This window comes from Frondihabitans sp. Leaf304 (assembly GCF_001423105.1).
Lineage (GTDB): Bacteria > Actinomycetota > Actinomycetes > Actinomycetales > Microbacteriaceae > Frondihabitans.
Genome location: NZ_LMNV01000002.1, coordinates 2,226,933 through 2,271,794, shown reverse-complemented (window position 1 = coordinate 2,271,794; position 44,862 = coordinate 2,226,933). Strand labels below are relative to the sequence as shown.

Here is a 44,862-nt window from a genome sequence, read left to right as displayed (position 1 = left end):
CGCCGGCGACGAGGAGGCCGGCGGTAGCGAATCCGACTGTAGCTTTCGAGAACTTGCGCATGATAATCCTTTGATGGATGTTACTTGGACGTTTCCGGTAAGCCCGGTGCGTATTCCTGGGGCGTTTGCCCGATGTCTTGTGTTCGCTACCGTCCATCAAAGGGTTTGCTTGCTCGCGAAAAACTTTTTTGCAGGGCCCTGACAAGAGTGATGGCACGGGGCCGACCCGAACCGGCCCCATGCCGTGCCCGGCAACCCTGATCCTTGCCGCCGGAACGACCCAATACTCACTCCGGGGCTATCACCACAACAGATCTGGACACAAACCGGACCGGATGGTATTGAGCGATCGTCTACTTCGCGGCGGTGCATGCGAGGGCCTCGAGGAGTCGCCCGGGGTTGGATGGATGCATGCCGACACTCACCGGAATCGACCATGTGGCCATCACTGTCAGCGACCTCGGTGCGAGCAGTGCCTTCTATGAGCGGCTGTTCGGGTTCGGCCCGATCGGTTCCCTCGACGGGGACGGCCTGTCGCGGCGGCTCTTCCGGTTACCCTCGGGCACCAACATCGGTCTCACTCAGCATGAGCGGGGCGCGGGTGGACGGTTCGATCCGTTCACACCGGGGCTGGACCACGTCGGATTCGCCGTGGAAGGTCTCGACGAGTTGCGAGCCTGGGCAGCGCACCTCGATGCAGTCGGGTTCGCCAACTCGGGCCTTGTCGAGGCGGACTACGGCACAGCCCTGAGCGTCAAGGATCCCGACGGCGTCGCCCTGGAGTTCTTCGTCGCTGCGTAGACCCGCCCCTGACACAGGTTTACGACGCGTCGCGCTCGTTCAGAGTGCGTGTGCCGACGAGGCGGTCAGTCGCCGCGGTCGCCATTCTGCCGATGAAATCGGCGTAGGTCGGCTCGGACTCGAGGGGCTGCTGCTGCGGTGACGACGGCAGCAGGATCGCTGGCGCGCGGCGATGACGCAGGGTCGAGATGCGGACAGGTTCGACGGAGGGCTCGGAGCGGTAGAGGCTGCTCATGCAACAACCGCCAGCAGAAGAGAGGCCGGCGCGAGGCCGGAGGGCAGCGAATGGGTGATGGGCGGGGTCATGGCGACCTGCGATTCTGGTGAAGCCGCGTAAAGCTTCGTCTCGTCCGGGACACCCGACGTACCGCCTGGACTCCCGAAACAGGGGGAGAGAGATCGATGGTCACGCCGAGGGATTGTGCATCCCGATCCCTTCGAGACTAGGTCAGACCACCGACATTGCGGGGTCGATGTCGTTAAGTGGCTTAGCGACCGGTGCGCCCTTGTCGAGCGAGAGGGTGACCGCGTCGAGCAGGCTGATCACTCGTTTTGCTTCGCGCGCGGTGATCGTCGAGAGCTTCATGCGGAGGGCGTGCTGACTCGTGCCCGCCGCGTCCTGGAGCTTTGCCCGGGCTACGGGCGTCAGGCCGAGGAGCTGACCGCGACCGTCCTCAGGATCCGGCTGCCGCGTCACGAACCCCCGTGTCATGAGCCTGTTCAACAGAATCGTGGTGGCGGCGCTCGTCACCCCGAGCATGTGGGTCACATCGCGGGGGCGCGGGGTGCGACCGACGTTCTCCAGGCGCGCGATGTACTCGATGGCGCTGAGGTCGTTGGCCCCGATACCGAAGTGGTCACGGAGTCGGCACCGGTGCAGGGCCTCTGCGTCTTGCAGTGCGTAGAGCGCTTGGATCACGGCGCCGGAGGGGGTGGCCGGATCGAAATCGTAGAGGGGCGGTGTGACGGCCTCGTCGTTCATGCTGTTCTCCTGGAGCCGAAAGCCCGGCATCTCGATCGAATCAGCGCGACGCGACAGTATTGAATCTACCCACCGCCGCTGGTGACGGCCAGGGATGTCGTTCTGCGGCGGGGCCGGGCTCAGCGGGCCGCAACGGCGAGGACTGTTCGGATCGTGCGGGGGAGCGCCAGGATCCTGAAGTGTCCGCCCGCAGGCAACCGGATGTTCTCGGCCCCCGGCAGACTGCTGCCCTCGGGGATGTGCGGGTCGAACTCGCCGAAGATCGACACGATTCGGGCGTTGACCTCCCGGTTGCGGGCGAGAAGCAGCGTCGTCGCGTCGCGCGGCGAGAACGCGCGAAGGCTTTTCAACACCAGCCAGGGGGCGTACCGCGAACCCGAGAACGGCGAGCAGATCGCGACCATCGACTCGATCCGGTGCGCGTCGTCGAGCAGCGCCATCACGTATTTGCCGATCAGTCCGCCCTTCGAGTGGGCGACGATCACGACATCGGTCAGCTCGTGCTCGAGCACATAGGTGGCGACATCGTGTGCGGTCGCCTCGACCGGCCGGCTGTTCCAGTGCAGTGAATCGAGCACGTGCACGGGGTGGCCGGCGGCATGCACCCGAGCGATGAGGGGTCGCAGGAACGCCCAGGTCTCCCACACCCCCGGGATCACGACGACCGGGCGTCCCTCTCCACTGAGATAGAGACCAGGATCCCGGCGCCCGACGATCGCCCTCACCTGCCAGTGAGCTGCGAACGCGTAATCCCGCACCCACCACACGATGTTCCGCGCGATGCGACGTGCGAGTGCGGAGAGCTTCACGACTCGACGCTACTCATCTCGTCGCAGGCCGGCCCGCGTCGCCTCGGGCTACTACTTCTTCGCGGACGCCTTGGCCGCGGCCTTCGCGGAAGTGCGGTCCGCGATCAGGGTGATCGCCGCACGGACGAGGTCACGGAGGCCCTCCTCGTCGACGACGTCGGCTTCGAAGTAGTCGATCGAGCGGCGCTTGTTGCCCTCCAGCTCGGCGTTGAAGATGCCCTTCGGGTCGGGCAGCGAGGCGCCGTCCATGAAGCCGATCTTGACCTTGCCCTTGAAGATGTTTCCGACGCAGATGATGCCGCCGAGCTCCCAGACGGGGGAGCCCATCCACTTCCAGGTCTCGACGATCGCGGGGTCGACCGATCGGATGATGGCGCGCAGCTGAGCGAGGCGGGCGCCCCGCCAATCGGGGTTCTTGGCGATCAGAGCGTCGATCTGCTCCGCGGCGGTGGGGGCTGCCGTGTCTGCACCTGCGGCTGTGTCGTCCATGCGCTCATTGTGGCGCGAGTCGTGGTTCCCGTCGAGGGTGTGCGGGGTGAGGGCGGCGAGCTGCGCGGCGAAACCTCAGAATCGACCAATCGTGGCCTCGCGCACCGGACGATTTTGAGGTCTCGGCGAGGGGGTCACCAGTAGCACCACGACGGCGACGACGACACCGATCACGGTTTCGACGAGACGATCGCTCACCAGTTCGGCCAGGGGCAGCGGCGATGCGAGATGCACCATCACCAGAGCCAGCGGCGTGACGCCGACGGTCGCCAGCGCGTAGTTGCGCAGGATGAACAGCTCCGCCCAGAGCTGAGCCGCGGCGACGATCACGATCAGCCAGACGAGGGGCGGGTCGAAGCTGAGCAAAAGGGCGGCGAGAGCCACCCCCAGGATCGTGCCGACCAGACGCTGACTGCCGCGCCCCAGCTGGGCCCCGAGCGTCGCGCCCGAGAGCGGAACGGTCGCGGCGACGGCGGCCCAGTAGGGGTGACCGATGCCGACCGCGGTGGCGAGGGCCCCCGCCGCGAGTGGGCCGACGAGGTAGCGGACGATGTCGCGGCGGACGCCCGGCGCTCCGAGGATGTCGCGGAACGGAACCGCGGGGCGCAGGCCGTGCTTGGCCGGTGTCGAGGGTGCGGCGCTGTCGCGCAGAGACGGCAGGATCCGGCCCACCTGCCCCAGCAGCACCGCAAAGGTCGCTGCGCCGAGAGGGAGCACGGCCGCCCAGATGAGGTCGACCGGTGCATGGGCGAACGCCGAGGTGCTCCCGGTCGCGAAGACCAGGAACAGCGACGGCACCGGGAGCAGGCCGATGCGGCGGGAGAGGAGGAGGCCGGCGACCGAGAGGACGGCGATCGCCGCTACGGCGAGGAAGGAGGCGGGGGCGACGACTGCGACCAGGGTGCCGACGACCACTGCGGTGGTGAGCGCCAGGCCGGCAGCGGCCTGCAGGCGCCAGCGGGCGGCATACGTGGAGTGGCGGCCGAAGACGCCGGCCATGGCGCCGAACGTCGCGTAGAGCGTGAGGGTCGGGTGGCCCGTGAGTGACAGGATCGCGATCGGCAGCACGACCGCGATGGCCGCGCGGATCGCTCCGGCGTGAGCTCGGTTGTGCGGCAGCACGGAGAGGAACTCGCGTCGCCACTCCGAGCGGATGGTGGTGGGCGCGGTGGACGAGTGCATCACGTAATTATATAACTATAGCTGTATGAAAGCGAGGGCTGCCGGATCCTGGAGCGCACTCGGATCTGATCGTTCCGCCGCGGATTAGCGGAACAGGCCGCACAGGAGAAAGATGTCTCCGTGACTCACGATCTGATGACCCCCGAGCAGAACCTCCAGCGAATCATGTGGACGGGCACGATCTGGTTTATCGGTGCTGCCGGTTCGGTAGCTCTGGCTCTCGGGCTGCTGCTCGCCTCAGGGTGGCGGCCGGCCGTGCTGGCCGGCGGGATCGCCGTGCTGTGGTGGGTGGGAGCCGCGCTCACCGCGCTCAGCATCGGGCTCATGGGCTGGTCGGGGTGCCCGATCCTCGAGGTGAGTGTGCCGATCGCCGACCGGAACAAGACGCGAACGATGCAGATCGGAACGCTGTTCTACATCGTCGGCGGGGCAGCTGCGCTGTTCGCCGTGCTGCTCGGCCCCGCGCACTAGCTGATCAGCGGTCGGCCATCGCGTCCGAGAGCGCGTCGAGCAACGCGGGCACGCGGGCGAGCAGGGCACGCTCGTCGATCGACAGTGACTCGCGAGCGGCCTCGAGCACGACGCCCGCGCGGAGGCGGCGTGATTCGGTGACCACGTCGGATCCTGCGGTCGTCAGCGTGATGAGCACGCCGCGGGCGTCGTCAGGGTCGGAGGCTCGGGCGACGAGCCCGGCCCGCTCGAGTTCGGCGACGACGGCGCTGGCGCTCTGGTGTCGAATGCGGCGGAGGCGAGCCAGCGCCGCGATACTCTGGGCGCCGTCGCGCATCAGAAAGCCGAGCGTCTCGATCTGCCCGTCGCTCTCGTGAGCGGTTCGGTCGCGGACGGCTCTGACCAGTACTCCGACCGAGCGGCGGAGTTCGTCGGCGGAGTCGAGGTCGAAGGGGTCGGTGCTCATGCAGCAACTATACAGTTTGGCTGTATAGTTGCGGGATGGAACTCACCGGAACGGTCCTCACCAAATACACCCACGCAACGATCGTCTTCACCAAGGGCGAGAACTCGCTGGTCGTCGATCCGGGCAGCTACACGCCGAACTCGGCCGAGCTCGTGGCGTCCGCCGAGGCCGTGCTCGTCACGCACGACCACGCCGACCACTTCGACGCGGAGGTGCTCGCCGCTGCTCTCGGAGCCCGACCCGAGCTGACGGTCTACGCGCCGGCGTCGGTCACCTCGGCCCTGTCGAAGGCGCTCTCGTCGGCCCAGCCTTCCGCCGGCGACGCTGCTGGCGCCGAGTCGGTCGGCACGATCGTCACCGTCTCGGCTGGCGACACCTTCACTGCCGCCGGGTTCGACGTCGCGGTCTTCGGCGACGACCACGCCGTGATCCACCGCGACATCCCGCTCGTGCAGAACGTCGGCTACCTGATCGACGGCGCCGTCTTCCACCCGGGCGATGCGTACCTCGAGCCGGGCGTGCCTGTCGAGACGCTGCTCATGCCGGTCAGCGGACCCTGGATCAACACCGAGAAGGCCGTCGACTACGTGCGTGCCGTGGCTCCGACGTCGACGATCCAGATCCACGACCTGATGCTGAGCGATGCGGGCAAGGGATCGACGGCCCAGTTCCTCGGCGCCGACGGCCTCACGGGAGTGCCGATGACGCTGCTGGCGGTCGGCGAGTCGACGACGCTCTAGCTGCCCTCGGCATGGCCGGAGCGGCCTAGCCGGAAACCGCGTCGCGAGCCGCCGCGAGCAGGTCGTCGAGCACGGTTCCGTCGGATCCTCGGTCTTCGGGGTGCCATTGCACCGCCCACATCGGCGCCGACTCGTGCTCGATCGCCTCAACGGTGCCGTCGTCCGCCCGGGCCACGACTCGCAAGCCCGAGCCCGGCCGGTCGACGGCCTGGTGGTGCGACGACTGCACGGTGAACGCGGTCTCGCCGACGATCGCGGCGAGCCGGGAGTCGCGGTCGACTGTGACCTCGTGCCGGAGCATGTCGGATCCTGCCGGACCGGCCGCGACGTGCCCGCCGTCGTGGAGGTGCTGCACGAGATCGCCGCCGAGCGCCACGTTGATCACCTGCATGCCGCGGCAGATGCCGATCAGCGGTGTGCCCGACGCGACCGCGGCCCGCACGAGTGCCGTCTGGGCTCGGTCGGCGTCGCCGAAGATCTCTTCTCGCCCGGGGTAGTCGGCTGCGCCGCCATAGAGCGCAGGATCCACATCCTCACCACCCGTAAGAAGCACGGCATCCGAGGTGGCGAGTTCGGTCTCGAGGTCGGCGTCGTCCGAGACGACGCGCCGCACCGCGAACCCCGTGCGGACGGCCGCCGCCGCGATGCTTTCGCTCAGTGTGCGCAGCTCGGCGCCGTAGGCGGGGTCGGCGCGCTCGCGGTCGCTGACGTCGACGAGGAGGAGGCGGGGGCGCTGGCTTTGCTCGTTCACGCGACGATTGTGGCAGAGCGGCGGTGTTGGGGGCGCGGTCGCCGCGAGACGCGTTGCGGACTCGGAGACGTGCCGCGGCGCGTGGGGGAGTCCGGGATGCGCGGTGCGGCGGATAGGGGAGGCGTGGGGGCGTCACTGCCGTGTCGGAAAACCGCTAGCGGGTGTCAGGGGCCGGTGTGAGGATGGAGCCATGCACCTCGACGACACGGTCTGCCGCGGCGCGGTCCGAAGCCGCGACGCGCGCTTCGACGGCTTCTTCTACACGGCTGTCCTCTCTACCGGCATCTACTGCCGGCCGAGTTGCCCGGCACGCACTCCGAAAGACGCCAACATGGTTTTCCACGCGTCATCGGCGTCGGCCCAGGCGGCGGGCTTCCGTGCCTGCAAGCGGTGTCGGCCCGATGCCGTGCCCGGCTCTCCCGAGTGGAACGTCCGCTCCGACACGGTGGCGCGGGCGATGCGGCTCATCGCCGACGGCGTCGTCGACCGAGAGGGTGTGCCACGTCTCGCCGAGGGCCTCGGCTACAGCGTCCGCCAGGTCGAGAGGCTTCTGAAAGACGAGCTCGGCGCCGGGCCCCTCGCTCTCGCGCAGGCACAACGCGCGCAGTCGGCACGGATCCTGATCGAGTCGACCGATCTGCCGATGTCCGATATCGCATTCGCCGCCGGGTTCTCGTCGGTGCGCACCTTCAACGACGTGCTCCGCGCGACCTACGCGACGACTCCCAGCGCGCTGAGATCGGCGGCCGGAACCGACGCTCGGCCATCACCCGACGGCACCGTCATCCACCTTCGGTTGGCGTTCCGGGAGCCCCTCGACCCGTCGAACCTGCTCGGGCATCTCATTGCGACGGGCGTGCCCGGTGTCGAAGAGTTCCGCGACGGGGCCTACCGGACGACCCTGCGGCTGCCTCGGGGCTGGGGCATCGTCTCGGTGCGCCGCCCGATCGGCTCTGCTTTTCCGGTCACCTTGCGGCTCAGTGACGTCCGCGATGTCTCGGCGGCCGTGAGTCGGGTGCGTCGTCTGCTCGATCTCGACGCCGACCCGGTGGCCATCGTCAACCACCTCCGGGCCGATCCGCATCTTCGCACTGCCGTCGAGGCGGCACCCGGGCGGCGTGTTCCGCGGGTTTCCGACCCCGAGGCGTTCGCGCTCCGGGCCGTGCTCGGGCAGCAGGTCTCGACGGCCGCCGCCCGCACTCATGCGGCGCGACTCGTTCAGGCGTTCGGCGAACGGATCGACGACCCCGACGGCGGCCTGACCCACCTGTTCCCGACGGCGGAGGCCGTGGCCGGCGCGTCATCGGGGGAGCTCGACGCGGCCCTTCGTGTGCCCGGTTCCCGTCGCCGAACCCTGCTGGGCGTCGCCGGGGTGCTTGCCTCGGGGGTTGTCGATCTCGGTGCCGGTTCCGACTGGGCCGAGGCCCGCCGACACCTCGATGCGCTGCCCGGCATGGGGCCGTGGACCATCGAGACAATCGCGATGCGCGCCCTGGGCGACCCCGACGCCTTCCTCGTCGGCGACCTCGGTGTCGTCAAGATCGCCGCCACCCTTGGTCTGCCCACCGACAAGCGCGGTCTCGAAGCAGCGTCGCGCGCCTGGTCGCCGTGGCGCGCCTACGCCGTCCAATACCTCTGGGCCCTCAGCCCGCACGCCGTCAACACGATTCCCGACCACGACGTCGTTCTGCCTCCTCTCGAAGGGCCTCCCGCATGACTTTCACAACCATCGACTCCCCCATCGGCGAACTCACCCTCGTCGCCGACGCCGACTCGACGGCCCTACGAGCGCTGTACATGGTCGACCACCGGCATGCCCCCGGCCGCGAGACCTTCGGCGATCGGGTCGACCCATCGACCGGGGTCTTCGCCGTCGCCGCCGACCAACTCGCAGCGTATTTCGCCGGGTCGCGGCGCACCTTCGACATCGCGCTCGACCCGGTCGGCACCGACTTCCAGCGGGCCGTGTGGCAGCAGCTCGCGCTCATTCCGTACGGCGAGACCCGCACGTACGGCGAGATCGCCGTGGCGCTCGGCAACCCGAAGGCCGTGCGTGCCGTGGGGCTCGCCAACGGGCGCAATCCGCTGTCGATCATCGTGCCGTGCCATCGCGTCATCGGGGCGAATGGCGCGATGACGGGCTTCGGCGGCGGCGTCGAGCGCAAGGTGCACCTCCTGGGTGTCGAGGCCGGGGTCGCCGGGCGGCCGATGCCTGCGGTGCAGCCCTCCCTCTTCGCATAGCGCCTGCAAATTCGAAGGAGAAACGCCCCCGCCGCAACGCAGACAGTGCGATCGGCGGGGGTCAGGCCGCCGAATCTCCTTCGAATTTGCACGGGTGCGGCGTAGCGTGGCGGTGATGGCCGAGCAACACGAACCGCAGGATCCGAGACCACCCGCCGCAGGGCCCGCCGCCCCTCGCGCTTCGGGTCGCTCACCCGCTGCCGCGCCGTCCTCGCAGGTCGAGCGTGTGCGCGACACAGCCCGCCGCGATCCGTCCCTCGCCGCGGTCCGCTACCGCCTCGAGCGCGCCGAGTCCGATGCGCGGGCCGCTGAGGCTGGCGCTGCGGGCGCTGACCTCTCCGCCGCAGGCGCCACCGCCGCACCCCGCACCGACCCGAAACGCGCCCCAACCGCCGCCGAACTGCGGGCCATCGCCAAGACCGCCCTCGATCGCGCGATCGACGCCGGCGAGTTCGACAATTCGCCGCTCGCCGGCAAACCCCTCCCCGGGCTCACCGGCGGCCACGATCCCGATTGGTGGATCAAAGCCAAGATCGAACGCGAGGGTCTTTCGGGGGTGGCTCCTCCGGCGCTGTCGCTCCGTACCGAGAACGCGCAGCTCGACGACCTCCTCGACTCGATGGCGACTGAGGCGTCGGTGCGTGCGACCCTCGCCGACTTCAACTCGCGAATCGTGGAGGCTCGGCGGCAGCTCGCCGGCGGGCCACCCGTGGTGACGCCATTGCGCGATGCCGACGCCGAGGTGGGGCGGTGGCAGGCGCGGAGGGAGGCGCGGCGCGCGGCAGCGGCAGAGTCAGCGGCGCTGGCCGAGGCCGAAGAAGCCGCCCAGCAGACGACATGGCGAGCCCGACGCCGAGCCGCTCGGGCTCAGCGCGCCCAGGAGCGGGGGCTCGGGGGCGGGGTCGCCGGATCCTGAGCTTGTTCGCCTGGAAAATTTGAGAGCGATCCGGCTGAGGCACCCCCGTACGGCAGTCACGGGTGTGACCCAGAGCCAGGATCGCTCTCAAATTGGCAGAGACAAAGACCGCCAGCGGCAGCAGCCGAGCGCTACGCCTCGGGTACGACCTCCGACGTCGCATCCTTCTCGGCCGCGCGCTGCGACTCCGACTTCCACTTGCCGCGCGCGACGTACGTCACCATCACGTTGAGCACGGCGATCGTCGGCACGGCGAACAGGGCGCCCGGGATCCCGGCGATATACGAACCGCCGGCAACCGCGAACACGACCGCGAGCGGGTGCACCTTGACGGCGTTGCCCATGACGAGCGGCTGGAGCACGTGCGCTTCCAGCAGGTGCACGATGATGACGCCGCCGAGCATGATTAGCGCCTGGAGCGGGCCGATGAACAGCAGGGCGATCACGACGGCGAAGGCCCCCGAGACGATGGCGCCGACGACCGGGATAAACGATGCCAGGAACACCAGGACGCCGATCGGGACGGCCAGAGGCAGCCCGAGGAAGAACGCGAACAGGCCGACTCCGAGTCCGTCGACCGCCGCGACGAAGATCTGCACGCGCACGAACGTGGTGAGCGTGTGCCAGCCCGACTGGCCGGCGCCGTCGACCGCGGCGCGGGCGCGACGCGGGAACAGCTGGGTGACCCACTTCCAGACGCCGTCGCCGTCGATGAGCATGAAGATCGTGGCGAAGATCGTCAGCAGGCCGTCGGCGATGAAGTGCGCACCCCCGAGTCCGACTGCCGCGACACCGGAGAGGAGCGACTTCGAGCTGTCTTGGATGGCCGTGGTGGCCGAGTCGAGCACCGAGTTGTAGTCGCTGCTCGTGAGGTTGAACGGGGGCGCGGCGAGGAACTGCTTGACGACCTCGAACCGGTCGACCGACTTCTTCTCGAGTGCGGGGAGCCCGGCTCGCACCTGCAGGACGACGAGCAGCACGAGCCCGCCGAAGATCACGATCGCGAGCAGCAGCGCGACGACGATCGACAGCCACTTGGGAACGCGGTGGCGCTCGAGCAGGCGGACGAACGGCTGCAGCAGGGCCGAGATCAGCAGCGCGATCAAGAACGGCACGACGATCTCGGCGAGCTTCTCGATAAGGAACAGGAAGACGGCGAGGCAGGCGACGACGACGAGGATCCGCCACCCCCACGCCCCTGCGATCTTCATGCCGTTCGACACGGTGTCGTCGGCCCGGAATGCCGGAACGACCGGGCCGGCCGAGACGCGGGCGTCGCGCGGGGCGCGCGGGGCGCGGGTGTCGCGCGAATCGTCGGAGGAGTGAGAGAAACCGGGGATCTTCATGAGCTGCGTGTGCTCGGCTTTCTGGACGGGTGCAGGGAGGCCGCCGGTGCGGTGGCTACCGATGAGTCGGCTAGAGACGACCAATCGTCACGCAGAAACTGCGCGAACTGCAATGTACCGCCCTATCGCCGAGCAGTGCGCGCCCCCGAGTGGGGCCTACGGCGAGGGCGTCGGAGCGGCGGTGGGGGCGTCGGTCGTGCCGGTGCCGCCGGTGCCCGTTCCGGTGCCGGCGCCCGCGTCGCTCGCGCCGCCGGTCCCGCTCGCGCCGCCGGTGTCGGTCCCGCTCGCACCGCCCGTGTCGGTCGTGCCGGTGTCGGCCGTGCCGGATCCTGCGCCCGTCGCCTCAGACGAGGAGGACGACGACGAGGATCCGCTCACCGCGCTCGACCCGACCTCCGATGCCGGCGGCGCGGTCAGCGTGCCCCCGCCGTACGCGGCGTCGAGCGACGCGAGGATCGGCTTCGCGATCAAGAACTTCACGTTGTAGCCGTAGTTGGAGCCGATGTACGTGTCGTAGAACGACGTCGACCCGGAGACGTTGCCGACCCAGGTCGCCGTGGCCACCTTCGTCGTCGAGGTGACGAGCCAGTTCTGCTCGGCGTTGTCGTTGGTGCCGGTCTTGGCGAGCATGTCGACGCCGTCGTTCGGGTTCGCCAGGGCTGCCGTGCCGCCTGCTTTCAGCACCGTCTGGAGTGCGTAGGAGACGCCGGCGGCGACCTCGGACGACATTCCCTGCGTGCAGCTCGTGGGAGTCGCCGTGATCTTCGTGCCGTTGGCGCCGGTGATGCTGTCGATGGCGACCGGGGTGCAGACGACGCCGTTGTTGGCGATTCCGGCGTAGGCGGTGGCCATCGTCAGCGGCGAGATCGTGTTGGTGCCGAGGATCGACGACGGCACCGAACTGAGCGTGCCGCCGGTGGTCGCCGTGTGCACGCCCATGTCGGTGGCGGCCTTGATGATGTTGCAGAGGTCGAGCTGGGTGCCCATCTCGGCGTAGGCCGTGTTGATCGACTCCTGCGTGGCGGTCAGTACCGACATCGACGACCCCACCGATTCGGCGTTCGCGACCGACCAGGTGCCCGAGCCGATGTTCGAGCAGCTGTTGGTGAACTGCGAGAACGAGAAGTCGTGCTCGCCGGTCGTGACGTAGTCCGACAGCGAGTGGCCCGCCTCGAGCCAGGCCGCGAGGGTGAACGCCTTGAATGCCGATCCGGTCTGGAACCCGGTCGACCCTCCATACGCCTGATCGGTGTTGTAATTTACGCCGGTCTGCCCGGCCGTCGCCTGGTCGCTCTGCGTGTAATCGGTGTTCTGAACCATGGTCAGGATCCGGCCCGACCCCGGCTCCACAGCCACGTTCGAGGCGCCCACATCGAGCCCCGCCACCGTCGCCGGCATCACCGCGCTGAGTGACGCCTGCGCCGTCCGCTGCTGGGCCAGGTCGAGGGTGGTCTCGATCTTCAGGCCGCCCTGGTTGAGCGTTGCGAGCCGGGCGTCGGCGGTCGACCCGAAGGCTTCGTCGTTCTTCACGACGTTCAGCACGTAGTCGCAGAAGTACCCGGCGTCGTACTTCACGGCCGACGCGCAGCCGTTCGTCGCCGCCGTAATCGTCGGCGTGATCACGCTCGCCGTCGCCGCGGTCAGCTGCGCTTTCGTGATGCTGCCGTGAACGTACATCCGCTGGAGCACGTAGTCGCGGCGCACCTGCGTCAGGGCGTAATGGTTGGCCGATCCGTTGGCTTTATCAGTCGGTTGGTCGATGCGGAGGTTCGACGGGTTGTTGATGATCGCGACAAGAGTGGCCGATTGGGCGATTGTGAGTCTCGATGCGGAGACCCCGAAGTAGTACTCGGCGGCCGCCTGGATGCCGTAGATGTTGCCGCCGAAGCCGACGATGTTGAGGTAACCGGTGAGGATCTCCGACTTGGAGTACTTCTTCTCGACGCTGATCGCGTAGCGCATCTCGCGCAGTTTGCGCTCGGGCGTCACCGCCGTGACGTCTTCGTAGCATTTGGTCGCCTTCGCGGCGTCGCTGTTCTCGGTCGCACACCGCTCGACGAGCACGTTCTTCACGTACTGCTGCGTAATCGACGAGCCGCCCTGCACGCTGCCGCCGAGCGTCGTGGCGAGCACCCCGCGAATCGTGCCGGCGACGTCGATGGCCCCCTCGTCGTAGAAGCGCGGATCCTCGGTGTCGACGGCGGCATTCTTGACGGCCGTGGCGATCTGGCCGGCCGTGACGTCGGTGCGGTTCTCCGTATAGAAGGAGGCGATCTTGACGTTCGTCGAGCCGTCTTTCGCGTACAGGCTGGACGCCTGGGCCGGCGGGGTGATCTCGAGGTAGCTCGGCAGCGAGTCGAACGCATCGACGCCGGTGGTCACGGTGTTCGAGGCGACCACGAGAGCGGGCACGGCGAGCACGGCGCAGAGGAGTCCGGCCACGAGGCTGAGCCCGGCGAAGCCGCCGAGGGCTCGGAGCCCGCCGAGGGTGCGGTCGTGGGCACGGGGGAGTCGGGTTGTCGTCACATCGAACCGTACGAACGGCTCGCCATGAACAGCCTGGGGTGAGGGCCCGTCTCAGCGAACCGGGGGGTGGCTCTTGCAGAACGTGCAGGTTGTGGTCGTCCAACCTCGTGCCGGAGTTGCCGAGTGCCGCCATATGCGCTCCCATCGGCGGCCCCGCCGGCATTAGGCGGCACTCGGGGTCTCGGGTCGATCGGGCCCGTTGCCGAGTGCCGCCAATTGCGCCCCCGGCCCCGGCAGGGGCAGCATTAGGCGGCACTCGCGGCCACGCAACAAGCCCGAAACCCGGCCTCGCTAGGGTGTCAGCCATGATCCTGCAGCCGGGCCACGGAGAGATCCCCGCCGACCTGTATCTGCCCGCCACCGCCCCGAACGTCCTGTGGGGGCGGCTGCCCTGCGCGGCCGACACCGCCGTGCTGACCGTCGACCCGGGCACGGAGGTGACGATCGACACCCTCAGCCACGAGGGGATCCTCGAAGACCAGGGGCGCGATCCGCTCGCTTACTTCGGCACCCACGGCGTGGCCGCCGACGAGGTGCTCGAAGACGCCATCGCCGTCGCTGCCTCACAAGGACTGCGGGATCCTTCGGTCGACGGCCCGCACCTCGTCACCGGCCCAATTGCGATCCGCGGCGCCGAGCCGGGCGACCTCATCACGATGACCCTCGTGACCGCGACCCCGCGCGTGCCGTACGGCGTCATCTCGAACCGGCACGGGCGCGGTGCGCTGCCGGGCGAGTACCCGCGGGGCGGCTTGAACGTGAGCGTCTTCGCGACAGTGGACGAGGATCCGGCGGGAGCGCTCCTCGGAACGATGCCGCGCACGCCGGGAGGGCCGCACGACGTGCGGTTCCCGCTCCGCCCGTTCTTGGGAATCATGGGAGTCGCTGTCGCCGGCGACGAACGGCCGCACTCGGTGCCGCCCGGAGCGCACGGCGGCAACATCGACATCAACCTTCTGGTGGAGGGAACGTCGCTGCACCTTCCGGTGCAGGTGCCCGGCGCCCTGGCGTACGTCGGCGACCCGCACTTCGCGCAGGGCGACGGCGAAGTCGCGCTGACCGCCATGGAGGCGTCGCTACGCGTGACCGTCCGCTTCGATCTGATCAAGCGGGAGGCCGCGCTCGCCGCATTCGGTGAGATCGTCGGGCCGCTCGCCGAGACCGCCGACTACCTCGTGCCCACCGGCATGGACGAAGACCTCGACGTCGCCGTGCAGAACTGTGTGCGAGCGGCGATCGACCTGCTGTATGCCCGCTTCGGCATGGACGAGAGCCTCGCCTTCGCGTACCTCTCGGCCGCGACCGACTTCAACATCTCCCAGGTCGTCGACCTGGTCAAGGGCGTCCACGCCAGGATCCGAGTGAGCGACTTCGAATGACGACCATCACCTCTCTGCAGGGCGAGCTGCCCGACGGACTCATCCCCGCTTTCGATGCCTACGAGACGGCGCTGAAGAGCAACGACCAGCAGGCGCTCGGCGAGGCCTTCGAGCCGGGAGCGGAAACGCTCCGGGCCGACGGCGGCGGGCTCCTGGTCGGACACGACGCGATCTCGGCATTCCGCGGCCGCCGTTCGCAGGCGCCGCAGCGCGAGATCGTCCAGGTGCACGTGCGGGTGATCGACGCCGACACGGCCGTGATCGTCTCGGTGAATGCCCCGAAGGCGGGTGGGCGCGGGGTCGTGACGCAGCTGTGGCGGCGGAGCGCGGCTGGTGCCGACGCGGTCGGTGCCCCTGCCGACACCGCTACCGACGACGGAACGGGCGTGTGGCGCATCGCCACCGCGCAGGTGCAGGCGCCGACCCCGGTGTTCGACACGCGCATCTGGCGCGTCGTGGGCGCTCCTCTGATCGAGACCACCGCGGATCCTTCATCTCCTCCCGGGCCCCTCGCCGGCGAGACCGTCGCCGTCAAAGACCTCTTCGCCGTGGCGGGCGTGCGTATCGGCGCCGGTGTGCCCGCCTACCTCGACGAGCAGGTCGACAGCGAGTTCCACTCGCCGGCTGTGCAGGTGCTGCTCGACGCCGGCGCCTCGGTGCTCGGCATCGCCCAGACCGACGAGTTCGCGTACAGCATCGCCGGCCGCAACTCGTCGTACGGCACTCCTCCGAACGCCGTCGTGCCCGGTGCGATCTCGGGCGGCTCGTCGTCGGGCCCGGCCTCGGCCGTCGCACTGGGTCACGCGAGCATCGGGCTCGGCACCGATACCGGCGGATCGATTCGCGTGCCCGCCTCGTATCAGGGGCTCTGGGGTCTCCGCACGACCCACAACGCGATCCGTCGCACCGACCTGCTGCCACTCGCGCCGACCTTCGACACGGTCGGCTGGCTCACCCGCGACGCCGATCTGCTGGCCCGTGTGGCGTCCGCATCGTTCGAGAGCGTCGCCGCCCGGTCGTCGGCTGTGCAGCGTGAAGTAAACCCGTCGTTCGTCGTCGACCCGCGGCTCAGCGCGTCTGTGTCGCCCGACGTCCGTGATGCGTTCGGCTCGCTCGTCGACGCCCTGCCCGCTGCCGGATTCGGCGCTCCCGCCGAGGTCGCACTCGGCGACATCGCCCACCTCTATGAGCTGTTCCGCATCGTGCAGGCGGCGGAGGCGTGGGCCTCGCACGGTGACTGGATCACGGCGCACCCCGGATCCTTGGCTCCCGATGTCGAAGCGCGCTTCCTCTTTGGCCGCAGCGTCGACGCGGCGCACGAGACCGATGCGCGCGCCGAGCTGGCGGCCCAGGGCGACCACCTCGACCGGGTGCTCGACGGCAGGATCCTGCTGCTCCCCAGTGCGTCGTCGTCGGCTCCGCTGCTCAGCTCGACGCCGGCAGAGATCGGCGTCGTGCGATCGCAGACGCTCGGTCTCACCTGCATCGCCGGGGTCGGCGGGTATCCGGCGGTGTCGGCGCCGCTCATGTCCGTGCCTGGCGGGCCCGTCGGGCTCTGCCTGGTCGGGCTGCGGCGCACCGACCTGGCGTTGATCGGCATCGCGGCTTCGCTCGAGGTGGCCCTGCGCTCCTGAATTCAGGCGCCGCCACCCGCGGGGAAACCCGCCTGAAACACAAGTTGCATAGACTGGCCTCGTGAAACAGTCTTTTCAGCCGATCGACCCGCCCGCGCGACTCCTCATGGGCCCCGGCCCGATCAACGCCGATCCGCGCGTACTGCGCGCGATGTCGGCGCAACTGGTCGGCCAGTACGACCCGTGGATGACCCAGACCATGGACGAGACCCAGGTGCTCTACCGCCAGGTCTTCCAGACGCAGAACGAGCAGACGCTGCTGGTCGACGGCACCTCGCGCGCCGGCATCGAGGCCGCCCTGGTCTCGCTGATCGAGCCGGGTGACCGAGTGCTGGTGCCGATCTTCGGCCGCTTCGGGCATCTGCTGCGCGAGATCGCCGAGCGCTGCGGGGCGGAGGTGCACGTGATCGAGGTGCCCTGGGGTCAGGTGTTCTCGTTCGAGGCGATCGCCGAGGCGGTCGAGCGCGTGCAGCCGAAGCTGCTCGCCGTCGTGCACGGCGACACCTCCACCACGATGGCTCAGCCGCTCGAGGGGCTCGGCGAGCTCTGCGAGAAGAACGGCGCGCTGTTCTATACCGACGTCACGGCGTCGCTCGCGGGCAACGCGTTCCACGTCGACGACCTCGGCCTCGATGCCGTGACCGCGGGCCTGCAGAAGTGCCTCGGCGGCCCGTCCGGCTCGGCCCCCGTCACCTTCTCGCAGAAGGCGGTAGACGTGATCACCGCCCGCAAGTCGATCGAGGCGGGAATCCGCACCGAGGGCGACGCCGTCAGCGCGCACCCGATCCGGTCGAACTACTTCGACCTCGCAATGATCTTCGACTACTGGGGCCCGAAGCGGCTCAACCACCACACCGAGGCCACGACGATGCTCTACGGCGCCCGCGAGTGCGCCCGCATCGTCGTCGAGGAGGGGCTCGATCAGATGGTCGCCCGGCACACGCTGCACGGGAACGCGATGCTGGCAGGCCTCCGCGGTCTCGGGCTCGAGATCTTCGGCGACGTGACCCACAAGATGACGAACGTCGCCGCGGTCATGATTCCCGACGGCATCGACGGCGACGCCGCTCGTGGCGCGATGCTCAACGACTTCGGCATCGAGATCGGCACCTCGTTCGGACCGCTGCACGGCAAGGTCTGGCGCATCGGCACCATGGGTTACAACGCGCGCAAAGACACCGTGCTCACGACTCTCGCCGCGCTCGAGGCAGTGCTCCGCCTCGGCGGTGTGACGGTCACCGGCGGTGGCGGAGTGGGCGCGGCCTACGACGTCTACTCCGACGCGGGTCGTGCCGAGGTGCCCGCGTGATCGACGCACGCGAGATCCTCGTCCGGTGCGACGCGCTCGCCCGCGAATCGTCTGATCCGAACGGCATCGAGCGCGTCTACCTGTCTCCCGAGCTCGCGGCAGTGAACCGTCGTGCGGGCGAGTGGATGAAGGAGGCTGGCCTCACCACCTGGCTCGACGCGGCCGGTAACCAGCGAGGAAGGTTAGAGGGGCGCGAGCCAGGCCTCCCCGCCGTTCTTCTCGGATCGCACCTCGACACCGTTCCCAACGCCGGCCGCTTCGACGGCATCCTCGGTGTGATGCTCGCGATCGCCGTCGCGGAGCGCCTCCGCGAGAGCGCCGCCGAGCTGCCCTTCGCCCTCGAGATCGCTGCCTTCGCCGACGAGGAGGGCACCCGATTCGGCACGGCCCTCCTGGGCTCCCGCGCCCTGGCCGGCACCTGGGACGACGCGTTCTGGCACCTCACCGACGACAACGGCACCACCCTGCGCGAGGCCTTCGTCGAGTTCGGCCTCGACCCCGAGCGGATCGCCGATGCCTCGCCGAAGCGCGGTGAGATCGTCGCCTACCTCGAGGCGCACATCGAGCAGGGCCCCTACCTCGAAGAGGCCGATCTGCCTCTGGCGGTCGTCTCGTCGATCGCCGGTGCGCGACGCTTCGCCCTCACTCTCACTGGCGAGGCCGGCCACGCCGGCGGGGTCCCGTTCCACCGGCGGCACGATGCGCTCGCCGGCGCGTCCGAGGTCGTCCTCGCGGTCGAGCAGCTCGCCCGCTCGGCGGGATGCGTGGCGACGGTCGGGCGCCTGCAGGCGTTCCCTGGCGGAGTGAACGTCATCCCCGGCCGGGTCGAATTCAGCCTCGATCTCCGCGGAGAGACCGATGCGGCGCGCGACGGCGTCTGGCTCGGCATCCAGGCGGTCGCGTCCGAGGTCTGCGACCGTCGCGGCCTCGCGTTCGCCGTCGAAGAGACGCATAACGCGCCCGCGGTCGTCGCCGATGCGTCGCTGCAGGACTCCATCCGCGCGGGCATCCGCACGGCGACGGGCGAACAGGATCCGATGGTCCTCTTCTCCAAGGCCGGTCACGATGCGATGGCGGTCGCCGAGCTCGCTCCCTGGGCCATGCTCTTCATCCGCAACGGGCACGGCGGCATCAGCCACCACCCCGACGAGACCGTCACCGAGGCCGATGTGGCCGTCGCGCTCGACGCGTTCGAGGCCGCCGTCCGGGGCCTCGCCGCTTCGCAGACCGCCTAGCGCAGATGCCCGATCACGAAGATATCGAGACAAGGATCCGCGACACCTACGACAGCCTCTCGCCGGGAGCGCGCCGAGCGGCCGATCACCTCCTCCGCCACCCCGACGACGCTGCCGTGTACAGCGCCACCGAGATCGCCGCCGCGAGCGGCGTCTCGAAGGCCACCGTCTCACGGCTCTTCCGCACCCTCGGCTACGTTGATGCGCAGGAGGTCCGGGAGCACGCCCGGGCGCTGAGAAGCACGGGCGTGCCCGTGTCGGTAGGGCCCACCGCCGACCTCGCGGCTCACCTCCGCGCCGAGCACGCGGCTCTCGACCGGATGGTCGACGGGCTGGCCGATGGGCGCCTCGATCGGGCGGCGGAGTTGCTCGCCTCGGCCCGCGAGGTCGTCGTGGTCGGATTCCGCAACAGCTATCCCGTCGCGCTGCACCTGAGGCAGCAGCTCACGCAGGCGCGCGGCGGGGTGCGGATCGCACCCGCACCGGGCCAGTCGGTGGGGGAAGAGCTCGGCGGCCTGGGGGCGGAGGATGCAGTCGTGCTGGTCGGCTTCCGACGCCGACCCCGGGGGTTCGGCAGCGTGCTCGCCGCGCTCACCCGGAGAGGGGTGCCGATCGTGGTCGTGGCGGATCCTGAGTTCGGGTCTTCGGGCACCGTGACGCTCGTCGCACCCGTCACCAGCCTGTCGGCGTTCGACTCGTACGCGGCTGCGATGAGCTTGGCGAACCTGCTGGCCGCGGCTGTGCTGGCACGTGACCTTCGTGGCGGGCGGGCGCGTGTGGAGGGGATCACCGCGCTCTACGGGGAGCTGGGCGAACTGGAGTAGCGGGACGGTTCAGAAGTCTGGCAAAACCGGCCGAGACGAGCGCTAATCGCTGGGATTCGGGCAGTTCTGCCAGAGTTCTGAACGCTGCTCCGCTACGGCCGTGCGACGAGCTGGCCCACCAGGCCGCCGCCCGCGACGCCGCGCTGCCACACCGTCTCGACCGAGCCGACGAGGGCGGCACCGTCGAAGGCGCTGACCGGATTTTTGTGCGCAAGCGCGGTGGCGTCGACCGTGAACGGCGCTTCAGGGTCGAATGCGACGAGGTCGGCCTGCGCGCCCACGGCGATGCGGCCTCGATCGCCGAGCCCGACGAGATCGGCGGTCGAGGTGGCCATCCAGCCGACGACCGTCTCGAGCGGGATGCCCCGTGCTCGGGCTCCGGTCCACACCGCGCGGAAGCTCAACTCGAGACCGGAGATGCCACCCCAGGCGAGGTCGAAGTCGCCGTCGCCCGCGAACTTCAGCTCGGCCGTCGAGGGGGAGTGGTCGCTTGCGACGAGGTCGATGGTGCCGTCGACGAGGGCCGCCCAGAGATGCTCCTGGTTGGCGGCGTCGCGGATCGGCGGGCAGCACTTGTACTGGGTGCCGCCGTCGGGGATGTGCTCCTCGTCGAACGAGAGGTAGTGCGGGCAGGTCTCGACCGTGAGTCGGAGCCCCTCGGCTTTCGCCGCCCGGATCGCCGGGAGGGCCGCCGCCGACGACAGGTGCAGGATGTGAGCGCGACCGCCGGTGCGCCGGACGGCCTCGATTACGTGATCGATCGCCGATTGTTCGGAAGAGTCGGGGCGCGAGCGGACGAATGCGGGGTAGTCGGCGCCCTCGGGGTGGGGAGCCGAGTCGAGCGTCGTCGGGTCTTCGGCGTGGACGATCAGGAGGCCGTCGAACGCCGCGATCTCGGCCATCGCCTCGTGGAGCTGCTCGGTCGACAGGTGCGGGAACTCGTCGACGCCGGAGGGGGAGAGGAACGCCTTGAAGCCGAAGACGCCCGCGTCGTGCACCCCGCGCAGGTGCCCGAGAGAAGCAGGGATCGCTCCGCCCCAGAAGCCCACGTCGACCGAGGCCTGCGGCCCGGCGGCGGCGCGCTTGAGCTCGAGGGCCTCGGGTGTCGTCGTCGGAGGGATGCTGTTGAGCGGCATGTCGATGATCGTGGTCACGCCGCCTTTGAGGGCGGCCTTCGTGGCGCTGGCGAAACCCTCCCAGTCGGTGCGGCCGGGCTCATTGACGTGCACGTGCGTGTCGACGATGCCCGGGATCAGCACCTGGCCCTCGGGGAGTGTGCGGTCTTCGAGGGCGGTGACGGCCGAGTCGATGTCGTCGATCGCCGTGATGCGACCGTTCGTCACGCTCAAGGCCGCTGGGCGGAAGGCGCCGTCGATCAGCACCGATCCGGATCGGATCACGAGGTCGATGGGGGCGGCATCAGTCGTCATCCCCTGATTTTACGGGACTTAACGCCCTCGAAACGGCCCGACACCTCGGTCAGCGGAGTGCACTTTTATGGCTTTTGCGAGGTGGCAGCAGAGGGGCTGGCTCCGGCGGGAGCCGCCATTGAGGCAGGGGTAGTACGTGTTCTCCAGATGAGCTACAGTGCCGATATGTCTATGGCACTTGCAAAGCAGAATCGGCCTTCTGTCGGCGTCCGCGAGCTCAAGCAGAATGCCTCCCGGGTGTTGGCCGACGTTCAGGCGGAGAACCTCGGGCGAATCATCACCGTAAACGGGCGCGCGGTCGCGGCGCTCGTGCCGCTCGCTGAGATCATTGTTGATGAGCCGGAGCACCGCATCGAGAAGATCGGTATTCCGCGCGATGAACTCTTGGCTCGGCTGGCCGGGTTTCCCCTCCCGCCCCTGTCCCGGGAGGACGCTGACAGTTGGATGGCGGATATCCGGTCAGCCTATGGTGACGACGATGTCGTAACCGACCCGTATGAGCGGAATGGCCTGTGATCGTCGTCGACACGTCGGTGATGATCGACTGGGACCACCGTGATCTTCCCGACGATCACCTCGTCTCGTCGGCGGTGGTCCTAGCGGAGTTGCATTTTGGTGTAGCTACAGCACGCGGGGCCGAGCAGCATTCGACTCGGCGATCGAGAATCGCCAAGTTCGAGTCGGCACGATTTCAGTGGTTGCCGTACTCCGACTCGACGGCGGCCTTTCACGCCGAGCTGATGCATGCCACTCACGGCCACGCACCCGCGAAAGCCCGCTCTCGCGACCTGATGATCGCGGCGACCGCATACGAGCTCGGGGCCTCGCTGGCCACGCTGAACCCTGACGACTTCCGCTATATCGCTCATCTGGTCCCGATCATCGTGCCGCCGGCCCGTCAGTAGTAGGCCGCGGCTGCCCGGCGACGTCAGCTGTACGGGTTAGCCGTCGATCGTGGCGAATTTGCGAGCAATCCGTTTTCGCACCCTTGAGGTTGCAGGACCGGATGGGACAAGCAGCTCGGATCGCTCTCAAAATGGTGGCCTGGCGGCGCCGGGGCAAAGCGGCCACCCACCAGGCCACCCATCAGCCCTCCAGTAAGTCGAGCCGCTACCCGGCCAGGTAGCGCCGCGACCACGACCCGCCGTCGGCGGCAAGCGAGAACTCCACCCGCTGCGACGCCGTATCGCCGTTCGACGACCAGAATGTGAGCCGCGTTGGCGTCACGAGGTAGCCGACCCACGACTCGGGCTGCTCGAACACTCCGGCGTGGGCCTCCTCGAACGCCGCCCACTGCGCCACCCGCTCGTCGCGCGGCAGGGCCGCGAACTCGTGCGTGTTCAGCCAGGCGAGCTGCTTCAGGTAGGGCGACCGTGCCGCATAGGCCGCCGCGACGTGGACCGGTGGCGCGGGGGCGGCCGTGCCGCGGATGACGACCTGGTGCGTGAACCCCGGCCAGAGCACGGTGATGGCCACGGCCGGGTGCGCCGCGATGTCGGCCGCCTTGCGCGAGGCGCCGTCGGTGTTGAAGTAGAAGCCCTTCTCGTCGAACGAGGTCAGCAGCACCGTGCGGGCATCCGGGTCGCCGAAGGAGTCGACGGTCGAGAGGGTGACTTGCGGGCGCTCCGGATCCTCGTTGGATGGTAGCCAGTCGACCAGGAGATCCCACGCCTCGTCGGGGATGAGTGTGCCCGGCACCGTCACGAGAGCACCGTCATCACGCCAGCACCGTCATCACGACAACGTGCCCGGCTCGAGCGCGGGGTGGTCGAACCGCGCGATCTCGGCCAGCGACGCGACGCCCGCTTCGATGGCCGTCTTGTAGAGGGACGCGCCCCACTCGGCGTTCGCCTCCGACGCATCGCCGACGACGCCCGCCTCGCCGAAGTCGTTCGACAGCCAGCCGAAGTGCACCGGGCCGCCATTGAACTTCACGTAGTCGAGGTCGAGCATGTGCTCGGGAATCCACCGTTCGGCCTTCGACATGTCGACGAGGTCGGGGCGGAGGTGCAGGATCATCGACGTCTCGCTGTGGCCGCCGTGCACTCCGAAGCCGTGCTCGTCGGGGCCGTTGGTGCCGTCGCCGCCCTTCATGTTGGAGCCCATCAAGAAGGTGCGCAGCCCGAAGCGACGCCGGAGTTCGCGGAGCGCCACCTGCAGCAGGGCGATGTTGCCGCCGTGGCCGTTGTAGAAGACGACCGTGCGGGCCGGGGTGTTCGCGATGGAGCGGCCGAGGTCGACGACGGTCTGCATCAGGGTGTCCGCGTTCAGCCACATGGTGCCGGGCGCCCAGTGGTGCTCGTCCGATTTCGTGTAGGCGAGCGACGGGAGCAGCCAGACGTCCTGCCCCTCGGCGGCGGCGGCTTCGACCACGCCGCGTCCGATCAGGTCGGCCATCAACCAATCGGTGGAGAGGGGAAGGTGTGGTCCGTGGTGCTCGATGGCTCCGGTCGGGATCACGAGGATCGACGACGATGTGAGCGTCGAGGCGAGCGCGGGGCCCGACAGGTTGACGAGGTCGCGGCTGGAGGCAGATGAAGTGGTCACGAGACTTTGGCTCCGGTGTTGATCGTGGCGTCGACGAGCTTGCCGGGGTTCAGCAGCCCGTTCGGGTCGGTGGTCGCGGCGAGCTCGCGGGTGCGAGCGGGCTCGAAGTCGACGAACCACTGGTGCGGGTTGTGGAACCCGACGCCGAGCTCTTTCAGGCGGTCGAATCCGGCGTAAACGTCTTCCGCCGACGAGTACGTGCCGGCGAGCATGCCGATCGGGCGCCCGTGCGCGGTCTCGATGTGCAGCATCCCGCCGGGGTAGACGGCGTGCACCTCGTCGATTCGGTCGATCAGCGCGTCACCCGACACCTCTACGTGGAAGTACGTGTCGGGGTAGGCCTTCTGCAGCCATTCGATGGGGTGGTTGTACGACATCATGCTGATCTTCATCGACGTCTGCGGCCCCTCGCGGACGTCTTCGACGCGACCCCCGGCGGCCTCCACGAGCTCGGTGGCACGTGCGACGGTCGAGGCGTCGAGGATGGCGCGGAGCGACGCGCGACCCTGGGGAATCCCAGGATCCGACGGAAGCGCATCGGCCAACGTCGCGAGGTCTCCCGACGCCAGCCGGGGGAGCGGATCGAGCTCACCGAAGGCGCGGATCAGCGGAAGAAGCTGCTCGAACGTGTCGAAGCTCGCAAAGAATCCGAGCCACTCCTGCAGTGGTTCGAGGGCGATCGTGGCGCGGACGATGATGCCGGCCGTGCCGTAGTTGTGCACGTAGAGCTGGGCTTCGTCGCCTTCGACATGGACGATCTCGCCCGTGCCGTCGGCGTGGACGACATCGAGTGCCCTGACGAAGCCCTGGTGGTTCGAGCCGTGCTTGATCGAGCCCGCGCCACCGGATCCTCCCGAGAGGAATCCGCCGAGCGACGACTGAGCCGTCGACGGGTACATCAGGATCTGCTGGCCGGCCTTGTTGGCGGCCTGCTCGAGTGACACCATCGTCGCGCCGGCCTCGGCGGTGAGTTCGCCGTCGCCGACCGACACCACGGCGCGCGCCTTCGTCATGTCGAGCACGAGGCCTCCGGTGAACGGGATCGCCTGGCCGTAGTTGCCGGTCCCCTTGCCACGCGGGGTGATCGGTACGCCGTGGCGCGAGGCGGCGCCCACGACGGCGGCGATCTCGTCGGCGGTGGTCCGGAAAGCGACGACGTCGGCGAGGCCGAGCGGCAGCTGCGCGCTGATGACAGGGGAGAGGCGCGACCCGTCGACGGAGGCTTTCTCGCGGGCGGCGAGTTCGACCGAGACGCCGCGCTCGCCGAGGAGCTCGCGGAGTTCGGCCACGAGGGCGGCGAGGTGTTCCGGGGTGGTGGTCATGACAGGGCTTTCTGGATCATGGTCGCTGCCTGGTGTGGTCGATGCCGTGTGGGTGGGTGGATTTCGGAGGTGGTGGCGGAGTCCACCGCGGTGGGCACAGCCCACCGCGGTAGGCCCCCCGCTAGAAGCCGATCGACTTGTCGATGAACTCGTTCGTGAAGAGGTCTTCCGGTGCGAGGCCCGACTTCAGCTTCGTGCCCGACTTCTCGTAGATCGGAGTGTCGATGTCGATGACCTTCTGGACGCGCTCGGTGTCCATGTCGCCGACGTAGTCGTTGTCGCCGTTCGACGCGATCTTAAGCTTCTTCATCGTCTCGACGCCGTAGTTGGCCACGTCCTCGTCGTAGACCCAGCCGTTGTTGTACTGGGTGACGAGGTTGGCGACCAGCTTGTTCGTGGTGCCGGGGTTGGTGATGTAGTCGACGTCGGCCTGCTGGAGCACGGGCACCAACTTCTTCAGGCAGGGGCTCAGCTTGGTGAGGTCGCCGGTGCGGACCGACATGGCCTCGGGGTAGATCGGGTAGCCGGTGTCGTTGACGAGCTGGTACTTGACGTCTTTGCCCCAGGCCGCGACCTGGTTCTTGTAGATGAACGGCTCGGCGGTGGCGAAGCCCTGCTGCGCGTCGTTGCCCTTCGCGACGACGAACTTCGATGGGGTTCCGTCGTAGCTGCCGTCGGTGACGCTCTTCGGCAGGATGCCGTTGCCGATGAGGTACTCCATGTAGGCGGAGCCACCGAAGTAGCGCACGACGCCGTCGTTCTTCTCGAGGGCGGCGCCGAGCTCCTTGATCGTGGTGACGTCGGGGTAGGTTGCCGGATCCCACATGATCATCTGGGGCGAGATGTCGTTCTCGGCCATGACCGCCGTGGTGGGGAGCTTCGCGGAGTTCTGCACGCCCTCGTCGGTGGTGACGTAGCCCAGCATGATGTCTTTGTCCTGGTACATCTGCGACGAGACGGAGGCGTAGCCGATGGCCGGGCCGCCGGAGCGGATCTCGACCTGGACGCCGGTCGATTTGCCGCCCGACATCAGGGTGCCCGAGACGCTCTTCTTGCTCGCGTCGACCTTGTAGTCGTCACCGAGGAGCTCGTAGAGGTGACCGTGGTCGGCCTCCGGGTTCCAGTCGGTCTGAATGACGACGTTGGCCGGGCAGACGCTCGACAGGTCGACGGCCGCGGCGGCGGAGGTCGTCTTCGTGTCGGTCGTCGCGCCGCTGTCGGACGAACAGGCCGACAGGGCGAGCGCCGAGACGGCCACGAGGCCGAGGCCCGCGAGGGCGCGCTTGGGGAGGTGCATGGGATCTCCTTGATGTGGGTGCTGTGTGAGGGGGAGGGTGCTGTGTTCGGGTGGGGAGCTAGTTCTGGTCGTGCCACTTGCCGATCGCGAGGCGACGCAGCACGTTGAAGAGGACGAAGACCAGTACGCCGAGGATGGAGGCGGTGAGGATCGCCGCGTACATCTCGGCGCCGTTGAGGCGCTGGTTCTCGACCGAGATGAGCACGCCGAGGCCGCCGTTGCCCCGCTGGAAGAACTGGTCGGCGACGACCGCGCCGATCACGGCGAGGCCCGCCGCGTTGCGCAGGCCGACGAAGATCGACGGGAGTGCGGCGGGGAAGCGGAGCTTGGTGAGCATGGTCCAGCGCCCGGCGCCCTGGAGCTGGAACAGCTCGCGCTGGCCCTTGTCGATCGACTGGAGGCCGAACAGTGTGGAGGCGATCATCGGGAAGAGGCAGAACAGCACAGTGACGATCACACGCGACTTGAATTCGTAGCCGAAGAGCGAGCCGATCAGCGGCACGAGCGCGAGGATCGGGATGCAGAGCAGCACGACGGCATACGGGAACAGGGCGCTCTCGAGCCATTTCGCCTGGGCCATGATGATGGCCCACAGCATGCCGATGACGACGCCGATGACGAGGCCGACCACGGCCACGAGCATCGTGTTGCCGAGTGCCTCGGCGAGTTGCTTCTGGAAGATCGGCTCCGTGAAGACCGCCTTGAGAATCAGGTGCGGGTACGGCACCAGGAACGGCAGCCCCTTCACCTTGTCGTAGTAGAACGCGGCGATGTAGAAGAGGCCGACGAGCACGAAGAACACGACGATCGGCAGACCGATGTTCATGGCGCGCGAGCTCGAGGCACGGCGGCGCGAAACCGTCTGCCGAACGATTCCGGTGGTGTCGATGGCCATCAGCGGTGCCCCTCTCGGAGCGCGTGTGAGACTTCGCCGACTAGCTTCGCGAACTCCGCCTCGAAGCGGATCTCCGGGCTGCGCGGCATGGGGAACGGCACGTCGAAGGTGTCGACGATCGAGCCGGGTCGACCCGACATGACGATCACCTTGGTCGACAGGTAGACGGCCTCCGACACGGAGTGCGTGATGAACAGCCCGGCGAACTGCTTCTCGACGAAGAGCCGGAGGAGTTCGTCGTTGAGGCGCTCGCGGGTGATCTCGTCGAGGGCGCCGAACGGCTCGTCGAAGAGGAAGAGCTCAGGATCCAGCGTCAACGATCTCGCAAGCGACGTTCGCATGCGCATTCCCCCCGAGAGCTCCTTCGGCAGGTTCTTCTCGAAGCCCGAGAGGCCCACCAGCTCGATCGCCTCCTGCGCCTTTGCCCGGCGCTCCTTGGCGGGTCGCCCGTTCAGTTCGGCGAGTAGTTCGACGTTGTCGCTGACGGTGCGCCACGGCAGCAGCGTCGCGTCTTGGAAGACGTAGCCGATGCGGTCGGTCTTCACCGCGGCGGTTCCCTCGGAGGCCTGCTCGAGGCCCGACGCGATGCGCAGCAGTGTCGACTTGCCGCAGCCGGAGGGGCCGACGACGGTGACGAACTCGCCCCGCTTCACGGTGAGGTCGACGCCCTGGAGTGCGATGGTGCCGTTCGGAAACTGCATCGCGACGTTCTGGAAGTCGAGCAGCGTGTCGGTGCCGCCGGGGGTCGTCCGGGTGGGGCTTGCCGGAGCTGTGGTCGTCATGGGCGGCTACCTGGTTTCGGTGAGGAGGGCGGGATCGGGCAGGGGGACCGCGACTTCGACGGTGGAGCGGCTTCGAGCGACGAGGCGCCCGGCGTGGATGACGTAGCGGTCGGCGGGCGCATTGGCAGTGACGTCGGCGAGGCTCGTGCCCTTGACGGCGAGCAGCTCGGCCTTCGCCCCGACTCGGGCACCCGCCTCGGGCAGGGCCATAACGGAGCGGGCTCCGTCGCTGACGGACGTGTAGGCCTCGTCGATGGTGAGGTGACCGGCAGTGACCATGAGCATCGTCGTCTCGAGGGCGTCGCTGCGGCCCAGGGGGTTGAACGGGTCGCGCACGTTGTCGGCACCGGCGGCGAGACGGACTCCGGCGTCCAGCAGCTGGCGCGCGGGCGTGAGGCCCCGCGGCATCGAGACCGGGTGCTCCCAGCCCTGCAGGTAGAGGTTGGTGATCGGGTTGGCGATGATGCCGATGTCGGCCTTCTTCACCGCCGCGATCATCAGGTCGCGGGCTTCGGCGTCGACCGTGCCGAGTCGCACGCAGTGGCCCGCGCTGACCGGGACGGTCCAGTCGGCCACCGTCTCGGCGAACTCGTCGAGGGTGATCGCGCCGGCCAGGCTCTCGTCGGTGTGCAGATCGACGCCCACTCCGCGGCGCGCGGCGATCGCGAGGAGGCGCTGCAGGTCGGCGCTGGGGTCGGGTGCGAGGTGCGACGAGCCGCCGACGAGGTCGACTCCCAGATCGAGGGCGGCCTCGATGTCGGCGTCGGGCACATCGGGTCCGGCGAGAGCCACGAGTTCGAGGTCGACGAGGCCGCGGAGCTCGTCACGAACCCGGACGAGCGCCTCGGCACCGCGAAGAGGCTCGTCGCCGAGCAGGATGTCGACGTGGGTGCGGATCGACGTCGTGCCGTTCGCCAGCATGCGGAGGATCTGCTCGCGCGCCCGGGTCGCGATGTCGTCGACGGTCATGGTGCGGGCGTACTCGCGCCACGAGGTGATGGCCGAGACGAGATCGCCCATCGGCGGTCGGATCGCCTCCCACGACAGGGCCTTGTCGAGGTGCGCGTGCGGATCGGCCGGGGCGGTGAGGAGCACGAAACCGCGGAGGTCGAGCACGGCGGGGTCGCCGGTCGCGGGGGAGCCTGCCGACGGGGACGAGGATCCTGCGGTCTCGATTTTCACGACCGTCTCGCCGTCGATCGTGACATCGACGACTGAGCCGTCGGGAAGCGTTGCCCCGGTGAGGAGGCGGAGGCGCTGGGGAGTGAAAGTCACAGGGGTCTTTCGCGGGAGGAGGGGAATTCGTCGAGCGGACGAACGAATGTTGATGTGCTCAACATGCTTGAATCTACGGACGCCGCGTTTCGGCCACGTAACGCCGTCGTTTCGACGTGTTAACTGCGGCGGGTCGATTCGAGTCGCCGTGGTACACAATTCGAGTCCGTTCATCTCAAGGAGCACCCCGTCACCTCGCTCGACACCGCGATCGACCAGCAGTCGCTGCTGGTGGGCCGTCGCATCCGGGAGCTCCGTCGAGCCCGGAAGCTGACGCTCGTGCAACTCGCTGCGGCGTCGCAGCTGTCGCACCCGTTCCTGTCGCAGCTGGAGCGCGGGCTCGCCCGGCCGAGCATGGTGTCGCTCGAGCGGATTGCCCGGGCACTCGGGTCGTCGCAGGTCGAGCTCCTCGCCGCGATCGACGGCGAGGGGCGCGCCGATCAGCCGGGAATCCAGGTGGTTCGGGCGCACGAGGGTGCCCACGGCCCCTACGGTCAGGCCGAGGGGCGCGTGCTGACGGAGGGCGACCGCAGCTTCCACCCGATGCTGCTCGTCGGCACCAGCACCGAACGTGGTGAGTTCTTCAGCCACGCCGAAGACGAGTTCGTGCACGTGATCGAGGGCACCATCTCGATCGACTTCGACGACGGAGTGCCGCGGACGCTCGGCACCGGTGATTCGATCTACTTCGTCGGCGGCACTCGGCACCGCTGGTGGGCCGTCGACACGATCGGCTACCGGGTGCTCGTCGTCAAAGAGAGGCCGCAGTCGCTGTGAAAGACGGCGCCGTGAACAGGAAGTCGCTATGAACGCTCCCGGAACCACCGAGGGTCTGCACGAGACCCAGTTCGACGTGCGGGTCGTGTCGCGCACCCGCGCTGCCGACGGGGTGGAGCTGTTCGAACTCGGGTCGGTTGCCGGGTCGGCCCTTCCCGGCTGGAGTGCCGGCTCGCACATCGACGTGGTGCTACCGGGCGACGAGGTGCGGCAGTATTCGCTGACCGGAGCGCCGCAGCCGGGGCGCAGCGACACGTGGCGCATCGGGGTGCTTCGAGAGGAGCGGGGCCGGGGCGGATCCTTGTGGTTGCACGACTCCGTGCAGGTCGGCGACACCCTCACGGTGGCCGGCCCACGCAACCACTTCGAGTTCGTGCCGACGCACGGCACCTCGTACGTGCTCGTAGCAGGGGGCATCGGCATCACACCGATCTCGTCGATGGCGGCTGCCGCGGCACGCGCCGGAGTCTCGTACGAGGTGCATTACGCCGGTCGCTCGCTGTCGACGATGGCGCTAATCGACGAGCTGTCTGCCGCTCACGGGTCGGCTCTGCACCTGTACTCAGGATCCGACGGCGTCCGTCTCGACCTCGACGCCCTCTTCGCCGGAATGAAGCCCTTCACGACCACCTACTGCTGCGGCCCGGCTCGGCTGATCGAAGCGATCGAGGAGGCGGCTGCGCGTGCTGGCCGCCAACTCGTCGTCGAGCGCTTCGAGCCGAAAGAGGTCGGTGAGCCGGTGCTCGCGTCGGCATTCGAGGTCGAGCTGGCCTCGACCGGCGTGACGATCACGGTGCCGCCCGACCGGTCAATCCTCGACGTCGCCGAAGAGGCCGGAGCTCTAGTGCTGTCGAGCTGCCGCGAGGGCACCTGCGGCACCTGCGAGACGGTCGTGCTCGAGGGGGAGGTCGACCATCGCGACTCGATCCTGACGCCCGACGAGCAGGCAGCGAACGAGGTCATGTACGTCTGTGTGTCGCGGGCGGCGTGCCCGCGGCTGGTGCTGGAGCTGTAGGGCGGCTGCTGCTGGCGCTGCTGCTGCCGCGGTGCTGTTGCTGCTGTTGCTGTTGGTACATCGCCAATTTGCGAGCGATTTGCGCGGCTCACCGCCTCCAGACGCGGTCCGCTGGCGGTTTTGCTCTCAAATGTGCGCAGGATCCGCGACGCCGCCCACGAACCACGGCCGCCGGCGCTACCGCCCGACCCGCTCCCGCACCGCTGCTACCAGCTCTCGCTCGTCCGCTTCGACCAGCTCGTAGTCGCGCACGACGACCCGCCCGCCGACCACGACGTGCCGCGGCCGCCGCCCGGGTGACGCCCACAGCAGCCCGGCCACCGGGTCGGCGATTCCCGCGTCGGCGACGCCCGAGACGTCCCACACGCAGAGGTCGGCTGCTGCGCCGGGCCGCAGGTGCCCGAGCTCGGGACGCCCCAGCCCTGCGGCGCCGCCGGCCATCGCCATGCCGAGCACCGTTCGGGCGCTGAGCGCCGGGCCGACCAGCGGCGCCACCTGCATCGCGAGGCGTGCGTCGGCGAGGAGGTGTCCGGCGTCGTTCGATCCGCCGCCGCTCGTGCCCAGGCCGACCGTGACGCCCGCTTCGCGCAGGGCGTGCACGGGCGAGATACCCCAGCCCATGGGGAGGTCGCAGCCCGGGGCATGTGTCGCCGTGACACCCGCCGCCGCGAGCCGGGCGATCTCGGCGGGGGTCACATCGCAGAGGTGGGCGATCGTCACGTCGTCGGCGAGCCATCCCCACTCTTCGAGGAGGTCGAGCGGTCGGCGCCCGTAGCGCTCGAGGGCGATGGCGGTGTCGACCTGCTCGTTGGCCTGGGTGCGACGTCGGAGTCCGTGGCGGGCGGCGACCTCGCCGAGCAGCTCGAAGGTCTCGCGGCTGTCGCTGTGCACACCGGCGGGGCCGACCGCGACCTGCAGCAGTCCGTCGGCGCGCACCCCTCCGATCGCCCCGGGCACGAGGGCCTGGACGATGGCTTCGGCTGACTCCGCGGCGTCCTCGGGAGCATCGCGCGCCGATCCGCGCACGAACACGAGCCGCCCGCCGAGCCTGGCGGCGGCATCGGCGGTCGCCCGCGCGATGGCGGTTCGATCGGCGACCGGCGTCTCGGCGGGCCAGTTGAGGTGGTGATCGGCGACGGTCGTCACGCCGTTCAGAAGCCCCTCGGCCACCCCGACGGCGGCGCTCGCCTCGAGCAGCGACGCATCTATGCCCGCGGCGGCATACGACGAGGCCATCGCCGGAAGCCATACCGACATGGGCACGCCCCTCGTGCCGGGCAGGGTGCGGAAGGCGCTCTGCAACAGGTGGTGGTGGGCGTTGACGAGCCCGGGCGTGACGATCGCGTCGGTCGCGTCAAGGAGTTGAACCGCGCCGGAGTGCGGGTTCGCCTCGCCGACGACCGTTATACCCACGACGACGCCGCGATCGACGAGCACCTCGCCGCCCTCGATCTCGGTGGACTCGTCGACGAGGAGGGTGGTGGCGCCGGTGACTCTGAGCATGCCCGCATCGTTGCAGGTGCGTGTGTCGAGTGTGTAACGCGCCCCCTCTGCAAATTCGAAGGAGAAACGTGAAGTCGACCCCGCCGGATCCTGATGTTCTCGTTGTCGCGCGGCAGGATCTCCTTCGAATTTGCAAGACGGGCCGGGCGTAACCCGCGCGAAACCCCGGCGTGCGACCCTTGAGGCATGTTCGAGATCGCCGACCGCCTGCTGGCAGCGCTCGACGCGGGCCGCACCCTCGCGATCGCCACCGCCGTCTCGATCGAGGGCAGCGCCCCGCGCACGGTCGGCACGTCGATGGCCTTCGACGGCGAGAGTGTGATCGGCTCCATCGCCGGAGGCTGCGTCGAGGCCGCGGTCGTCGCCGAGGCCGAGCTCGTGCTCTCCGACGGACTGCCGCGCACGGTCGAGTACGGCGTCGACGACGAGACGGCGTTCAGTGTCGGTCTCACCTGCGGAGGCCAGCTCAGGATCCGACTCGAACGCCTCGACTCAAACCACCCCGTCGTGCCGCAGCTGCGTGCCGCTGCGGCCGGACGTACCGCGGGTGCGGCCCTCGTCGTGTCAGGCCGCGTTCCTGCCGGCTGGCAGTCGCGCATCGACGCCGAGCTCTCCGCCCGCGTGGCTGTCGGCGGCTCCGGGCTCGCCGAGCTCGACTGCGACGGAACGCGCATCGAGGTCTTCTACGAGGTGCAGGCCGCACCCGCGCACTTCGTGATCGTCGGCGCAATGGAGTTCTCGACGGCTCTCGCCGCTGCCGCGCGGGTGCTGGGGTACCGGGTGACCGTGACGGATCCTCGTGCTCTGTTCACGACGGCCGACCGGTTCCCGGGCGCCGACGTGGTGGTCGGCTGGCCGCAGCGGGTGCTGCCGACGCTGGCCCTCGACGAGCGGTCGGTCGTCTGCATCTTGTCGCACGACGCCCGATTCGACGCCCTCGCCATCGAGCTCGCACTGGAGTCGCCCGCGTTCTACGTCGGAGCGATGGGCTCGCGCCGCACGCACGAGCGCCGAATGGCGTCCTTGCGCGAACGCGGAGTGCCCGAGTTGGTGCTGGCGCGGCTGCGGTCGCCCATCGGGCTCGATCTCGGGGCCTCGACGCCGGAGGAGACGGCGATCTCGATCCTGGCCGAGGTTATTGCCGCTCGCACGGGTGCGTCGGCGGCGTCGCTCGCGACCACGCGCGGGGCGATTCACCGCCGTCCGCGGCTCGGCCTCGAGATGGCCGAGTCTGCCTGAATCTGGCGTCGGGCCTGTAGATCGCGCCATCTCGCGCGCCTGTCATGCGGGCGCCCGTGCAACCTGGCGCGAATCGGCCAACCTGACCCGCCGCGCCGCGTCACTTTGGCCGATTCGCGTCACCTCGCCAGCGGCGAGCGGCGACCTGCAGCAGCAGCGACCAGCCGCACGCGGCTACGCCTGCAGCAACCGCCACAGCCGATCGCGCGACATCGGCAGCTCGTGCGGCCGTACCCCGATCGCGTCCCGCACGGCGTTCGCCAGCGCCGGAGCCACCGGGTTGTACGGCGCCTCGCTCATGCTCTTCGCTCCGAGCGGCCCGAGGTCGTCGTGCGTCGCCGCGAACAGCACCTCGGTCACGGGAAGGTCGCTGAACTTCGGCGTTCGGTAGTTGCGGAACGCCGTCGTCGTCACCTGGCCCGCCCCGTCGAGCATCATCTCCTCGTAGAGCGCCGTGCCGATGGCCTGCGCCGTGCCGCCCTCGACCTGGCCGCGCAGCTGCTCGGGGTTGAGCACCGTTCCGGCATCGGCCGCCTGAACGGAGCGCAGGATCCGCACCTCACCGGTGTTCCGGTCGACCGCAACGCTGAAGCCGTGCACATTGAACGCGACCGACCGCGGGGTGCCGTCGTGGCTGCCGTCGGCGCGGAGTTCTCCGTGGGCGAGGAGCTCGGCGGCGGAGACGACGCGGCCGGGGCCCCACGCTCCGGCCGGCATGAGCACGCCCTCGGGGGTGAGAGCGACGTCGACGAGCCCCAGGTCGGTCGAGACGGGAACGCCAGGATCCTGCGCTGGGTCTCCGACACCGGTCACGATGGCCTGTGCCCTCGCGATCATCGCGATCTTGAGCTTCTGTGCCGCGGCGTAGAGAGCCTTGCCGGCGACGACCACTCCGGCCGAGCCGAACGCCCCGGTGTCGTAGCGGGCGACATCCGTGTCGGACTGCTCGATCACGATGCGATCGGGCGTGGTGCCGAGCACGGTCGCGGTGAGCTGCCCGTGCACGGTCGTGGTGCCGTTGCCGAACTCGGCCGTGCCGACGCCGATCGTGTACGTTCCGTCGGCGTTGAGGGCGACGGTGGTGTCGGCGAAATGGCCGCGGGGCGGCATGGTGGCGATCATTGCCATCGCCATGCCGGTGCCGAACGCCCACTGGTCGCCGGTGGGCACGGGAGTGGCCCCGATGAGCGAGCCCGAGTCGGCGGGAGGCGGCCCGGCGAGGGCGTTCTGCACCAGGTCGAGGCACTGGTCGAGTCCGTAACTACCGAAGAGGAGGTCGCTCTCTTCGTTCGGGTCGACGACGGTCATGTGATCCCCCGGAACGACGACGTTGCGGCGCCGCAGCTCGAACGGGTCGATGTCGAGCTTGCGAGCGAGCTCGTCGAGGGCCGATTCGACAGCGAAGATTACCTGGCCGAGCCCGTAGCCGCGGAACGCCCCCGACGGCAGGTTGTTCGTGTAGACGCTCTCGGCGTCGACCCGCTTGTTGGGGGCCCGGTAGACCGAGATCGACTCGTGCACGCTGTGGAACATCACGCCGATGCCGTGGTTGCCGTACGCGCCGGTGTCCATCAGCTCGTCGACGGCCAGGGCGGTCAGGATCCCGCCCGCCGTCGCTCCGACCTTCACTCCCACGCGCATCGGATGCCGCGGCGGGGCGATCGTGAACTCGTCTTCGCGCGTGAACTCGTACTGCACCGAGCGTCCGGTGCGGAGCACGGCCATCGTGACGAGGTCTTCGGTGAGCAGCTCCTGCTTGCCGCCGAAGCCGCCGCCGACCCGTGCGGCGAACACGCGCACTCGGTCGGTCGGCAGGCCGAAGATGTGGCAGATCTCGTCCCGCACGAGGAACGGCACCTGAGTGCTGGTGCGCAGCACGAGTCGGCCGTCGTCGTCGATCCAGCCGCGGGTGGCGTGCGTCTCGAGGGCCGCGTGCGTGATTCGCTGCGTCTGCCAGGTGCCTTCCACCGTCGCGGCACTCGCGGCCAGGGCGGCATCGACGTCGCCGGTCTCGCCGTGCATTTGGGCGACGACGTTGCGCGACGGGTCGGAGATGCGCGACTCGGGGCCCTTCTCGCCGTGCACGAGCGGTGCACCGGGTTCTCGGGCGAGCGCGGGGTCGAAGACGGCGGGCAGCACCTCGTACTCGACGACGACCGCCGCGAGGGCGAGCTCCGCCTGGCGCACGGTGTCGGCGACGACTGCCGCGACTCGCTGCCCACGGAACCGAAGCACCGGGTCGAGCACCAGTGTGTCGTCGGGGTCGTCGGTACGGTTCTCGTGGCGGCCGGTCGAGAACAGCGTCGCGGGGGAGTCGCGGTGCGTGAAGACGACGTGCACGCCCTCCATCGCCTCAGCGGCGGTCGTGTCGATCGACGTGATGCGGGCGTGCGAGTGCGGGCTCTTCAGCACAGCGAGGTGCAGGGTCTTCGTGGGGGTCGTGAAGTCAAGCGTGTACTGCTCTCGCCCCGTCACGACGCGCATGCCGGCGGGAGCCTTGGTCGACCGCCCGGCCGAGTCTCCGGCGGGCGCCACCTCGGTGTTCGTCACGCCGTAGATCGCATCGCGGATCGCGCGGTAGCCCGTGCAGCGGCAGAGATTGCCCTTGAGGAGGCGGGGCAGGTCGGTGCCGTCGGCAATCTGCTCGTCGGTGAACGTCGACGCGGTGACGACCATGCCGGCCGTACAGAAGCCGCACTGGAGGCCAGCCGCATCCGAGAAACGCTGCTGCATCGGGTGCGGGTGCTCCGGGCTGCCCAAACCGGCTACGGTGGTTACGTGCTTGCCCTCGAGCCGATGAGCCGGGTAGATGCAGGAGTGCACCGGCTGATCGTCGACGAGCACCGAGCACGCGCCGCAGTCTCCGGCGTCACAGCCCTTCTTGACCTCGTAGCGCTCGTTTTCGCGCAGCACTGTTCGTAGCACCTGGCCCGGGAGCACAGTGGCGTCGAGCTCTTCGCCGTTGACCTCGAACTTCATGCGTCGCTTCCTGTGTGGGTGTCGGTGCCGGTGCTGCTGTCCGTGTCGGTGCTGCTGTCCGTGCCAGCGCTCAGCTCCGCCCGGATCTCCTCCGCGAAGCGCATCGACACCGCGCGTCGCCAATCGGGGGCGCCATGCGGGTCCGAGTACCAGTCGGAATACCCGCTCAGCGCGTCGCTCAGTTCGCCCGCCTCGGGCACCGAGTCGAAGCGCAGCTGCACGGGCCGGGGTGTCGCCGCCGTCACCGTGATCACGCACTCGCCCGTGGCGTCGACCCGGCCGATCACCACGGCGGCGGAGCGGCCGAGGTTCGACAGCGAGATGCGCCGGAACGCCGTCCGCGATCGGAGTGAAGTCAGCGGGATCTCGAACGAGCGGATCACCTCGTCGAGCAACAGATCGATGGCCCGGACGCCGGTCACGAGGTCGGAGACCAGGATCCCGCGCTCCCGCCCCTCGGCCCCCCAGATCACCGCGCGCGCGCCGAGCCCTGCCAGCAGCGACGTCATCGCCCCGGCCGGCAGTGCTGTCGCGACGTTGCCACCGACAGTGGCGAGGTTCCAGATCTTGAAGCTCATGAGCAGCGACTCGGCGCACTGCCGGAAGAGTCGTTGCGCCGGCCACTCGGGGTCGAGCGCGAAGTCGGTCAGCTCGCGGATCGTGCACGTCGCCGATACGACGAGGTGGTCGGCCGTGGTCTCGATCGGGGTCCAGCCGAGGGCGGTCAGGTCGACGAAGCCGGTGTGCTCGGGTGGCTGCGGCTCGGAGAACAGCCAGGTGCCGCCGCCGAGCGGTCGGACGCTCTCGCCCAGCACGATGTCGTCGCGGGTTCGGGCCACCCGGATCTCGTGAACGTCGATCAAGTCCATTGTTTGCTCAGTCAACATCACCTTTGTTTCGGGCGCGTTGCAACGTGCCGGTGCGGGCGGTTCGCGTGCTGCCGCGTGGGGGCTACGGCTCGTAACCCAACGTGCATCGGCCGACCTCGCGCGCCGCGGCGCTGTGACATTGGCCGAGTCGCGTCAGGTCGCGCGGGCTATGAGGATCCACACGATGATTCCGATGATCGGCAGTAGTACGAGGAACGTGATCGGCGGAGCATTCCGGTTGTTCATGCTCTTTCCAAAGGTCAGAAGGAACACGCCGACGGCCAGCGGCACGAGCGAGAGTGTCGTGCCGATGCTCACGAGCACCAGCGACAGGGTGGCGAGGGCGAACGCCGCCGCGCATCGCAGGTGGACGGAGTCGAGGCGTCGGCGGCGCGTGGTGCTGGCTTTCATTTCACTTCTTTTCGCAACTGGCGGACCCAACCCGCTGCAAGCGGAAGAACGGTCCAGAGGAGGAGGGACGAAAGGGCAGGGCCGATGCCGACTGTCTCGAGTCCGGAGGATTCCCAATCGAGGTTTGGCTTTAGCAGCCACTGGCTAAACGCCAAACTCGAAATCCACGGGCCGACGTCAGGAAAACGCAACGAGATGAAGACTTCGTACGCGACCGGCACAAGAAGTGTCACTGAAATAGCGAGTGCGGGTATCAGGAGGAGGTACCCCATTGCGACACCCGTGAGGGCGGCTGTGATGGCCAAGACGAGAATCGACCAGAGGGTTTTGGCGAATTCGGCCCAGTCTGTCGCCTGGAACGCCGCCGGGTGCATTACGACAAAGATTGCCATCGTAGTCACGACGATGGCGCTTGCCAGCAGCAGGACGAGCAGGACGGTCGCCGTCAAGCGTGCGACGAGAATTCTGCTCCTGCGCGGTACCAGGGAGAAGGTCGTTACGGTGGCCCGTTGGCTCCAATCGCTGGTAGCTGAGAGAGCTGAAATAACAGGCAAGAGAAACGGCAGAGGTATGAGTGCGGACCCCACGAAGCTGTTGAGGTCCGGTTCTCCGGTTGACGCAAGAACTGCGAAGCCTGCTGCGAGAACGAAGATGACTGCGAGCAGCACCAGCGCCGACTTGGTGTCGACGCACTTGCGTAGCTCTATGTAGGTCAAGCGCGGTAGCCAGGTCATTGTTTGGGCCGCCCAAGCAGATCGAAGAGCGCGGAATCGTCGCCAGCCGCATGCTCACCCGACGTGGTCTCCAAGAAGAAGTCCTCGAGGGTTTGAAGGGGAGCAGAAGTAAGGCTCTCGATCGCGATAGTCGAATCCCGTGCAATTCGACCGACGATGTCTGGCGCAGCCTCCACGAGAAGAGCGGTGTGATCGGAGTTCGCGTGGGCGTTGATGCCTCGCGACGTGAGGCGCTCGCGGAAGAGGACGTCGTTTTCGGTCGAGACAACTGACTCATGCGCGGGGTGGAAGGTCCGGGCCTCTTGTTCTCGCGCCCGGCCACGATCGATGACGATGAGTTTGTCAGCAACCATTTCTAGTTCCGCCAACTGGTGACTCGACACGAGGGCCGTCCCGCCCGTTGCGGCGAACGACTTCAGGAGTTGGCGGAGCCACCGGATGCCCTCGGGGTCGAGTCCGTTCGCAGGCTCGTCCAGGATCAAAAATCGCGGCGCCCCAAGAGTCGCGACGGCGATTCCAAGTCGCTGGCGCATGCCCAGTGAGAGAGAACCCACCCTCTTGTTCCCGACTGATTCGAGGCCGACTGCTGTTTGGCAGGCTCGTGTTCGGGCCTTGCTTGCTCCGATAGTGAGAGCGGCGAGCCGGAGAGTCTCGCGTACCGTACGGCCATCGTGGTGAGCCGAAGCGTCCAAGAGAACACCCACGGTGCGACCGGGATTGTGGAGGTCGACGTAGGGGACACCATCGAAATAGGCCTGCCCGGAGTCGGCTCTCGTATGACCGAGAATCATCCTGAGGGTTGTGGATTTGCCTGACCCGTTGGGGCCGACAAACCCTGTGATGGTGCCGCCTGCGCAGTCGAAAGAGGCGGCACGAACTGCAGTTTTGCCTCGATAAGTTTTGGTCAGCCCCTGCACGGACAACTTCGCTGACGGTTGCTGGAGCACGGCGTTTTGCATGCGGTTCCCTTCACCAGGAGTGGGGTCGGGCGCGCCTGCTAGGCGCGCCCGACTTCTATCAGTGGAAGTGGTTCCAGATATCCCAAGCTCCAACGATCGTTCCGAGCCAGTTGACTGCGGCCACGAGTGGCTTCCAGACGTACTTGACGAACCACGAGTAGGCCTTCTTTACGCCGGCCACGAATTTTGACCATGCACCCGGAATGCTTTTGATGATGCGGATGATCGCGTCGAAACGTCCGCGAGTTTCTCCCGGAGCCTGGGGCGACGCCGATTGCGTGGGTGTCGGCGCCTCCGTTGGGGTGGGAGGCAGCACCTGGCTCTTAGAACCCAGATACGAGGCCGCGGATGAAGCAGGTGCCAGGGTGCTTGCGGAGGCCGACGATGCGGCTCCGATCCCCAGCAGTGCGGGTGCCACCAATACAAGCGTCACCCCGGCCTTGTATCTCCATGCTTTCCGGATAGTATTATTTTGCATTTCACTGACTTCCGATATCCACCCCCAGGCCCTCCAGGGGTGGTACGCCGAACCGGCTGCAACTGGCGAGGCGGGCCTCGGGCTCCATCGTCGGAGCTTGAGGCAAAAATTAGTATGTCATACGTCTAACAATGAACTTCTCGCCCGACGTGAATCGGCCATTCCGACCCGGCGCGCCGCGTCGAAATGGCCGATTCGCGTCTCGTTGCAGACACCCACGGAGCCGTGCCCCCTGGAATGGGGGTGAGCAATGGTTAGTCCGCCAGAAGGGGGACACTTACAGTTGCATTCATCACCGGAGTGAACACCCCTTCCGGAGGCGCCCGAATCGCCTCAGGATGCACCCGGTGACGAGTGGTGGCCGTTACCCGCGGCCACCGAAGAAAGAGGCATCTGACATGGTCAGTTCCCGAACCCGATCCGCCCGAATCATTCACGCGCTCTTCCGCGAGGCCCCTCATCTGCAGTCGACCATCCTGACGGTCGGCCGCGCCGAGGCTGCCCGCTGGGGCAGTGCCCGTCGTGTCATCACCGTCTCGAGCGGAGCCGAGACCCTCTCGGCCGCTTGGTACATGAACGAGGTCTGGCACATCGGCCGCATCAGCCTGAGCCACGGCCACGCCCGCATGTCGCCCACCCGCGTCGTCGCGAGCGACCACGATGTCGTCGAGGCGCTCGTCCGCACGGTCGAGCAGCGCGCCGAGTCGAGCCCGCTAGCCCAGGATCCGGCAGCCGCCGCTGAGCCCAGAGTCCTCGCGGGCCACTTCGCCTAGCGCGTCCTGAGGGTCGCGGCCCGGCTCTGCTGAGGCGACGCGAATCGGCCGACGTCGCGCGCCGCGGCGCTGTGACCTTGGCCGATTGGCGTCGGTTCGGCGGGGGAGGATTGCCGGATCCTCGGGTTTCAGTGCCGTGTGGCGGGAGCCTCGAGCAGATCGCGCACACTGCGGGGCGCGCGACCCAGTAGCTCGCCGAGAAGGGGATCGGTTCCGGCGAAATAGCCGCCCGCCGCCGCCTGGTACATGCCCAGCAAGAAATGCGCCATGAAGTCCTGCTGGCCCGATGCGACCTGGGCGGCGATCCACTCGTTCTCGCCGAGCACCTGGGTCTCGACCGGACGGCCGGCGACCTCGGCGGCGATGGATGCGACGTCGGTGAATGTCGGTGCACCGGGGGCGGTCAGCGTCGTCGGGCCATCGTAGGCGCCTTCGGAGAGCAGGATTCGGGCGGCGGCTTCCGCGGCATCCTCCCGGGCGGTCCATGAGACTGGCCCGTCTGCCGGAACCGAGATGACGCCGGTCTCGCGCCAGTCGCCGAGGAACCAGGCGAGGCTGTGGGCGTAGAAGCCATTTCGCAGGGAGGTCCAGGCCACGCCCGACTCGGCGAGAAGCTGCTCGGTGGCGAAGTGGTCGCGCCCAGGGCCGAAGGGGGTGTCGGCCGCGGCGCCCTGGTGACTCGTGTAGAGGATCCGCCCGACGCCCGCCGACACAGCCGCGTCAATGGCCGATCGGTGCAGCTGCACGGCATCCGCCTGCGGGTCGCTCGACGACACGAGCAGGAGCTGGTCGGCGCCTTCGAAGGCTCCCGGGAGGGAGGCCGGATCGGAGTAGTCCCCCTGTCTGATCTCGACGCCCTGCTCGGCGAAACGGGCGGCCTTCGCCGTATCGCGGGCCACGACGACGAGCTCGGAAGCGGGTCGGGCGAGGAGGAGATGGTCGAGGGTGGCGCCGTTCAGAGCGCCGGTGGCGCCGGTGACGATGATCATGGTGGGCCTTTCGAGTAGGTGATATCGTTGGAATCAATTGCAGGATATCAAGGGAATCAAAGCGTTAGCAAGGATGCGTTATCGTCGATACGTGACCGACATCAGGATCCCGGCCGACACCCGCGAGCGCATCATCGACGCCGCTGCCCGGCTGCTTCGCGAGCGGGGCCCAGGTGCGCTGACCACCCGGGGCGTCGCGCAGGAGGCGGGCGTGCAGGCGCCCGCGATCTACCGCCTCTTCGGTGACAAAGACGGACTGCTCGAAGCCGTCGCCGAGCACGTCATGGCCGCCTACGTGACGACCAAGGCGGCGATCGTCGAGGAGGCCGAGGCCGCACGCGTTGACCCGGTTGTCGATCTCCGCGCCGGCTGGCAGGCGCAGGTCGAGTTCGGGCTGAGCAACCCCACTCTGTTCCGGTTGTTGAGCGACCCGGATCGGGTGCTGACCTCCCCGGCGGCACGCTCGGGCAAGGCAGTGCTCGAGGCACGCATGCACCGGGTGGCGGTTGTCGGCAGGCTGAAAGTCTCTGAGCGCCGGGCCGTCGAGCTGTTTCAGGTTGCTGGGGTCGGGTTGATCACGACTGTCTTGGCGACACCGCCGGAAGAACGCGACCCCCGACTCGCCGACGCCGTGCTGAACGGTGTTCTCGCGCAGATCCTCACCGATGCTCCGGTCGTCGCCGATGGGGAAGCGCTGCCGACCGCGGTCGCCTTCCGCGCGATGGCGCCGACGCTGGCCGGCCTGAGCTCGTCGGAGCGCCTGCTCATGGTCGAGTGGCTGGACCGGGCGATCGCGGCGTCGGAGGGGTAACCCCCGCGTCCGTGGCTGCTCTCAGCCCTATTTGACCTCTTTGCGAAGCTGTCTCGCGAATCCCGCGGCCATCGGCGCGACTGTCCAGAGCGCGAGGGAACACAGTGCCGGACCCAGGCCGATACTCGTTTCGTTGGGTGCCAGCCAGTGCCACTGCGGCTGGGCGAGCCATTGGCTGAAGGCGAGGCTCGACACCCACTTGCCCACGACGGGGAACTTGGCAGCCGCCAGGATTTCGTAGCTCACCGGCACCAGGATCGTTACGGCGATTGCCAGCGGAGTGTTCAACAGCAGGTACCCGAGGGCGACGCCGCTCAGCGCGGCTGCCAGAGCGAGTGCCGTTACCGACCAGAGCGAAGTCCCGAACGCTTGCCAATCGGTTTCACTGAACTGCCCTGGATGGATGAGAGCGAATGTGATGGAAGTCATGACAATGATGGCCCCGGACGTGGCAAAGACGAGGAGCACAGCGGCAACTGCGCGAGCCGCGAGCACGATTGTGCGACGAGGGGTCAATGCAAAGGTCGTGAGCGAGGCTCGCTGGCTCCAATCGGTTGTCGCGGCGAGGACAGCCACAACTGGAAGCAGGGCCGGCAGGGGGATCAGTGCGGAGCCGACGAATTCTGTCAGGGTTGGGTCGCTGGTCGATGCGACAGTTGAACATCCCGCTGCCAGGAGCACGATCACGGCGAGAAGCCACCGCGCTGATCGCGTGTCGATGCTTTTGCGGAGCTCTACCGCGACGAGTCTTAGAAGGATCATTGGCGCGGCTCTCCTGAGGCTGCGTGAAACAGCTGTTCCGACGACAGCCCCGCGTACTCGCCCGAAGTGAGCGTAAGAAAGCGGTCCTCCAGCGACGGGACTTTTTCAGGCGCGAGGTAGGTAAGTGCGATGCCCGCTGCAAAAGCCAGTCTCCCGAGATCGGCCGTCGTCGTCTGCGCGCGGAGCGGCGTGGTCCCGAGTTGGGAGAGCACCGTGATTCCGCTTGACAGCAGCGCCTGGTGCAGGACTTGGTCGTTCTCGCTCACTGCAAGACTCACGGGGTCCTGCACTTCGGCGAGGAGGCTCCGGGCGTTCGTTGCCCGGCCGCGGTCGATGATGATCAACTGATCCGCCATCGCCTCGATCTCGGAAAGCTGATGGCTGGAGACGAGCACCGTTCCACCGTGGGAGGCGAAAGCCAGGAGGAACTCGCGAAGCCATCGGATTCCTTCGGGATCGAGCCCGTTCGCCGGCTCGTCAAGGATGAGGAAACGCGGAAATCCAAGAATCGCGATGGCAAGTCCCAAGCGCTGCCGCATCCCGAGAGACAGCGAGCCGACTCTCTTGCGCATGACCCCGCTCAGACCGACCGCGGCGAGGCACTCTCTGGTTCGCTCTCGCCCGACTCGGACAACGAGGCTGGCCAGTCGGGCGGTCTCCCAGACCGAGCGGCCAGGATGCTGGGCACTCGCGTCGAGCAATACGCCGACCACCCGCCCTGGCTGAGGTAGGTCGACGAAGCGCCGGCCATCGAAGGTCGTGCTGCCGGAAGAGGGCCGTGTGTGACCGACGAGCATTCTCAGCGTCGTCGATTTTCCTGAACCGTTTGGTCCGAGGAAGCCCGTGATGGTGCCGGGCTGACAGGTGAAGCTGACGTCATCTACGGCCCGGAGCGGGCCATATGACTTTGCGAGATGCTCGATTCCTAACCATCC

The 44,862-nt window shown here is 68.3% G+C and carries 46 protein-coding genes; 19 read left to right on the top strand and 27 right to left on the bottom strand.

The features are described from left to right. A partial coding sequence (locus ASF54_RS16910; RefSeq protein ID WP_235481005.1) for a hypothetical protein occupies positions 1–202 on the top strand: 202 nt, incomplete at its 5' end. A 209-nt stretch (positions 203–411) separates the two neighbouring features. Then, positions 412–801 (top strand): VOC family protein, encoded by a 390-nt coding sequence (locus ASF54_RS10340; protein WP_055961722.1) that lies wholly within the window; start codon positions 412–414, stop codon positions 799–801. A 19-nt stretch (positions 802–820) separates the two neighbouring features. Here ASF54_RS10340 and ASF54_RS10335 read toward each other — a convergent pair whose 3' ends face one another. The 5 genes from ASF54_RS10335 to ASF54_RS10315 all read right to left on the bottom strand — a co-directional run bounded on the left by ASF54_RS10335 (position 821) and on the right by ASF54_RS10315 (position 4,263). After that, on the bottom strand, positions 821–1,036 hold the full coding sequence (locus ASF54_RS10335; RefSeq protein ID WP_055961719.1) for a hypothetical protein: 216 nt from the start codon (positions 1,034–1,036) through the stop codon (positions 821–823). Positions 1,037–1,249: 213 nt separating this feature from the next. Continuing rightward, on the bottom strand, positions 1,250–1,783 hold the full coding sequence (locus ASF54_RS10330) for a MarR family winged helix-turn-helix transcriptional regulator (protein ID WP_162237122.1): 534 nt from the start codon (positions 1,781–1,783) through the stop codon (positions 1,250–1,252). A gap of 119 nt (positions 1,784–1,902) precedes the next feature. Continuing rightward, the gene (locus ASF54_RS10325; protein ID WP_235481004.1) at positions 1,903–2,592 is read right to left on the bottom strand and encodes an esterase/lipase family protein; all 690 of its coding nucleotides are present in this window, start codon (positions 2,590–2,592) and stop codon (positions 1,903–1,905) included. Positions 2,593–2,643: 51 nt separating this feature from the next. Then, on the bottom strand, positions 2,644–3,081 hold the full coding sequence (locus ASF54_RS10320) for a DUF1801 domain-containing protein (protein ID WP_055961715.1): 438 nt from the start codon (positions 3,079–3,081) through the stop codon (positions 2,644–2,646). A 75-nt stretch (positions 3,082–3,156) separates the two neighbouring features. After that, a complete protein-coding gene (locus ASF54_RS10315; RefSeq protein ID WP_055961711.1) occupies positions 3,157–4,263 on the bottom strand; it encodes an FUSC family protein in 1,107 nt (368 codons plus the stop codon). Between the two features lie 120 nt (positions 4,264–4,383). Between ASF54_RS10315 and ASF54_RS10310 the strand changes: the two genes are divergently transcribed. Beyond that, positions 4,384–4,734: a hypothetical protein gene (locus tag ASF54_RS10310; RefSeq protein ID WP_123940361.1), complete on the top strand. Its 351-nt coding sequence runs from the start codon at positions 4,384–4,386 to the stop codon at positions 4,732–4,734. Positions 4,735–4,738: 4 nt separating this feature from the next. Here the strand turns inward: ASF54_RS10310 and ASF54_RS10305 are convergent, their stop codons facing one another. After that, entirely contained in the window at positions 4,739–5,179 is a 441-nt protein-coding gene (locus tag ASF54_RS10305; protein ID WP_055961705.1) for a MarR family winged helix-turn-helix transcriptional regulator, read from the bottom strand. A 35-nt stretch (positions 5,180–5,214) separates the two neighbouring features. Between ASF54_RS10305 and ASF54_RS10300 the strand changes: the two genes are divergently transcribed. Next, entirely contained in the window at positions 5,215–5,919 is a 705-nt protein-coding gene (locus tag ASF54_RS10300; protein WP_055961702.1) for an MBL fold metallo-hydrolase, read from the top strand. 25 nt (positions 5,920–5,944) lie between these two features. On the opposite strand, the gene ASF54_RS10295 is transcribed toward ASF54_RS10300, so the two are convergent. After that, positions 5,945–6,670, bottom strand: coding sequence for a gamma-glutamyl-gamma-aminobutyrate hydrolase family protein (locus ASF54_RS10295; RefSeq protein WP_055961699.1), 726 nt, complete (start codon positions 6,668–6,670; stop codon positions 5,945–5,947). A 190-nt stretch (positions 6,671–6,860) separates the two neighbouring features. Between ASF54_RS10295 and ASF54_RS10290 the strand changes: the two genes are divergently transcribed. The 3 genes from ASF54_RS10290 to ASF54_RS10280 all read left to right on the top strand — a co-directional run bounded on the left by ASF54_RS10290 (position 6,861) and on the right by ASF54_RS10280 (position 9,827). Continuing rightward, positions 6,861–8,387 (top strand): AlkA N-terminal domain-containing protein, encoded by a 1,527-nt coding sequence (locus tag ASF54_RS10290; RefSeq protein ID WP_055961696.1) that lies wholly within the window; start codon positions 6,861–6,863, stop codon positions 8,385–8,387. Further along, positions 8,384–8,911 (top strand): methylated-DNA--[protein]-cysteine S-methyltransferase, encoded by a 528-nt coding sequence (locus ASF54_RS10285; protein ID WP_055961693.1) that lies wholly within the window; start codon positions 8,384–8,386, stop codon positions 8,909–8,911. The genes ASF54_RS10290 and ASF54_RS10285 overlap by 4 nt, the downstream gene beginning before the upstream one ends. A gap of 115 nt (positions 8,912–9,026) precedes the next feature. Next, positions 9,027–9,827, top strand: coding sequence for a J-domain-containing protein (locus tag ASF54_RS10280; RefSeq protein WP_084816097.1), 801 nt, complete (start codon positions 9,027–9,029; stop codon positions 9,825–9,827). 131 nt (positions 9,828–9,958) lie between these two features. Here ASF54_RS10280 and ASF54_RS10275 read toward each other — a convergent pair whose 3' ends face one another. Both ASF54_RS10275 and ASF54_RS10270 read right to left on the bottom strand, forming a co-directional pair. Next, entirely contained in the window at positions 9,959–11,173 is a 1,215-nt protein-coding gene (locus ASF54_RS10275) for an AI-2E family transporter (protein WP_235481003.1), read from the bottom strand. A gap of 156 nt (positions 11,174–11,329) precedes the next feature. After that, positions 11,330–13,699, bottom strand: coding sequence for a transglycosylase domain-containing protein (locus ASF54_RS10270; RefSeq protein ID WP_084816096.1), 2,370 nt, complete (start codon positions 13,697–13,699; stop codon positions 11,330–11,332). A gap of 305 nt (positions 13,700–14,004) precedes the next feature. Between ASF54_RS10270 and ASF54_RS10265 the strand changes: the two genes are divergently transcribed. The 5 genes from ASF54_RS10265 to ASF54_RS10245 all read left to right on the top strand — a co-directional run bounded on the left by ASF54_RS10265 (position 14,005) and on the right by ASF54_RS10245 (position 20,080). Further along, positions 14,005–15,078: an acetamidase/formamidase family protein gene (locus ASF54_RS10265; protein WP_055961687.1), complete on the top strand. Its 1,074-nt coding sequence runs from the start codon at positions 14,005–14,007 to the stop codon at positions 15,076–15,078. After that, on the top strand, positions 15,075–16,712 hold the full coding sequence (locus tag ASF54_RS10260; protein ID WP_055961684.1) for an AtzH-like domain-containing protein: 1,638 nt from the start codon (positions 15,075–15,077) through the stop codon (positions 16,710–16,712). The genes ASF54_RS10265 and ASF54_RS10260 overlap by 4 nt, the downstream gene beginning before the upstream one ends. Positions 16,713–16,818: 106 nt before the next feature. After that, positions 16,819–18,021 carry a pyridoxal-phosphate-dependent aminotransferase family protein gene (locus tag ASF54_RS10255; RefSeq protein WP_084816095.1) on the top strand — a complete coding sequence of 401 codons (1,203 nt, stop codon included), beginning with the start codon at positions 16,819–16,821 and terminating at the stop codon, positions 18,019–18,021. Beyond that, complete coding sequence (locus tag ASF54_RS10250; RefSeq protein ID WP_055961670.1) at positions 18,018–19,256, top strand: allantoate amidohydrolase; 1,239 nt, start codon at positions 18,018–18,020, stop codon at positions 19,254–19,256. The genes ASF54_RS10255 and ASF54_RS10250 overlap by 4 nt, the downstream gene beginning before the upstream one ends. 5 nt (positions 19,257–19,261) lie before the next feature. Then, positions 19,262–20,080 carry a MurR/RpiR family transcriptional regulator gene (locus ASF54_RS10245; RefSeq protein ID WP_055961662.1) on the top strand — a complete coding sequence of 273 codons (819 nt, stop codon included), beginning with the start codon at positions 19,262–19,264 and terminating at the stop codon, positions 20,078–20,080. 92 nt (positions 20,081–20,172) lie between these two features. On the opposite strand, the gene allB is transcribed toward ASF54_RS10245, so the two are convergent. Then, a complete protein-coding gene (gene allB / locus ASF54_RS10240; protein WP_055961660.1) occupies positions 20,173–21,510 on the bottom strand; it encodes an allantoinase AllB in 1,338 nt (445 codons plus the stop codon). 165 nt (positions 21,511–21,675) lie between these two features. Here allB and ASF54_RS10235 point away from each other — a divergent pair, with 165 nt between their 5' ends. After that, positions 21,676–22,026: a type II toxin-antitoxin system Phd/YefM family antitoxin gene (locus ASF54_RS10235; RefSeq protein WP_200919589.1), complete on the top strand. Its 351-nt coding sequence runs from the start codon at positions 21,676–21,678 to the stop codon at positions 22,024–22,026. Further along, positions 22,023–22,415, top strand: a complete 393-nt coding sequence (locus ASF54_RS10230; RefSeq protein ID WP_055961656.1) for a PIN domain-containing protein — start codon at positions 22,023–22,025, stop codon at positions 22,413–22,415. The genes ASF54_RS10235 and ASF54_RS10230 overlap by 4 nt, the downstream gene beginning before the upstream one ends. Positions 22,416–22,620: 205 nt before the next feature. Here the strand turns inward: ASF54_RS10230 and ASF54_RS10225 are convergent, their stop codons facing one another. The 7 genes from ASF54_RS10225 to ASF54_RS10195 all read right to left on the bottom strand — a co-directional run bounded on the left by ASF54_RS10225 (position 22,621) and on the right by ASF54_RS10195 (position 29,628). After that, on the bottom strand, positions 22,621–23,214 hold the full coding sequence (locus ASF54_RS10225) for a pyridoxine/pyridoxamine 5'-phosphate oxidase (protein WP_055961653.1): 594 nt from the start codon (positions 23,212–23,214) through the stop codon (positions 22,621–22,623). Positions 23,215–23,244: 30 nt separating this feature from the next. Further along, positions 23,245–24,057, bottom strand: coding sequence for a creatininase family protein (locus ASF54_RS10220; RefSeq protein ID WP_055961650.1), 813 nt, complete (start codon positions 24,055–24,057; stop codon positions 23,245–23,247). Beyond that, positions 24,054–25,379, bottom strand: a complete 1,326-nt coding sequence (locus tag ASF54_RS10215; protein WP_055961647.1) for an FAD-binding oxidoreductase — start codon at positions 25,377–25,379, stop codon at positions 24,054–24,056. The genes ASF54_RS10220 and ASF54_RS10215 overlap by 4 nt, the downstream gene beginning before the upstream one ends. A 121-nt stretch (positions 25,380–25,500) precedes the next feature. Next, complete coding sequence (locus ASF54_RS10210; protein WP_055961644.1) at positions 25,501–26,676, bottom strand: hypothetical protein; 1,176 nt, start codon at positions 26,674–26,676, stop codon at positions 25,501–25,503. 58 nt (positions 26,677–26,734) lie between these two features. Next, positions 26,735–27,571, bottom strand: coding sequence for an ABC transporter permease (locus ASF54_RS10205; protein WP_199726124.1), 837 nt, complete (start codon positions 27,569–27,571; stop codon positions 26,735–26,737). After that, positions 27,571–28,353, bottom strand: a complete 783-nt coding sequence (locus ASF54_RS10200) for an ABC transporter ATP-binding protein (protein WP_055961641.1) — start codon at positions 28,351–28,353, stop codon at positions 27,571–27,573. The genes ASF54_RS10205 and ASF54_RS10200 overlap by 1 nt, the downstream gene beginning before the upstream one ends. 6 nt (positions 28,354–28,359) lie before the next feature. Continuing rightward, the gene (locus ASF54_RS10195) at positions 28,360–29,628 is read right to left on the bottom strand and encodes an amidohydrolase family protein (RefSeq protein ID WP_055961638.1); all 1,269 of its coding nucleotides are present in this window, start codon (positions 29,626–29,628) and stop codon (positions 28,360–28,362) included. A 231-nt stretch (positions 29,629–29,859) separates the two neighbouring features. On the opposite strand from ASF54_RS10195, the gene ASF54_RS10190 reads away from it, so the two are divergent. Further along, positions 29,860–30,405 carry a helix-turn-helix domain-containing protein gene (locus tag ASF54_RS10190; protein ID WP_235481002.1) on the top strand — a complete coding sequence of 182 codons (546 nt, stop codon included), beginning with the start codon at positions 29,860–29,862 and terminating at the stop codon, positions 30,403–30,405. A gap of 28 nt (positions 30,406–30,433) precedes the next feature. Next, the gene (locus ASF54_RS17000; protein ID WP_055961633.1) at positions 30,434–31,420 is read left to right on the top strand and encodes a PDR/VanB family oxidoreductase; all 987 of its coding nucleotides are present in this window, start codon (positions 30,434–30,436) and stop codon (positions 31,418–31,420) included. A gap of 177 nt (positions 31,421–31,597) precedes the next feature. Here the strand turns inward: ASF54_RS17000 and ASF54_RS10180 are convergent, their stop codons facing one another. Next, positions 31,598–32,923: an amidohydrolase family protein gene (locus ASF54_RS10180; RefSeq protein ID WP_055961630.1), complete on the bottom strand. Its 1,326-nt coding sequence runs from the start codon at positions 32,921–32,923 to the stop codon at positions 31,598–31,600. A 186-nt stretch (positions 32,924–33,109) separates the two neighbouring features. Here ASF54_RS10180 and ASF54_RS10175 point away from each other — a divergent pair, with 186 nt between their 5' ends. Further along, positions 33,110–34,162 carry an XdhC family protein gene (locus ASF54_RS10175; protein ID WP_055961627.1) on the top strand — a complete coding sequence of 351 codons (1,053 nt, stop codon included), beginning with the start codon at positions 33,110–33,112 and terminating at the stop codon, positions 34,160–34,162. 174 nt (positions 34,163–34,336) lie between these two features. On the opposite strand, the gene ASF54_RS10170 is transcribed toward ASF54_RS10175, so the two are convergent. From ASF54_RS10170 to ASF54_RS10145, 6 genes are all read right to left on the bottom strand, one after another. Next, on the bottom strand, positions 34,337–37,141 hold the full coding sequence (locus ASF54_RS10170) for a molybdopterin-dependent oxidoreductase (RefSeq protein ID WP_055961623.1): 2,805 nt from the start codon (positions 37,139–37,141) through the stop codon (positions 34,337–34,339). Continuing rightward, positions 37,138–38,010 (bottom strand): FAD binding domain-containing protein, encoded by an 873-nt coding sequence (locus ASF54_RS10165; protein ID WP_084816094.1) that lies wholly within the window; start codon positions 38,008–38,010, stop codon positions 37,138–37,140. The genes ASF54_RS10170 and ASF54_RS10165 overlap by 4 nt, the downstream gene beginning before the upstream one ends. A gap of 153 nt (positions 38,011–38,163) precedes the next feature. Then, positions 38,164–38,421 carry a hypothetical protein gene (locus ASF54_RS10160; protein WP_055961619.1) on the bottom strand — a complete coding sequence of 86 codons (258 nt, stop codon included), beginning with the start codon at positions 38,419–38,421 and terminating at the stop codon, positions 38,164–38,166. Then, positions 38,418–39,137 carry an ABC transporter permease gene (locus tag ASF54_RS10155; protein ID WP_157510112.1) on the bottom strand — a complete coding sequence of 240 codons (720 nt, stop codon included), beginning with the start codon at positions 39,135–39,137 and terminating at the stop codon, positions 38,418–38,420. Before ASF54_RS10155 ends, ASF54_RS10160 begins: the two co-directional genes overlap by 4 nt. A 14-nt stretch (positions 39,138–39,151) precedes the next feature. Continuing rightward, complete coding sequence (locus ASF54_RS10150) at positions 39,152–40,114, bottom strand: ATP-binding cassette domain-containing protein (protein ID WP_055961614.1); 963 nt, start codon at positions 40,112–40,114, stop codon at positions 39,152–39,154. 58 nt (positions 40,115–40,172) lie between these two features. After that, the gene (locus tag ASF54_RS10145) at positions 40,173–40,547 is read right to left on the bottom strand and encodes a hypothetical protein (RefSeq protein WP_157510111.1); all 375 of its coding nucleotides are present in this window, start codon (positions 40,545–40,547) and stop codon (positions 40,173–40,175) included. 443 nt (positions 40,548–40,990) lie between these two features. Here ASF54_RS10145 and ASF54_RS10140 point away from each other — a divergent pair, with 443 nt between their 5' ends. Next, the gene (locus ASF54_RS10140; protein WP_055961609.1) at positions 40,991–41,365 is read left to right on the top strand and encodes a hypothetical protein; all 375 of its coding nucleotides are present in this window, start codon (positions 40,991–40,993) and stop codon (positions 41,363–41,365) included. Between the two features lie 128 nt (positions 41,366–41,493). Here the strand turns inward: ASF54_RS10140 and ASF54_RS10135 are convergent, their stop codons facing one another. Beyond that, entirely contained in the window at positions 41,494–42,354 is an 861-nt protein-coding gene (locus ASF54_RS10135) for an NmrA family NAD(P)-binding protein (protein ID WP_055961606.1), read from the bottom strand. 91 nt (positions 42,355–42,445) lie between these two features. Here ASF54_RS10135 and ASF54_RS10130 point away from each other — a divergent pair, with 91 nt between their 5' ends. Continuing rightward, entirely contained in the window at positions 42,446–43,165 is a 720-nt protein-coding gene (locus ASF54_RS10130; RefSeq protein ID WP_235481001.1) for a TetR/AcrR family transcriptional regulator, read from the top strand. A gap of 27 nt (positions 43,166–43,192) precedes the next feature. Here ASF54_RS10130 and ASF54_RS10125 read toward each other — a convergent pair whose 3' ends face one another. Together ASF54_RS10125 and ASF54_RS10120 are read right to left on the bottom strand one after the other, a co-directional pair. Then, positions 43,193–43,852 (bottom strand): hypothetical protein, encoded by a 660-nt coding sequence (locus tag ASF54_RS10125; protein WP_157510110.1) that lies wholly within the window; start codon positions 43,850–43,852, stop codon positions 43,193–43,195. A gap of 71 nt (positions 43,853–43,923) precedes the next feature. Continuing rightward, the coding region (locus ASF54_RS10120; protein ID WP_235481000.1) for an ATP-binding cassette domain-containing protein at positions 43,924–44,862 on the bottom strand (939 nt) is incomplete at its 5' end.

Bases quoted from the DNA above. Each gene is read 5' to 3' on its own strand.
- ASF54_RS10235 (WP_200919589.1), top strand. From the start codon at position 21,676: ATGTCTATGGCACTTGCAAAGCAGAATCGGCCTTCTGTCGGCGTCCGC.
- ASF54_RS10260 (WP_055961684.1), top strand. From the start codon at position 15,075: ATGACGACCATCACCTCTCTGCAGGGCGAGCTGCCCGACGGACTCATC.
- ASF54_RS10255 (WP_084816095.1), top strand. From the start codon at position 16,819: ATGGGCCCCGGCCCGATCAACGCCGATCCGCGCGTACTGCGCGCGATG.
- ASF54_RS10150 (WP_055961614.1), bottom strand. From the start codon at position 40,114: ATGCAAAACGCCGTGCTCCAGCAACCGTCAGCGAAGTTGTCCGTGCAG.
- ASF54_RS10315 (WP_055961711.1), bottom strand. From the start codon at position 4,263: ATGCACTCGTCCACCGCGCCCACCACCATCCGCTCGGAGTGGCGACGC.
- ASF54_RS10340 (WP_055961722.1), top strand. From the start codon at position 412: ATGCCGACACTCACCGGAATCGACCATGTGGCCATCACTGTCAGCGAC.
- ASF54_RS10335 (WP_055961719.1), bottom strand. From the start codon at position 1,036: ATGAGCAGCCTCTACCGCTCCGAGCCCTCCGTCGAACCTGTCCGCATC.
- ASF54_RS10140 (WP_055961609.1), top strand. From the start codon at position 40,991: ATGGTCAGTTCCCGAACCCGATCCGCCCGAATCATTCACGCGCTCTTC.
- ASF54_RS10320 (WP_055961715.1), bottom strand. From the start codon at position 3,081: ATGGACGACACAGCCGCAGGTGCAGACACGGCAGCCCCCACCGCCGCG.
- ASF54_RS10165 (WP_084816094.1), bottom strand. From the start codon at position 38,010: ATGGACTTGATCGACGTTCACGAGATCCGGGTGGCCCGAACCCGCGAC.
- ASF54_RS10175 (WP_055961627.1), top strand. From the start codon at position 33,110: ATGTTCGAGATCGCCGACCGCCTGCTGGCAGCGCTCGACGCGGGCCGC.
- ASF54_RS10305 (WP_055961705.1), bottom strand. From the start codon at position 5,179: ATGAGCACCGACCCCTTCGACCTCGACTCCGCCGACGAACTCCGCCGC.
- ASF54_RS10200 (WP_055961641.1), bottom strand. From the start codon at position 28,353: ATGACGACCACAGCTCCGGCAAGCCCCACCCGGACGACCCCCGGCGGC.
- ASF54_RS10135 (WP_055961606.1), bottom strand. From the start codon at position 42,354: ATGATCATCGTCACCGGCGCCACCGGCGCTCTGAACGGCGCCACCCTC.
- ASF54_RS10215 (WP_055961647.1), bottom strand. From the start codon at position 25,379: ATGACCACCACCCCGGAACACCTCGCCGCCCTCGTGGCCGAACTCCGC.
- ASF54_RS10210 (WP_055961644.1), bottom strand. From the start codon at position 26,676: ATGCACCTCCCCAAGCGCGCCCTCGCGGGCCTCGGCCTCGTGGCCGTC.
- ASF54_RS10170 (WP_055961623.1), bottom strand. From the start codon at position 37,141: ATGAAGTTCGAGGTCAACGGCGAAGAGCTCGACGCCACTGTGCTCCCG.
- ASF54_RS10265 (WP_055961687.1), top strand. From the start codon at position 14,005: ATGATCCTGCAGCCGGGCCACGGAGAGATCCCCGCCGACCTGTATCTG.
- allB (WP_055961660.1), bottom strand. From the start codon at position 21,510: ATGACGACTGATGCCGCCCCCATCGACCTCGTGATCCGATCCGGATCG.
- ASF54_RS10245 (WP_055961662.1), top strand. From the start codon at position 19,262: ATGCCCGATCACGAAGATATCGAGACAAGGATCCGCGACACCTACGAC.
- ASF54_RS10280 (WP_084816097.1), top strand. From the start codon at position 9,027: ATGGCCGAGCAACACGAACCGCAGGATCCGAGACCACCCGCCGCAGGG.
- ASF54_RS10300 (WP_055961702.1), top strand. From the start codon at position 5,215: ATGGAACTCACCGGAACGGTCCTCACCAAATACACCCACGCAACGATC.
- ASF54_RS10160 (WP_055961619.1), bottom strand. From the start codon at position 38,421: ATGAAAGCCAGCACCACGCGCCGCCGACGCCTCGACTCCGTCCACCTG.
- ASF54_RS10205 (WP_199726124.1), bottom strand. From the start codon at position 27,571: ATGGCCATCGACACCACCGGAATCGTTCGGCAGACGGTTTCGCGCCGC.
- ASF54_RS10290 (WP_055961696.1), top strand. From the start codon at position 6,861: ATGCACCTCGACGACACGGTCTGCCGCGGCGCGGTCCGAAGCCGCGAC.
- ASF54_RS10180 (WP_055961630.1), bottom strand. From the start codon at position 32,923: ATGCTCAGAGTCACCGGCGCCACCACCCTCCTCGTCGACGAGTCCACC.
- ASF54_RS10330 (WP_162237122.1), bottom strand. From the start codon at position 1,783: ATGAACGACGAGGCCGTCACACCGCCCCTCTACGATTTCGATCCGGCC.
- ASF54_RS17000 (WP_055961633.1), top strand. From the start codon at position 30,434: ATGAACGCTCCCGGAACCACCGAGGGTCTGCACGAGACCCAGTTCGAC.
- ASF54_RS10275 (WP_235481003.1), bottom strand. From the start codon at position 11,173: ATGAAGATCCCCGGTTTCTCTCACTCCTCCGACGATTCGCGCGACACC.
- ASF54_RS10285 (WP_055961693.1), top strand. From the start codon at position 8,384: ATGACTTTCACAACCATCGACTCCCCCATCGGCGAACTCACCCTCGTC.